Source organism: Pseudomonas sp. Pseusp88 (genome assembly GCF_047303955.1).
GTDB lineage: Bacteria > Pseudomonadota > Gammaproteobacteria > Pseudomonadales > Pseudomonadaceae > Aquipseudomonas.
This window is the reverse complement of sequence record NZ_JBGLYM010000005.1, coordinates 230,685-288,355: the sequence shown is the minus strand read 5'-3', so window position 1 is coordinate 288,355 and position 57,671 is coordinate 230,685. Positions and strand designations below refer to the sequence as shown.

Genomic DNA, 57,671 nt, shown 5'->3' with positions numbered 1-57,671 from the left:
GACATTCTTCAGCGGATAACCGTAGGCACTGCTATCGCATTAGTGATTCTCACCCCAGTAATTGCTTTTATCCCTAAGTTTTTCACGGCAGGTTTGAGAGCAACTGCACTCGCTGCAGCCAGCGGACTCGTTGGGATAATTTCTGCCTGGGGTATCTGGATACTCTATCCTAATAGATTTAGTTTAAGCCCGCTTCAAGAAAAAATGTTTTTTGTATCATATTACAATGCAATTTTGTATTCAGCCTTATTTTTGATCACGCTGCCAAATGCAATAAGGACAACTTATAGTCGGTGCGCAGAATGGATTAAAGATGATGACGCCCGTCAAGCTACGCTCGACGATATCAAGATGGTATTTGACGGCATCAAGCAACTCGGATTAGCGCTTACGATTGCAATCGGCTTAAAAGTATTTCAAGAGCCGATGACACAACACTTGCACCCATTTATAACCACGCTAATTAATGGCACCTACCTTATAATAGTTATTTATCTTTTAATCTGCGGCTACCTCTGGATAGGCTTCAGCTTTAAGTCGAAACCATCTTCAAAATGGCTCCACCGCTTAGCCTTAGTTTTTTTTGCGACCTATTCGTTGGCTATGCTGTACTACATAATCTGGTCAGCGTTTAAGGATATCTATTTAGACATATAGTAACATTAAGATTATAAAACCTCTAGATCACATAAAGTTTCGGCCGTCATAGGTTAAACTGATCAAAAAACAAAGAAACTCTACATTTAAATAAGCCGTATTATTTGATGCCTAAGACAAAAAGCAAAACCCAGCCTTGAGTGCTGGGCTTTAAACATAAATCTCAATAAGCGCAGAAATGACAGGATGGATAGAATTCTGGCTCACTGGCTCACCACCCGTCAAGCCACTTCCGAAACCAGAAGCCCTTCCGCCTCAAGCATATCCTGCGCCTCGGTCAACGCCTCATTGACGCCGCGCTCCAGATCCTTGCGAATATCCCGCCGCCACCGCTCTTGGGTTTTCACCGGGTGCGGCTCGTCGCTCCAGTTGTCCATGTGATACCAGCCGGCAGGCAGCACTTAAGTAGAACGCTTGCCCTCGGCACCAGCCAATTTAGGCAACGCCCAAGTCACTACCGCGCAATGCCGGAAGCGCTCCGGCGCCGGTGAGCGTACCTGCTTGGCCAGCTCGGCAATGGCTGCGTGCTTGCGCTCGGTATGCGTTGAATATTTCGCCACCAATGCCCGCCGGTGCGCCGGGGCGAGCCCCTTATGCAGCCGCCCGAACACCCAGCAGTCGGCCAGGAAAGCCACCTGTTTGCCACCCACTCCAGGCTGGCTGGTGCATTGCACTCTGGGCTGAAAATCACATCCGCCCGCGCTGTTGATTGTCTCGGCAGCCAGGGCACGAACCACTGCCGCCACCACGTTTCGATAGGTCATCAAACGCCCCTCCCGCATTCAAAATTTTTATCGTCCAGCCTGCTCATGCAGCGCCCTGCCCTTCACGGATCAAAATGGCCTGTGTCCGCATAACTGCCTCGGCGTGGAAATACCGGGCCAGGTCAATATCGATTCTGCAGGTGCGCCGATCGATCTCGTCATGGCAGGCGCTGCACGCCCATGCGCCCTGGAAATCATTGGGTTTAAATCCGGTACCGCAGGTGCCGGCCATTCGGTAATGGGCGAGCACGGTGGTCTCCGGGTTGCCGTTGCAGATGCCTGGAATACGCACCTGACACTCCCTGCCCCTGGCGGCCCTGGTCAATCGGGATTGCCTGACCATTACGCAAAGCCCCCCATCTGCTCAGCCGCGTTCAGCGCGTCCTGCTCGGTGTCGAAGTGCGCCGACAGCACCAATCTCCAGCAAGCGTTGAAAACGTCGCGATAAAGCGGCTCGAACGCCGATTCGTCCATGTGCGCCCAACTGATAGATTTGGCTTCCTTGCGTATCCCCTCGGGCGTTTGCACCAGGTGAAAATGCCCGGCCTCAATAGTCACCCACTCCCGAAACGCCTCGCGGCCCGGGCCTGTTCCAAGCCTTCGATGTACGCCGCCACCGCCTGGGACAGTTGCCCCGGCTTGCCGCTCTGCGCCTCGAAGTACCGCGCCAGCCCACGGATGCCACGCAGTTCCTGACGCGGTACCAGCCCGCCGACCGGCTCCCAGTAATCCCAGGCCAGATCGAGCATGGCGAAGAATTGCCGTGAAAACGCGGGTTCCGCATCCGGGCGAATTTGCCGTGAATCACCTGGCCCAACTTCCATTTCTGGCACTGCTCGCGGTCTGCCTCGGTGGCCGGTACCAGACCTTGCGGCGTGCGAATCAACGCGACCTCAGCCATGGTTCCCCCCCTGCAACAATCCCGCCGGATGTTGAGCGTTGCCAGCAACATGGCGCGGGCCGACCTCGGATTCGCGGGAATGCCCTGCGCATGCACCAGTGCCTCGGCCTGCTTGTGGGAGTGTTCAAGCTGAATCTGCTCTCGCGGGCGAGCGCTGTCGTGACCAATGCCATGGGCGATGCGACCATCCAGCGGCTGCCTGTTCTGTGCGCGACAGATGACAATCGCGTAATTGCGTTCGAAGCGATGGCGTAAGGCTTTATCGCCGTCGTGGGCGGTTTTTAGGTTGAAGAGGCTGGTGGCGTCGGCGGCAACGCGCATGCCGTCATGAATATAACTCCCCATCAGCGCTTCAAGCCACGCGTCGGCCTCGTCGGGCAGGCCCATGTCGGAGGGTGTCGGCGCACACCACGCGACAATCGCGGTATGCGGAACGCATTTGGCGATATGCGGAACACTTTCGGCTTTCCTGTATCCAATAAAAAACCCCGCAGACGTTAATCTGCGGGGTTCTTAGAGGTGGAGGCCGAGGTCGGAATCGAACCGGCGTAAGCGGATTTGCAATCCGCGGCATAACCATTTTGCTACTCGGCCCCAAACGTTCAGTGTCAAAACACAACACTCAACGCGTACAACTCTGAACTGGAAAATCCTTTTAGCTATCTTCCAACTCTTTGAAATCTAAAGGTTTTTTCTATTCCCTGACTCGGGAATGGACGCAATTCTGTACGTCTTCGCTGGCCCTGTCAACCTTCAGAGGGAAAAAAAGCTGTAATTTCCATCAGTTGGCTCGATAGTCCCGCCTCCTTTTGACAAGAGGCGGCGTTGGTTCAGACCCTCATCAGCTTCTCTTTGGTGATCGGCAGGCTGCGGATGCGCTTGCCGGTGGCGTGGTACACCGCATTGGCCACCGCCGCTGCCAAGCCGGTCACGCCGATTTCGCCCATGCCCCGGGCGCCGAACTCGTTGAAGTGGTAGTCCGGGTAGTCCAGCAGAATCACCTCGACCTCCGGCATGTCGGCATGGACTGGCACCACGTATTCTGCGTAGTTGTTATTGGCAGGCATGCCGTCGCGCGGATCAAACTCGCCAGCCTCGAACAGCGCCATGCCCAGGCCCATGACAATCGCTCCTTCCACCTGATTGCGTCCGGCCAGAGGATTGACCACCTTGCCGACATCGATGGCACTGACTACCCGCGCCACGCGCAGGCGCGAGATGCCCGGATCCCAGCGCACCTCGACAAAGTGCACGCCAAAGGAGCGAAACGAATGCTTGGCGCCGCTGGCCGGGCCGCTGAGAAATTTGCCCTCGGCACGGGCCAGCTTTTGCGCCTGCAGGATGTCGGCAAAGCTCGCCCGGCGTCCATTGAGTTGCAGCGCGCCCTCCCCGACTTGCAGCGCTGAGCGATCAGCATCGGCAAACGGACCGTTCTTGGCCACTGCGTACTGGCGCAGTCGATCCAGCGCTTGCCGGGTGGCCCCGGCGACGGCGGGCATGACGCTGGCCGTCGCCCAGGAACCGCCGGACACCGGCCCTGGCGGAAAGGCTGAGCTGCCCAGTTGCACCTCGACCCGGTCGATGAGCAGGCCGGTCAACTGGCTGACGGTCTGGGCGACGATGGTGTAGGTGCCGGTGCCGATGTCCTGCAGACCGCACTGGACCAAGGCCGAGCCATCGGAGCGCAGGGTCACCCGGGCTTCGGTCGGCACTTGATAGGCATCCCAGTTACAGGCGCCGATGCCATAGCCGATGATTTCGTCGCCATCGCGCATGGAGCCAATCTTCGGGTTGCGTTGCTGCCAGCCAAAACGTTGGGCAGCCTGCTCCAGAGCCTCAGGCAGGTGATTGCTCGACCAGGGCAGCTTCACGCTTTCATCGGTGGTAGACAAGTTGAGTTGGCGGAATGCCAACGGATCCATGCCCATCTTTTCTGCCATTTCGTCGATGGCCGACTCCAGGGCAAACAATCCCGGTGCCGCACCCGGAGCACGCATGGAAGTCGGTGTACCGCGATTGACCTGACTGTATTTGTGGGACACACGGACATTGGCGCAGGAATACAGGTTTTTCGTCACCACGCCGCAGGACTCGGTGTATGGATCCACCGTGGAAGTACTGTTAAACGAATCATGGCGAATCGAAACCAGCTTACCCGTCGCATCGGTGGCCATGCGCACGCGCTGGATGGTCTCGGGTCGATGGCCAACCGTGGTAAACATCTGCGCCCGTGGCAGTACCAGTTGCACCGGGCGCTGAGTGATTTTTGCGGCGGCGCAGGCAGCGATGGAGTGTGGCCAGGGCCACAATTTACTGCCGAACCCTGAGCCAATGAACGGCGCACGCACTTCGACGCGATCCGGCGGCAGGTCGAAGACGTTGGCCAGCAGATTGCGATGGTTAAGCACGCCCTGGCTGCTTTCATAGACAAACAACCGACCGTCTTCCCACCAGGCCGTTGTGCTGTGCATTTCCATGGGGTTATGCACTTCTACCGGCGTTGTGTAGGTCACGTCCAGCCGCGCCGCCGCCTCGTGAGCGCCATCGGGCTCGCCGCGCACATGACCACGCCCGCCATCCCGCGCACCATGCAGCCGCAGCCCTTCTTCGAGGGAGCGCACGGGCGCCGTCGCCGCATATTCGACCTTGACCGCATGGGCCGCCGCCCTGGCCTGCTCGAAGCTGTCGGCCAGGACCAGGGCGACGAATTGCCCCGGGTAATGCACTTCGGAATCTTCAAACGGCAGCCGATGCTCATCGGTCCGGCTGGCGACAAGGATGTCTTTGAAGAAGTTGATCGGGCCATCAGGGGTGCGGTGCAGCACAGGCATATTGCCGTGATGGAGAATTTTTACCACGCCAGGCATCCGTTGCGCGGCCCGATCGTCGATGCTGACGATGCGCCCGCTGGCAACGGTGCTGTAGACGCCATAGGCATACAGCAGGTTTTTCATCGGATGATCGGCAGCGTACTTAGCGGCGCCAGTCACTTTCAGCCCGCCGTCGATACGCCGGTGGGCAACACCAATCACGGGCTCGCTCATGTCGAAGCCTCCAGAGTCAGATCACGCAGGTTGCGCACAATGGCCTGCTGCCCCAGCGGCACTTTGAAGGCGTTGTGCTCGGTAGTTACAGCACCCCGCAGCGCTACTTCGCCTGCGCGCTGGAACAGGTCCAGCGATGGCTTCTGGCCGAGTAGCACATGCTCGGCTTCGACGGCACGCCAGGGCTTGGTAGCGACGCCGCCCATGGCCAACCGCGCTTCAACGATCTTGCCGCCTTCCAGCCGCACGATCACCGCACTCGACGCCAGGGCGAATTGGTAGGAGGTGCGGTCGCGCAGCTTCAAATACGCCGAGCGGCTGTCCGCCAGGGGCGCATCCAGAGTGATGTGGGTGACCAGCTCATGGGGCTGCAACGCATGCTCGCGCCAGGGCGAATCACCTGGCAGCAAGTGGAAGTCGGCGAAGGCAATGTCCCGCGAGCCTTTGGCACCCTGCACAGTCACCTGCGCACCAATCGCCGCCATGGCCACGCACATGTCCGAAGGATGGGTGGCAATACAGTGTTCGCTGGTGCCCAACACCGCATGCACGCTGCGACTCAAACCGCCGATGGCAGCGCAGCCGGAGCCGGGCTGACGCTTGTTACAGGCGGAGATACCGTCACGAAAGTAGTTGCAGCGCACCCGCTGCATCAGATTGCCGGCCGTGGTGGCTTTGTTGCGTAACTGGGTCGAGGCACCGGCCAGAATGGCCTGGGCCAGCACCGGATAGCGCTGCAGCACCAAGGGATCGCTGGCCAACCGGGTATTGCTCACTAAGGCGCCGACGCGCAGACGGCCGTCGGGCAAGACCTCGATCTGCTTGAGCGGCAGACGGTTGATATCTACCACCTGCTCCACTTGCATGACATCGAGCTTGACCAGATCGAGCAAGGTCGTGCCTCCGGCCAGAAACACCTGGGTGCCCTGGCTGGATGCCGCGGCGAAGGCCTGGGCCGAAGAGTCAGCGCGCATATAGTCGAAAGTACGCATCAGCTGACGCCCTCCATCTTGCTCCGTGCCGACTGAACGGCAGCGAGAATGTTCTTGTAGGCGCCACAGCGGCAGATGTTGCCGCTCATGGCCTCACGCACACTGGCGTCGTCGCGGCCCAGATGGGGGTCCTGCAGGATCGCCACGGCACTCATGATCTGCCCCGACGTGCAGTAACCACACTGATAGGCATCGTGATCCCAAAAGGCCTCTTGAACCGGATGCAGCTTGCCGTCCCGGGACAGGCCCTCAATGGTGGTGATCTCGTCTTCGTCGTGCTGCACCGCAATCGACAGACAGGAGTTGATCGCCACGCCATTGACCAACAGCGTGCAGGCGCCGCACTGGCCGTGATCGCAGCCCTTCTTGGTGCCGGTCAGTTGCAGGCGATCACGCAGGACATCCAGCAAAATCGCGTTGGTCGGCACATTGAGCACCTGCGGCACGCCGTTGACCGTCAGGCGAATGCGCCGCTCACCGGCTTTCAGGGTTTCGCTGTCGTCAATGGTTGGGGTCAAGGCTTGCGCCGCCAGTGCCGGCAAGGCCCCCGACAGGGTCACCGCTGCCGCGCCAGAGGCACCGAACTTGAGGAAATTGCGTCGGGAAGTCTGCACGCTGGATGTCTTGGCAATCAGGTTGCCTGACGAACTCTTGGGATCGGTCATGATGTTTCCCTGCATCTTGATATAAATATAAGAAGCGGAATGCACGCAGTGGCCCAACCCCAAAGAGGATGAGACGCATTCTTATTACATCGACACGCACTACCCGCTCTAATGATTGCGACTGGTCGGACGGGGAATAAATTCGGTCACGCGAAGACTTTTTGTCAAAGTCGCGATGAGCGCGAAATAGCTGCAACAGCCTTGTCGGTGCTGGCCCGACGGCGGTCAACAGCCCGGACCTTCAAGATATCAGTGTCTTGCGCAAACCATTACTGCCACTTCGCTCACATGCCTTATTAGTTATGCTAATCAATCAAATGATTAATAAATGTTTCAAGTTAAACAGAGGGGGGGTAATGGTCACTGCGTCGTCCTCGTCTGCAGTGAGCTTTGAACCGTGGGTGTACCTAGGCCGACCGCCTGTTGGAGGTGTCCCCATCGGCCGGGGGCAAAAGCGTATCGCGCATGGAAGAAGTATGGTCGGCTAAAAGTGGTCCTGGCCGACTATAGGGTGCACAACGGTGACCTGTGGATGCTCTGACCATCGTCGAGACAGGCGGCACCGAAGCTCAGGGCGCTTAAAGATTGCTTCAAGCAACATATTCTTCAGGGATATGTGGGACCGGCTTTAGCCGGGAAAACGGTGGTCCAGATATCCAAGGTCTATCTGCTGCACCGCCCATGGCCCGCCCATGAGCTCAACTCCTCGCACAAAGGCTTGATACAGACTGCGCAAAGGCTCAAAAAAATGCTCCGAATCGAAAGAGACGGAGCATGTTTAGTTAAGGTCGTCACGAACTCGCTTCAGAACAGCCAATCGTGCAACTCTCGACGCTTATGAATTTCCCGGTCATTGCCCAATGGTCATGCTTGCGACTGTGGGTCGAGGGGAGTAACCAGGGCCTGCACTCTCACTTCACTGACCCCCCTTGCTTCCACAAGATTTCTTATGGCGTGGGAAAGCATGCAGCTCCCGTCATCACTGCGATAGAGGATGCCAAGGCTGTCCGCGACATAGCGCCACTTATGCGCCTCACCGCAATCTTCTGCACTGATATAAAGCGTTTGTTCAAAGCCATGCTGGGTAAAGCTGATTTTATAGTTAGTCAGGGCAGGCATAGGATTCTCCTTCGACCGTTAACGGTCACATAGCAGGTTTAAATACCTTGGGTGCTTTTGACTTTGAAACGGCTGAGCTCAAGCTGCATGGCGCTCGCCCGTTCCGAAAGATTTCTGGCGGCCAACGCACATTCCTGGGAGTTGGACTGGTTTTGCTGTGTCACTTCATCGATCTGCTCAAGGCCGATGCTGGCCTGCTGTAGCCCGGATGCCTGCTCACTGGACGCCTGGTAGATCAGCGACACCAGGTTTGAGACCGTTGTGGTTCCATTGACGATGTTGCGCAGCGAGTCAGCCGTGCGCCCGGCGATGATCATGCCGCGCTGGGTCTTGGTCGACGAGTCGGCAATCAAGGCTGCCGTTTGCTGCGCCGCCTCGGCGCTGCGCGCGGCCAGGCTGCGCACTTCATCGGCGACTACCGCAAAGCCACGGCCCAATTCCCCGGCTCTGGCAGCCTCGATGGCCGCGTTCAACGCCAACAGATTGGTTTGCGCCGCAATGTTGTCGATGGTGGTGATAATGGCGGTGATGTCTTTGCCTGAGTTGTCGATTTCAGCCATGGCAGCAATCAACTCGCTCATCAACTTGTCACTTTCACCCGCATCGGCACGTGACACCTGAGATTGCTCATCGGCCTTTTTCGCATTGGCAGCGTTGTCCGACGTCTGCGCAGCCATCTGTGTCATCACCGCGCTGATTTCAGTAATCGAGGAGGCGGAATTGGAGGCGCCGTCCGACAACGACTGGCTCAGATCGGTGACTTGGGCGGAGCTTCCGGTGATGTGCGTGGCGCTGACCTGTACTTGCGAAATCAGGCTATTCAGGTTGCTGACCATTTTCTCCAGGGATCTGCCCAAGGTGTCCTGAGGCGACGAGAGACGGACCTCCAGATCCAGATCGCCTTCGGAAATACGCTCGGCGACCCGGACCTGGCGTTGCAGGCTTTCCGACATGTCATTCAGGGCAAACGCCAACTGTCCGACTTCATCCTCGGATCGTTGGACCAGACGCCGGGAAAAGTCGCCCAGACTGATGTTCGCAGCCAACGCCGCCGCTTCACGAATCGGCCCGACGATTTTGGCGGTGGCAATCCAGAGAGCGACCAGAGCCAGCAGAGAAATAGTCACCCCTACCGCTATCTGCCAGATGCTGTTGGTGAGACTACGCGACTGCATCTCTTGCTCAAGTACGATTGCCTGACTCATCACCACGGCCTTGGGCAAGCGGATCAATATGGCCCACGGTTTGCCGGTACGGCCCAGCTGAATAGGCATCAACACTTCAATATTCTGGCTGTCCTGATTGAGCCGGCTTTCACCGCGCCCGCCCTGAATATCGGCCAGACGCTTTTGCCAGGTATCGGGCAGCAGGCCATTGAGCGGCTGGCCGATCAGATCGGCACGCTGGCTGTCAGCAACCACCAGTCCCTGATTGCTCAGGATTGAGACGGAGCCTTTGCCGCCGTAAAGGCTGGCGGACATCTGTTCGATAAGTTTCTGGATGAAGGAGATATCAAAGTCGGCCCCCACCACACCGTAAAATTTGCCATCGGCCAGAATCGGCACGGAAAGCGTGGTCAGCCAGACATTCTTGCCTTGCACGATATAAGGGATGGGGTCCAATACACTTTCTGTCTGCGTGTCGCGTGGGCCCGAATACCAGCCCCCTTTTAGTACCCCGTTGGGATGGCGAGCCTGGGAGTCATATTCGACAAGGGGCTGGACGGCAATATGGCCGTCCGCACTGCGTGTCCAATAAGGTGTGAAACGTCCGGTTGAAGGGTTGTTGCCTCCCTCATCCTTGCGGAACTCTTGATCCTGTCCGTCCACGGCGCCCGGTTCCCAGCAGCTGTAAGTGCCGTTAAAGTCGGGATTGTCTTTAAGCACGCTGAGCAACATGCTATTCATCTGATCCCGGCCCAATGCCAGTGGGCTGTGTGCGATTTTGCTGGCCGCGAATGTATTGGCCAGTGTGCGCGCAGCATCCAGCGCATTTTGCAACTTTGCCTGGATAGCGTTAGCCCGGGACTCTGCAAGGTTTTGCACTTCGCGTATCGTTGAGTTTTCAATCAACGTCGCCACTTCTGCAGATACATATTTTTCGTTGGCAGTGGCTGAGAAAAGCCCATAAAGGACCAGGCTGGCCGATGATATAAACAGGCACAAGCCTGCGGTAAAGCAAATTCGCGTCTGCAAAGACTTGAACTTCATGGTATTCCCTCCACGGCAATCAATGCCGACGCCACTGACGTCGGTGCTCAGATGTATTTACACGCTCGGCAAAAACTGCACGTTATCTGCTGCTTGCCTCAATGACCGGCGAATCAATAACCCGAGGCCCTTGAGATGACAGCTATAGAATGAAACTAAACCTTCTGACAGTCGGTATCTTCCTGCCACAGCGACTCAGTATTTTTGAACCCATAGCGCTGGGCAGGAACACACTCGGCGATCCGTTCTTTTTGCAAAGGATCACTCAGGTCGACGATTCTGGTTTTTATATGGATGTTCAATACCGGCAAGAAAAACAATTTCACTTTAGGCGTCAGCAACGCATGAGGGTGTTGCTCAATAACAACACCGATACATCCACTTTTCAGTTGCACAATGGACCCCACAGGGTATATCCCCACGGACTTTAAAAACGCCTGAAATATCCTATCGTCAAAGTGCCCCTCACATTTGGACATGTGCCTGATGGCAGCGGCAGGATCCCACCCCTCGTTGTAGGGGCGCTCGGAGGTGATTGCGTCATAAACATCGCAAACAGCGGCCATACGGGAAAACAGGCTGATCTGCTCGCCAGTCAATTGATGCGGGTAGCCCTGGCCATCCATCCTTTCGTGATGGTGCAAGCACACATCCACGATCATCTCGCACACCTGCGATGTGGCTACCAATTTTTTTTCACCCTCAACGGGGTGGGTGCGAATCAGTTGGTGTTCATCGTCGGTCAATCGACCGGGTTTATTGAGGATGGCGACGGGAATGGCCATTTTTCCGACATCGTGCAGCAGACCGGCGAGCCCTGCCCTGCGGGTCAATGCTTCGGGCAACCCCAGTTGATTACTCAAGGCGATCATTAATGCGCAGACGGCGACCGAATGCATGTAGGTGTAATCGTCGATGCTCTTCAGCCGCGCGAGGCTGATAAATGCGTCGGGATGGCGTGAAATCGAACTGGCAATTTCATCGACCAGCGCGCCGATGTTATCCAGGTCCAGTGCTTTGCCCTGGCGCGCGTTGCGGAATATCTCAACCACCGCAGCCTTGGCCTGCGCGCAGATTTTTCTGGCAGCCAATAGCTCCTCATTCATCGCTGTTCTCATCAGGACGGGGGCGCGGGAGGGCAACGTCGGTGGTGTAGAAACGTTGTTGTGTGATGTCGAACTGTCACATCCCAAGGCGCAGCGAACATTCAACTCTGGATAAGCGGGATGATCCCTCCAGGAGGGCCTGGCCTCAATGTCGAGGCCGAACGGGTGGAGCTCACTACATTTCAACATGACAGGCCTCGCAGATTTTTATTATATGACTTATCTATAGCGCCTCCATGGCTTGACTGATCTTTATCACCCCATCATCGAAAACTGTACAGCCGTAAAAACCATTGCTTGATCTTAACTATTCGCCACGCCCTCCATAATTGATATAAGACTTTGGCATGAGCGACCTTTCGAATGACTATTAATTGACGCCACGTACTTGGCAGGAATACATATTGAGCGACCTATACACCTTCCAATCGACATCTCATAATATTATAGCGTGTGAAATATTCATGAAAAAAAATAAAAGACGGATTTATATAATTAAACACGCATTTGATCTTTCCCTGGCGGCCCTCTCAACGGCTTGGCTGCATCGAGTGCAGAATCGCTGCGGCGATATGGTCAAGGGGTAGTTCCCGTTCCACCGCGCCTAATTTAAACGCCTCCTTGGGCATGCCATAGACCACACAGGATTCTTCATCCTGACCAAGGGTTCGAGCACCACTAATAAGCATTTCCTTTAGACCACGGGCGCCGTCATCCCCCATTCCCGTCATGATGATCCCCAGCGCGTTACCGCCAGCACTGCGGGCGACTGAGCGAAACAGCACATCAACGGAAGGGCGATGTCGACTTACCGGAGGACCGTCGACAATTTCGACCTGATATTGGGCGCCGCTGCGTTTGAGTAACATGTGCCTGCCACCAGGAGCAATCAGTGCACAACCGGGCATGACTCGATCACCATTTTTTGCCTCCCTGACCTCAACCTCACACAGTCGATTAAGACGCTCGGCAAAAGCTGCGGTGAAGTGCTCAGGCATATGCTGCACGATCACGATTCCCGGACATACTCTGGGCAAGGCGGTCAACACACGTTCCAGGGCTTGAGTACCGCCGGTAGAGGTACCAATGGCGACAATGTGCTCGGTAGTACGGGCCATGGCCTGCGTGCCCGGCGCGAGGATGACGTCGGCATTCAACCTCACAGGAACACGGTCGTTGGCTGGCACCATGCGTTTCATATTGGCCCTGGCTGCAGCCTTGACGGCGGCAATCAATTCATCGGAACTTTCGGTCAGAAACTGGCGCAAATTGAGTTGCGGCTTGGTAACAATGCTGACCGCACCGGCGGCCAGTGCCTGCATGGTGGTGGCCGCGCCCTTCTCGGTCAGCGTGGAACAGATGACCACTGGTGTGGGATGTTCGGCCATCAGCTTCTTCAGGAACGTAATCCCGTCCATCCGCGGCATCTCTACGTCCAGCACAATTACATCCGGCCATTGCCTGTTCATTTTGTCCATGGCGAACAACGGATCCGCTGCCGAGCCGATCACCTCTATGGCAGGGTCTTGTCCCAGGGTCGCCGTCAGTACCTGACGCACCACGGCGGAATCATCAATGATCAGCACTTTGATAAGGCTCATGTCGAACGCTCTTCATTAAAGGGGCCGGGGGCCGCGGCAGGGCCAGGTAGTTGAGTTCAATATTGCCATTGGCAAGGTCGAACACCACGGTTCGATAGCCCACGCCTTCCACGTGGAAGTTGTGGCAATGCAAATGATGTAATTCGAGCAGGTGCCTGGCTTGCTCCACATTGCGCCGACCCAGGTAGTTGTCGTCCGGGCGCACACGGCCGGGGAACATGTTTCCGCCGCCAAATACGCTGATCCTGAACTCCTTGGGCTGAGCCTTGAGTGCCTGTATACGACCGAGCATCAATTCGAGGGCCTCATCGCCGTAACGACCGTCCAGAGCGCGCGGGTTCATCGCGACCCGACAGGGCAGCAAGTAGTGACACATCCCTCCCAGCAAGCGCCGCGGGTGCCAGAACACCAACGCAACACATGATCCCAGGACCGTCCGCAAACGCACCGCGCCGGAGCCGAAAGACCACTCGCCAGGATTCAGATTAAGCTCGCGGGACGGCCGATTTTCAGGCATGCGGCCTCCGATAGATTGAAGGCTTGACCAGTCGCAGTTGATCGGTGATGCCGTTGAGACTCTCCGAATGACTGACCAGAAAATATCCGCCGGGCCTGAGATGGCTGATCAGCCGCTTGACGACTTGTACTTTGGTGTCGGAATCAAAATAGATCATCACGTTGCGCAGGAAGATCACGTCAAACATCCCCAGCTTCGGCAGCGGATTATTCAAATTGATGGCCTGGAAATCGATTCGCGACGCCAGTGCCGGTTCGACCATGAAGCAACCATGATTTGCACCCACACCCTTGAGGCAATATTTGTTGAGCAGCGCTTCAGGAATACCGCGCGTACCTTCGAGGGGGTAGCGCCCTCGACGGGCTTTTTCCAGTACCCGACTACTGATGTCCGATGCAACGATCTCCCAAGGCCGACCGACGAGATTGTCCGCCAGAATCATTGCCAGGGTATAGGGCTCTTCACCTGTCGAACAGGCGCCACTCCATATGCGCAAAGGCCCGCTGCCACGTAGTTCGGGCAACACGACATCGCGCAGGAAATCAAAATGCTTGGGCTCGCGAAAAAAGTAGGTTTCATTGGTCGTCAGCATGTCAACCGCCACCTGCAACTCGGCGCTGTCTTTCATCAGTAGCTTGTAGTAGGCGCCGTAGGTGTTGAGCTTGAACACTTGCAATCGCTTGGCCAGCCGGGCACTCACCAACTGTTTCTTGGCATCGGACAGGCTGATACCAGCGATTTGATGGATGAAATCACGAAACTGTAAGAATTCGGCATCGGAGAGAACCACGTTCATAGGGACGCTCCCGAAGAAGTATCGAGCAGTTGAAGATCCTGGTGTTCGGGGGTGCTCAGCGCGTCGATCTGCTCCAGAGACAACAACCGATCGATATCCAGCAACAGCACGAAACCACTCTCAAGCTTGCCGATACCCAATAGAAAATCAGCCGTGACATCAGTACCGAACCTCAACGAAGGTTCGATGTTCTGGTCCGCGATTTCCAGCACCTCACTGACCGAGTCAACGATGATCCCCATCGGCTTGCGCAGGGAATCGACCTGAACCTCAAGAATTACAAAGCATGTCCTGGAGGTCTGCACCGTGCGTTCGCCACGAAAACGCATGCTCAGATCCAGCACCGGGACGGCGACGCCTCGCAGGTTAATGACGCCACGGATGCTGGGGGGCAACAGAGGCACGCTGGTAATCGGACCATACTCAATGATTTCCCGCACGTTAAGGGTGCCGACGGCGAACATCTCATTCCCAAGCAAAAAGGTGAGGTATTGGCTCGGGCTCGAAACAGCGGTGTTGCCTGGACTTTCAATAGTTAGAGCCATGACTCACCTCGTTGGGATGACGTTCCGGTTGCGCCTGGATGCACCGTTCTGCGCGTTACGCTCTCATCAGGCTGGCCATCTCATCGACGCATAGAACATGCTCGACTTGCAGCAGCGTGACGAAGTCGCCCCGCACCTTGATCATCCCCTTGATGAAGTCAGTGCGAATATGATTGCCGAACGCCGGCGCGGGCTTGATATCACTGTCGAGTATCTCGATCACTTCACTGACCGAGTCGACCACAATCCCCAATACCTGAGACTCACCCTCGCCGACCGCCTCCAGAATGACGATGCACGTGCGGATACCCAGTACCGTAGCGCCCTTGCCAAAGCGCGCCTTGAGGTCCACTACCGGCACTACCGAGCCGCGAAGATTGATAACCCCGCGCAGGAATGCCGGCATCATCGGCACCGTTGTCACCTGGTTGTATTCGATGATTTCGCGAACACTCAGCGTATTGACCGCATACATTTCGTGCGCGGCCAAAAAGGTCAGATACTGCAAGGGTTCATTTGCTTGCGGCACTGGCGTGTAAGCGCCCGGCATCACGGCTGAGGCACTCATGGGTCAACTCCCGAAGCGGACGAACCCGCCCTGCGCCGAACAATCATCCTGCTCAAGCGCCATACGCGTCATGACGGGCCGCGAAACAGGTCGGCCCGACCGCTTGCTTTGCACGGTGAAAAAGCCCATGAGTTCTTGCAACTGCTCGGCCTGGCCACTCATTTCCTCCGCAGTCGCCGCCAGTTCTTCGGAAGCCGAAGCATTTTGCTGGGTCACCTGACTCATCTGGGACATGGCACTGTTGATCTGCTCAGAGCCGATGGATTGTTCTTCTGAAGCGGCCGCAATTTCTTGTACCAGGTCAGATGTCTTGGCAATCGAAGGCACGATTTCATCGAGCAGATTGCCCGCCCGTTCGGCCAGCGCCACGCTGTTCTTGGCCACTTCACTGATTTCCTGAGCGGCAATCTGACTGCGCTCGGCCAGTTTGCGTACTTCTGCGGCTACCACTGCGAAGCCTTTGCCGTGCTCTCCGGCCCGGGCAGCTTCGATAGCAGCGTTCAGCGCCAACAGGTTGGTCTGGTAAGCGATGGAGTCCACGATGCCGATTTTCTCCGCGATGGTCTTCATCGCCGCCACCGTATCTTTCACGGCCCGGCCGCCTTCCGAAGCTTCCTTGTTGGCTTTGCCCGCCATGCCGTCAGTCACTTTGGCATTTTCGGTATTCTGGGCAATGGACGCCGACATTTCTTCCATCGACGCCGAGGTCTGCTCAACCGACGCCGCCTGCTCTGAGGCCGACTGGCTCATGCTTTGGGCCGTAGCGGAAATCTCCTCCGAGGCACTGGACAACGAGTCCGCAGCCCCGCGCACTTCGCCGATGATCTCCGAGAGTTTTTCCACGGTGCTGTTGACCGACGTCTTGAGTTCCAGAAACTTGCCCTGGTAGTCGCCGCTGATGGTGCGGGTCAGGTCACCGCCGGACATCGCCGACAAGACCTCCATGGCCTCGGTAATCGGGACGATGATCGCATCAAGAGAACCATTGATCCCCAGGACGATACGCCGGAAATCACCCTGATGCCGTGAGCTGTCAGGCCGGGTATCCAACTTGCCAATCATCGCACTGTCGCTGATTTGGCGCGTGTCTTCGACCAGAGCCACGATGTTGGCGCGCAGTTGTTCGATGTTTTCGTTGATGAAGGCTTTTTTGCCCGGGAATTGCTCGAGAGGCGCCGACAGATCGCCTTCGCCGAAAGCGCGGATACACGCCATGGCCTTTTTCTTTACGCTGATATGGCCGTTGACCATCTCATTGATACCCTGGCCAATTTCACGGTATGAACCGCAGAAGCGTCCGGTATCAATCATGACGTCGATGTCACCTTTTTCATGCTCGGCGGACATATGTTTCATTTCGCTGATAAGCGCGAGAATGGTGGTGCGCAACAGTTCAATGTTTTCATTGATAAAGGCTTTTTTGCCCGGGAATTGCTCAAGCGGTGCCGACAGATCCCCTTCACCAAACAGGCGGATACACGTCATGGCTTTTTTCTTCACCGCGATATGACCGTTGACCATATCGTTGATACCTTGAGCCATCGAACGAAAACTGCCGTGGAAGCGCTCAACATCGATCTGCGCGTCGATATCACCCTTGTCGTGCTCGCTGGACATGCGGTTTATCTCCGCGACGAGCGCCTGCAACCCCGTTCCCAATTGCTGCATTGAAGCTGTCAAGCTTGTGGTGTCACCTGGTTTGAGCACGGTGTGCGTACTCAGTTCTCCCGCGGACAAGCGTTCAGCGAAGGCGCGAACAACCTGCGGCTCGGCACCGAGTTGGCGCATCAAACTGCGCCCCAGCCAGACACCGATCAATACAATGGCCAGAAAGGTCAAGGCGCCAACCAGCAAGATAATATTGCGGGCATTCTGCTCGGTACGTGCGGCCAGGATCTGCCCTTTTCGACCCAGTTCAAGATTGTATTGGCGCACTTCGGAGATGGCCGTTTGAATCGCGTTTTGCAACGGCTGGCTGGCCTCGAGCAGCCCGCGGGCACTGGTCTTGTCACCGTCGTCAACCGACTTGTCGAAACGCGCCTGCACGTTGGCAAACTCGCCCAGCCTGGCGCGCAACTGGTTCAACAGGGTTGCATCGTGCTCGTCAGAAACCAGGTCGGCCTGGTAATGATCCAGGGCTTTGCCGATAACCGCGAAGTTCTGCGCAATGGCCCCTGAGTAAGAGGGAATGGCGGTTTTCTCCGCGTCATTCAAATGCTGCCATTGCAGGCCACGAAGGTCGGCAAAGGCCCCGGCGGCGCGATCCACCTCCACCAGAGTGGGCACGGTATTGGCATTGGCGTAACTGGCAGTCGAGTTGATTTTGTCGGCCAGATAGACGCTGGAGCCTCCCAATACGAGAACCCCCAGCAGTGCGGTGAGAACCAGCAGCGTAATACTTTTTATAACGGTCATGGCGAGAAACTCCTGATGACACTTCATTGAGTCAATAAAGGACTTTGGATCGAACGGTTGGCCGTTTCCCTGGCGACATTTCCCAACAAGTTGGGGATATCCAGAATCAAGGCGACAGCCCCACTGCCCAGGATCGTGAACCCTCCCAAGCCATGGGCATCACCAAACACTTTGCCCAATGGTTTGATCACGGTTTGAAACTCCCCCTGCAGGCGATCGACCACCAGGCCCGCACGCAGACCTGCGTATTGCACGACAACCACATTTTCTCGATTGCCTCCTGGCTCCTGCACATCAAACATGTCCCTTAGCCTCAGGATGGGCAGCACATCCCCCCTGAGATCCAGATAGCCGCTATCGGCCCCATGCTCAGGCGACAACTCGATGCATTCCTCCACCATGTTCAGCGGGATCACATAGGAACCCTTGCCCACCCCGATCAGAAAACCATCGATGATTGCCAGGGTCAGGGGTAAGCGGATCCGTACTGTTGTACCGTGCCCTTCTTCGCTTTCGAGGCTCACGTTGCCGCGCAGGGCGGTGATATTTCTTTTCACCACGTCCATGCCCACCCCACGGCCAGACAGGTTGCTGACCTGGTCGGCGGTGGAAAATCCCGGTTCGAAAATCAAATTCAGAATGTCTTTTTCCGCCAGGAACTGCCCCTCCCCCAGCAGCCCGCGTTCGCGGGCCTTGGCCAGGATTTTGTCCTTGGCCAGACCGCCGCCGTCGTCCGACACCTCAATAACGATGCTGCCGGATTCGTGATAGGCATTCAGGCGTACGGTGCCCTGGGCAGGCTTGCCACGGAGCAGGCGAATGGATGCCGCTTCGATACCGTGATCCATAGCGTTTCGCACCAGGTGCGTCAGCGGGTCGCCGATACGCTCGACCACGGTCTTGTCCAACTCAGTATCACCGCCGTCGATGTGCAGCACGATGTCTTTGCCCAGCTCTTTGGACACATCGCGCACCACTCGCTGGAAGCGCGTGAAGGTCGCGCCAATCTGCACCATGCGCAAGGTCAGTGCGGAGTCGCGCACCTCCTCGACGAGCCGCGACAACAGACCTGTAGCCTCAATCATCTCGCCAAGCCCACTGCGCACCGCCAGCAGATTGGCACCGGCACCGGCGATGATCAGCTCACCGACCAGATTGATCAGTTGATCCAGCTTGCCAGCATCGACCCGAATCAGATTGCCTTCGTTGCTGGCGCCCGCCTTGCCGGCCTTGATCAAGGGGGCAATCGAACCCGCCAGTACTTCGGGCTCGGCTGCAGGATCGGCTGGTGCTTGCACGCTGTCCTGACTGATGAGCGCGGCCTGAGACTCAGTCAATGTGCCGAACCGAACGAACAGTTCGAGCAAATCGGTACGGTCTTGCGCCAGAGCGTCAATGTGCGTCCGACAAGCCTCAATCGTGGCCTGGGGTGCGAGGATCAGTACAAGGGCGTCATCGCGAACAAAGTCAAAGGCACCGTCGATGACCTCACGGGAAGCGTCACTGGCCAGCGCAAGCTCAAACCCCAGGTAATTGGTTTCCGGATCCATTGCAGCCAACGAAGGCAACGATTCAAAGAGCGTGACGGTGTGCAACAAACGCCCTAACGTGCTCAAGTAACGCAGGAAAGCCAGAGGGTCCATGCCGTTACGCAACACATCAGGGCCAAAGCGCAGAGACAAATGCCAGTGACCAGGATTCAGACGCTCGCCATCGGCAACCTGCGGCGACGACCGCGTAACCTCGCGAGTCGGCGCATCTGTCGATTCTGCGCTCTCCATATACAACGCGAGCCGGTCACTCAGCCCCTGCCCCTGGGCCCGAACCGCTTCATCCAATCGATCAAGGTTGCCATCTACGGCCAGCAGGTCGATCAACTGGTTGATGTAGTCACGCGCCTCGAGAAACAAAGCGCTCAGAGCCTCGTCGACGCGCACTTCCAGGCTGCGTACCCGATCCAGAACACTCTCGGCCACATGCGTGAAATCAACGATTGGCATCAAGCCAAACAACCCCGCCGAGCCCTTGATCGTATGAGCAATACGGAACAGGGCATTAATGGTGTCGAGGTCCTGCGGTGACTGTTCTATCTGCAGCAGCGCGTCTTCCATCTGCAGCAAAAGCTCGCGGCTTTCGGCAATAAAGGTCTGCAGTACGTCATCCATATTCATTGGCTGTGCCATGCGGTCATGCTCCAGCCAGGTGAACCAAGGGGGTATCAGCGAAGTAACCGTCCAGGCCGCTGAGTCGAAAGGTTTCGATTACCGTCGCACTGGGATTACTCAACAACAAATGCGTCCCCTCTTTAAGGGACTCGCGTTTGATCAGGATCAACAGCTGCAACCCCGCGCTGTCCAACTCATCGACGCAGGACAAGTCCAACTCGACCTCATGCGCCAGGGGGAATAACGACAACAGCACTTCTTTTTGTTCGGTGGCCGTATAGATCGTCAGGGGGCCTTCCATGACCTGGATTCGACGCAGCATCGGGACAGTGCTTCTCATGGAAAACCTCCTGGCCAGCAACCGCCGGCCATCACTATGGCAAGACTAACTTGGAGACCGCGTTGAGCATTTGTGCCGGTTGAAAGGGTTTGACCATCCAGGCCTTGGCACCGCAGGCCTGTCCTTGTTGCTTCATTGCGTCAGTGGTTTCGGTGGTCAGCATGATGACCGGCGTGAACTTGTAGCCCGGCAGCAACTTGGCGGCTCTGACGAAACTGAAGCCATCCATGTTCGGCATGTTCACATCCGTGACAATCAGGTGAACTTTGCGGCCGTCCAGTTTTCTCAGCGCATCTCTGCCATCACAGCCTTCGATCACGTCATAACCCGCCTCTTTGAGCGTAATGCTCACCACCTGCCGGATGGAGGCCGAGTCGTCGACGACCAAAATGGTTTTGCTCATTGGAAAAAGCTCCTCTAGAAAAAGGTGATTTCGCTGGCATCCGCCTTGGCGTGAGGTGTGCCACTATGAATGGCATGCTGTTCCGGCATGGTGTAGGTGGTTGAAAGCTCTTGCAGCCAACGGTCGCTGGCCATCGGCGAGAGGACATCCCCACCGCGACTCAACTCGTGGCGCTCGGTCAATTGTTGTTGCAACTTGCTCTGGTCACGGGTAATCAACGTCAACATCTGGCTGACCCGGTCCTGAAACTGCAACGCGACCAGCACTTGTGCGATCTCGTGGGCAACGGCTGCGCTCTGCTGTTGCAAGTTTTGACTGTTATGAACGATGGTCTGGGCGTTACCGCGAAACTGTTCGATGACTTGAGAAATCACCCGCTCCGAATCGGCAAGGGTCAAGGTGTCTTGCTCAGCCTGATGGCGGGATATCTGGACGGTGCGGGCAATCGCGGCATTGATGGTTATGACTGTTTCGCTGATCTTTCTTCCGGTCTCACCGGACAGGCTCGACAACTTGCGAACCTCATCGGCGACCACCGCAAAACCTCGTCCCGCCTCACCCGCCCGCGCGGCTTCAATAGCGGCATTGAGGGCCAGCAAGTTGGTCTGAGTGGCGATGTCGCCGACAAACTTGGCCATCTGCTGAAGTTGCTCGGTGAACCCGGAAAGTTGCATCACTTCTTTGAGTTCGCTCTCTTTATTACAGAGAGCGGTACGCAAGGCCAGGACGATGGAATTGAGATCATGCTGACCCACTTCCAGCAAGTCGACCAATTGTCGCGAAGCATCCTGGCCACTGCTGCCAGACACACTGTGGCTGATGTTGGAGGCGAGCGTTCCGAAACGTTCGCTCAACTTAAGAATCGACGTTTCGCTGATCAGGCGGGCAGCTTCTATTTGTCTGGACCAGATCGGTAACACGTTGAGGCAAACGTCCGCCAGGCCGCTATCAACGGCCAGCGCCGCCGACACTACAGTCGATGGAGCGAGCGGGTCTTGCAGACTGTGCCACCGGGCCTGGTAACGCTTGTTAGCCCAGAGCCCCAGGCTGATACACATAACAAACAACGCCGCCCCCACCGCCCAGGCACTGAAACTATTGCCATAGGCAACCGCAAGGCCCCCGAGCAGGCCTGCAGAGGCAACCGGGAACAGCGTCAACGCAGCCGAAGGGGGTGATGTTATCTCTCTCAAAATCCGTCTCCCGGTAAAAGCATCTTTTCGCCGGTTGACCGACGGTTCGAGTGCTTAACCGAGATGATGGCAAGATGATGTCATTGCCACCATCGGAGCATTCCTATTCTTGGGTAGGAATTCAGGGAGACCAGGTAGGAAAATTCCTACGCTAGTGTGTTGATCACGAAATACCCAGTGTCATGGCAAAGCGGACTATGTCCGCCGTGGAGCAAAAACCCATCTTTTCCATCAGCCGGGTCTTGTGGGTACTGACCGTTTTGTTGCTGATGATCAATTGCTCAGCGATCTGATTGACGCTCATGCCATGGGCCAGCAAACGCAAAATCTGGAATTCGCGATCAGAAAGGCTTTCGACATAGGTCTGTTGCTTCAAGCCACTGCTTTGCAGGGCAATCTGTTCTGCCAGCCCGGCGTCCAGGTAACGCTTACCGCTGAACACTCGACGAATGGCAGCCAACAAGGTTTCCGGGTCACTGTCCTTGGTGAGATAGCCCAGTGCACCGGCACGTAGCGCACGTTGTGCAATGTGGATTTCGTTATGCATGCTTAATACCAGAATCGGCAGATTCGGGTATTGGGTATGCAGTCGGGCAATCAAGACTTCACCGCTGATGCCGGGCATATTCATATCCAACAGCAGCAGGCCTATCTCGACCTCACGCAAGAGTTCGATCAGTTGTGTTCCGCTCTCGGCTTCGGCCACTACCTGCACGTCGGCGACCAGGGCGAATAGCTGCTTGAGTCCTTCACGCATGATGGTGTGGTCATCGGCAATCAGCATGCGAATCATGAATACGTATCCTCGTGCATAGGTATGAACGCTTGAACCGTGGTTCCCTGTCCGGGGTGGCTGAAAATGATCACTTTGCCGCCCAACATCAGGCCTCGCTCACGCATCCCTGCCAACCCCAGGGTCTGGCGGCCGACAGCTTCAGGGTCAAACCCCTTGCCATTATCCTGAACCTCCAACAGCCAATGGGTTTCCTGAGGGCTCAAGGTTACTCTGACCTGTGACGCTTCAGCGTAGCGGGCAATGTTGGTCAGGGACTCCTGCACCACGCGAAATGCCGCAGTAATGTGAGTATCGGGGAGCGTCAGGGGAATTGAAGGCAGGTGCAGCACACAGGGAACCCGGGTCAAGGTGACGAATTCGGCGGTCAACCATTCCAGCCCGGAAACCAGCCCCAGATTCAGTGCAGATGGCCGCAGACTGGTCGATACGTTGCGTACCACCTGGATTGTCTTATCGGTCAAGGCCATCAACCGCTCAACCTGAGGGGTGAGTTCAGGCGTGGCGACTCCAAACTGAAACTTCAATAACGATATACCCATGCGCAACGCCGTCAGGTGCTGGCCCAGCTCGTCATGAATTTCCCTGGCGATGAGTTTGCGTTCCTCTTCCCGTGCCGTTTCCCGACGTGTCGACAGATCACGCAATTGTGCGTTGGAATTGGCCAGGCGTCTTTCGGCAGCACGCAACTTGGAAATATCTCGCCCCACGGCAAGCACACTGACGACTCGCTGACCATCGACCTCCGGAACAAAGTGGATCAACACCACCTTGGGCGCGGTTTTCAAACCCGACAGCAGGAACTCTTGCTCGGTCGCTTTATTTTGATGAATCACCTGGGCAACCAACTCCCGAAAAAGTTGGGCTTGAGCATTGATGGGAGCCAAGTGATCGATGGCCACTCCCATCAACTCGGGCCAAGTCGCGCCCACCCACTTTTTAAGTTGGGCGTTGAGGTACAGCACCTCGCCATGAGCACTCAACCGAATAACTGCGTCAGGACTATTTTCTACCAATGTATTGATGTCGTGCTGCAGTGCCAGTTCTTTCTGTCGAGCCCTGGTCGACAGGGTAATGTCACGGCTGATGACCAATATCCGTGGGCCCTCGCCTCTCGGATCCGCCACCGGTATCAGGGTTAGATGCAGGTTACGCACTTCATTGCGAAGCACCACATCTTCCTCTGATTCCACCACCCTTCCGGCAGCCATGCATTGCTCGCAGAGCGCCTGAATTTTTTGCGCGCTGGATTGATCGAATATACGTTCTATCGCTTCGCCGATAACGTCCACGTGGGCGGCGCCCAGCGCTCGCAGTAACGCAGGATTCACGTCGACACAACGCAGGCGGCCGGCCTGCGTAACCTCTAACAGGCAAAGCATGTCCAGGGTATGGTCGAAAATGTCCCGGTAACGACGCTCGCGCTCCCTGAGCAACGATTCAGATCGCCAGCGCCCAATGGCGATAGCAGCAATATGACACGTCTGCTGCACTCGCTGAATATCGCTCTGCGCTGGCTGGCGACCGGGTAGCAGAGATAACTGGAAAGCACCGAGCACTCGTCCCTGATTGTCCACGATCGGTTCGGACCAGACGGCCTCAAGGCCCGCTGCAGGCGTCGCCGGAGACGGCACACATGGCGACGGTGTACGGCTTTGCGGTTCGGCAAGTACAACGCTACAGCCACGATGAGGCAATGCCAGTTGAAGGTAGCTCACCAGCAACGCCAGCGTTTCATCCAAAGAGGCTCCCGTGGCCATGTTTTCGAATATACGCAAGCGTGCATCTTCGAGAACCTGCTGCTTACGCAGCTCGGTAATATCGTGGGCCATCGCCAACACCCCGACGACTTCACCTGAGTTATTGCGTTCAGCCATCAGGCTGACTGCGCAACTTACATACTCACCACTGTTGGTAATAGCCCACGTGTTTAAAAATTGAGCCGTCTCACCCGTCTCTACCACATGACGCAGTTGATTTAGGTAGTCGCCAGCCCCCTCTTCGGGGCTCCCCCCTATCGCTTCTTCATAGGAGATGCCGGTCAACAGCAAAAATGTCGGATTAACGTAAATGCGATTCAGATTGCGGTCATAACGGACAATAATGTCGGGGGAGTTTTCTGCCAGTGTGAGAAATTTGAGCTCGCTGCCCATCAGCGTTTCACGAAGCTGCCAATTTTCTGTGATGTCTTCCAATTGAGATATAAAACAGGATGGCTCTCCGCGATCGTCGCGAACCAACCCCACGGTCAACCGCACCCAGACCACTTGGCCGTCACACCGAATGTAGCGCTTATGCAACGTAGCGCCATGTCTTTCACCGCGCTTCAGCTCATCAATCAACAACTTGCCAACTTCCCGGTCGTTGGGGTGAGTGAGCGCCATAAAAGTGGTGGTTCGCAAATGCGCTTCGCTGTAGCCAAGCATCTGGCAAATGACGCCATTGGCCCGCAACCAGTGACCGTCCAATGCCACTAACGCCAAACCTGTACCGGCGGAATCGAAAAGAGACTTGAGGGGTATCTCAGAGAAGCTTTCCAAACTCGAATGACTAGGCGACTGCTCCAGGCGAGGAATGACTTCAACAATAAAATACTCTTCGCGCCACAACGTCAGCGACACGCTCAACCTGCCGCCCCCCCTGGCGCCGGCCTCAAAGAACCCGCGAGACTGCCCGGCGGCCTTCTCCAGCGCGGCGTGAAACAGCCAATGGTCCTCCGTGTGCAGAAGGAGGAGAAAATCAGTTCCAACGTCGGAACACACACCGTTTTTTACCTGTACTTGCGCGAACGCCGGATTGCCAGTGACGACCCGGGCAGCGCGATCCAGCGCCACAACCGCACCCGACAGGCACCCAAGCACGCTGGTCAGGGTTTGCAGCATGTCATCGTCAGCCATCCAAACTCCTTCGCCCACGGGTCAGCGGCCGTTCTTGCCTTTCGGCAACCGCCCCCATGGCGAACTATAAAATGATTATTGACGGTAAAAAATAAGACTTTAGTTCCCCCTGCGAATAACACAACGGGCAAAACTGAATAGACCTGGAAAAACCCGAACATCAACAGAACCAACCCACAAAAGTCCGAATCACCTGCAAAAAAACAGCAGACTCACTAACAATACAGGCCGGTCAGATTAAAAAACCGCCCCTATCGCGTAATAAGCAGTTGAACCACTGTTTACCTCCCCTATTTAAACTGGCCCAACGCGCCGTTCACAGGTTGATTTCAAGGTACCGTGAATACCATTAAGTTCCCCGACAGGAACAAGACTGTTTCAATCCGGCAACTAATATCCGACGAATACACTAAACAACCCTGAATACGCTTGCCGCAGGACCTACTGAAAACAATAAAGAGACCAGCGTCTTTTTAAACACCTGCAATACCCGGCGTGCTTGCCCCGCAATCACTCAGTCTCGCACGTGGCGCATTCCTGGGAACGTCCATTGCCGCCATAAAAATCCTCAGAGGTGTGTCCGATGCAAGTCCAACGACGTATGGCTGTAGCCGGCAAAGTTTTCAGGGACTTGCTGATACTCACGCGGCGTACAGCCAAACTCACGCCGAAACACCGTGTGCAGGTACTGCGCCGATTTGAAACCACACTTCTGGGCGATGTCGGCAATCGCCGAATCGCTATGCTCCAGCCCATTGGCCGCTGCCGCCAGCTTGAAACGCAGAATCTCGTCGTGCACGCTGCGGCCACGCTCCTTGCGAAAATGCGACTCCAGCGAGGAGCGCGACACGCCGACGTAGGCCGCAACCTGGGCGGTCTTGATGCCCTGGCAGGCGTATTGGCGGATAAACAGCAGCGCCTGCATTACGTACGGGTTACCCAAGGGTTGATGCAAGCTCGACGCCTGCACATTGATCGCTTCCGGTGGCACCAGGATCTGCGTGCCGGTGCAGGGTTTACCGTGCAGCATCTGATGCAGCAGCGCTGCAGCGGTACGGCCCATGGTCTCGGTTCCCTGGATCACCGAACTCAGGGGGACTCGCGTGAGGGTACGGGTCAGCGGGTCGTTGTCGATACCGATCAGCGCCACTTGCTCCGGCACGGCGATGCCGGCGGTGAGGCAGGCTTGCAGCAACTGTCGGGCGCGGGCATCGGTGACCGCGATGATACCAACGGGTTTGGGCAGGCTGTGCAGCCAGGCGATTTGCTGCTCGACAGCACTGTCCCAGAGCGGTGCACTGGTGCCCAGGCCGCGATAGATCTCGACATGCAGGCCGTCGCGTTGCATCAGTCGGCGAAAGGCGCTTTCCCGCTCCTGGGCCCAACGATTGGCCTGGGCCGGCGGCAGGCTGAAACAGGCAAAGCGGGTCAGGCCGGCCTCGATAAGATGCTCATACGCCAGTTTCATCAGCGCGTAATTGTCAGTGGCTACGTAAGGAATACCATCAGGGTAGGCGCGCGTGTCCTCATAGGAGCCACCCACCGCCACTACTGGCAATTTGCTCCCGGCCAGCGCCTCGCCGATCAACGGGTCGTCGAAGTCGGCAATGATGCCGTCGCCGTGCCAGCGCTCGATACCTCGGAGACGGCAGAGAAAATCCTCCTCCAGAAACAGGTCCCACGACGCGCGAGTGCTGCTCAGGTAGTTGCCGATGCCGGTAATGATTCCACGGTCGTAAATCTTGCTGCCATTGAATAACAGCGCGATGCGGTGAACGGGCGGTAGGGTTTTCATTGTTTTTGTCCTCGGCCGATCACCACAGACTAGGCCTGTCCACGCCAGAGCTCAATACGCAAAAACGCACTGCACCCTGATGATTTTCGTAATCGGCGGGTCGGGGGCCATTGCTAGTATCGGGGTACCGCCAAGAACAATAAGGAAAACGCCATGCCGTACTTCCCCGATGTCGAGAAGGTCCGCTTCGAGGGCCCCAGCAGCGACTCCCCCCTCGCCTTTCGCCATTACGACGCCAATAAACTGATCCTCGGTAAACCCATGCGCGAGCACCTGCGCATGGCCGCCTGCTATTGGCACACCTTCGTCTGGCCGGGCGCCGACATGTTTGGCGTGGGCACCTTCAAACGCCCATGGCAACGCAGCGGTGACCCCATGGAAATAGCCATCGGCAAGGCCGAAGCCGCCTTTGAGTTCTTCTCCAAACTGGGCATCGACTACTACAGCTTCCACGATACTGATGTTGCTCCCGAAGGCAGCTCGCTCAAGGAGTATCGCAATCACTTCGCGCAAATGGTCGACCATCTGGAACGTCATCAGGAACAGTCCGGTATCCAGTTGCTCTGGGGCACCGCCAACTGCTTCAGCAATCCGCGCTTCGCTGCCGGTGCCGCCAGTAACCCTGATCCGGAGGTGTTCGCCTACGCCGCTGCCCAGGTGTTCAGTGCAATGAACGCTACCCTGCGTCTCAAGGGTTCCAACTATGTCCTGTGGGGCGGCCGTGAAGGCTATGAGACCCTGCTCAATACCGACCTGAAACGCGAGCGTGAACAGCTCGGGCGCTTTATGCGCATGGTGGTGGAGCACAAACACAAGATCGGCTTCAAGGGCGACCTGTTGATCGAACCCAAGCCCCAGGAGCCGACCAAGCACCAGTACGACTACGACAGCGCCACGGTATTCGGCTTTCTCCACGAGTTCGGCCTGGAACACGAGATCAAGGTCAATATCGAGGCCAACCACGCGACCCTGGCCGGGCACAGTTTCCATCACGAGATTGCGACCGCCGTGTCTCTGGGGATCTTCGGCAGCATCGATGCCAACCGTGGCGATCCGCAGAACGGCTGGGACACCGACCAGTTCCCTAACAGCGTCGAGGAAATGACCCTGGCCACCTATGAAATCCTCAAGGCCGGCGGGTTCAAGAATGGCGGCTACAACTTTGACTCCAAAGTGCGCCGCCAGAGCCTGGATGAGATCGACCTGTTCCACGGTCATGTCGCCGCCATGGACACCCTCGCACTGGCCCTGGAACGCGCGGCGGCAATGGTGCAGAACGACCGTTTGCAGCAATTCAAGGATCAGCGCTATGCCGGTTGGCAGCAGCCCCTGGGCCAGGCAGTACTGGCGGGAGAATACAGCCTCGAATCACTCGCCGAGCATGCCTTCGCCCACGAGCTGAACCCGCAGGCGGTAAGTGGTCGACAAGAGATGCTTGAAGGGATTGTGAATCGTTTTATTTACACCTGACACGCGGTGACAATCGCGCGACAAATCTCTGCGCGCGAAGGTCGCCATACGCTCTACAGTTCTACCCGCACCACGCTGTGTCTTTTCCAACAACAATAAAAGGACGCAACACCATGAATAGACTCGAACGTACCCTGCTCGCCAGTGCCCTGGCTCTGCTCGCCCTGCCGGTGATGGCCGACCCTGCTCACCCGAAAATCGGCTTTTCCATCGATGACCTGCGCCTGGAGCGCTGGTCCCGGGACCGTGATTACTTCGTCGCAGCGGCGGAGAAGCTCGACGCCAAGGTCTTTGTGCAGTCAGCCGATGCCAATGAGCAAAAGCAGATTTCCCAGATCGAAAACCTCATCTCCCGGGGCGTCGATGTGATCGTTATCGTGCCGTTCAACGCGACGGTGCTGACCAATGCCGTCGCCGAGGCCAAGAAGGCCAATATCAAAGTAGTGTCTTATGACCGGTTGATCCTCAACGCCGATATCGACGCCTATATTTCTTTCGATAATGAAAAGGTCGGAGAAATGCAGGCCAACGGCGTACTGCAGGCGGCACCCAAGGGCAACTACTTCCTGCTCGGCGGCGCCCCCACCGACAACAACGCCAAAGTACTGCGCGAAGGCCAGATGAAGGTGTTGCAACCGGCCATCGACAAGGGCGATATCAAGGTTGTCGGACAGCAGTGGGTCAAGGAATGGAACCCTACCGAGGCTTTGAGCATCGTCGAAAATGCCCTGACCCGGAACAATAACAAGATCGACGCCATCGTCGCCTCCAACGATGCCACCGCCGGCGGTGCAATCCAGGCCCTGGCCGCGCAGAAACTGGCGGGCAAGGTGCCCATTTCCGGCCAGGACGCCGACCTCGCCGCCGTCAAGCGGGTGATCGACGGCACCCAGACCATGACCGTGTACAAGCCGCTCAAGCTGATCGCCTCGGAAGCCGCCAAGCTGTCGGTGCAACTGGCACGTAACGAGAAGCCTGCGTACAGCTCGCAGTACGACAATGGCAGCAAGAAGGTCGACACCATCCTGCTCACCCCGACCCCGTTGACCAAGGCCAATATCGATCTATTGGAGAAGGACGGGTTCTATACCAAAGAGCAGATAAAGCCATAGGTGCCGCGCTGTCGCAGCAAACGGTGATCCGTTGGGGAGAAAGCAGCTCCTGCAGGTCCATACCTGCTGCGCGACAGCGCAATGTCTGGGGCGCGAAAACCACTCCATCGGCCTTTCGTGTGAGCCATCGTCATGTCGCACTACCTGCTGCAAATGAAAGGCATCGTCAAAAGCTTTGGCGGTGTCAACGCGCTGAACGGTATTGATATCAAGGTACGGCCGGGGGAATGTGTCGGCCTGTGCGGTGAAAACGGTGCAGGTAAATCCACCTTGATGAAAGTCCTGTCGGCGGTCTATCCATACGGCACCTGGGAAGGGGAAATCCTCTGGGACGGGCAACCGCTCAAGGCCCAGTCCATCAGTGAAACCGAGGCAGCCGGCATCGTCATCATTCATCAGGAGTTGACCCTGGTGCCCGACCTGTCGGTGGCCGAGAACATTTTCATGGGCCACGAGCTGACGTTGCCCGGCGGGCGCATGAACTACCCGGCAATGATCCATCGTGCCGAAGCGTTGATGCGCGAACTCAAGGTGCCGGACATGAACGTCGCCCTGCCGGTGTCGCAGTACGGTGGCGGCTATCAGCAACTGGTGGAAATCGCCAAGGCACTGAACAAACAGGCGCGACTGCTGATCCTCGATGAGCCCTCCTCGGCCCTGACCCGTTCGGAAATCGAGGTGCTGCTCGACATCATTCGTGACCTCAAGGCCAAAGGCGTGGCCTGCGTGTACATCTCCCACAAGCTCGACGAAGTGGCCGCCGTCTGCGACACCGTCTCGGTAATCCGCGATGGCAAGCACATCGCAACCACCGCCATGGTCGATATGGATATTCCACAGATCATCACGCAGATGGTCGGCCGCGAGATGAGCAATCTCTACCCCACCGAGCCCCATGACATCGGCGAAGTGATTTTCGAGGCGCGCAACGTCACCTGCTATGACGTGGACAACCCCAGGCGCAAGCGTGTCGACGATATTTCCTTCGTGCTCAAGCGCGGGGAAATCCTTGGCATTGCCGGTCTGGTGGGTGCCGGACGTACCGAACTGGTGTCGGCGCTCTTTGGTGCCTACCCCGGCCGCTACAGCGCCGAAGTCTGGCTGGACGGCCAACCGATCGATACGCGCACGCCGCTCAAATCCATCCGCGCCGGGCTGTGCATGGTGCCCGAGGACCGTAAGCGCCAGGGCATCATCCCTGACCTGGGCGTCGGCCAGAACATCACCCTGGCGGTGCTCGACACCTATGCCCACATGACCCGGATCGACGCCGAAGCCGAACTGGGCAGCATCGACCAGCAAATCGCCCGGATGCACCTCAAGACGTCCAGCCCGTTCCTGCCCATCACCAGCCTGTCTGGCGGCAACCAGCAAAAAGCCGTACTGGCGAAAATGCTCATGGCCAGGCCGAAAGTGTTGATCCTCGATGAGCCTACTCGCGGCGTGGATGTGGGCGCCAAATATGAGATCTACAAGCTGATGGGCGCGCTGGCGGCCGAAGGCGTGTCGATCATCATGGTCTCCTCGGAGCTGGCCGAAGTACTGGGAGTATCCAATCGCGTGCTGGTGATCGGCGACGGCCAGTTGCGCGGCGATTTCATCAACCAGGGGCTTACCCAGGAACAGGTACTCGCCGCCGCGCTCAGCCAAAACAATAACAATCGGAAAACCGCGTAGATGAATCAGGTCAAACACCTATTTACCCGCTACAAAATGCTCGCTCTGGTGATCGCCGTAGCAGTGATCTGGCTGTTTTTCAGCTGGCAAACCGAGGGCGGATTTCTGACCCCGCGTAACCTCTCCAACCTGCTGCGGCAGATGTCGATCACCGGGATACTGGCGTGCGGCATGGTACTGGTGATCATCAGCGGGGAAATCGATTTGTCGGTGGGTTCGTTGCTCGGTCTACTGGGAGGGCTTGCTGCGATTCTGGACGTGGTCTATCACATCCCGCTGCTGGCCAATCTCAGCCTGGTAGCGCTGTGCGGTTTGATAATCGGGCTGGCCAACGGTTATATGACCGCCTACCTGCGCATCCCGTCGTTTATCGTCGGTCTGGGCGGGATGCTGGCGTTTCGCGGCATCCTGCTGGGGATTACCGGCGGTACTACCATTGCGCCGGTCTCGCCACCACTGGTGTATGTGGGCCAGGGCTATCTATCCCATACCGTGGGCCTGGGGCTCGGTATCCTGCTGTTTGCCCTGACCCTGTTCCTCACCTGGAAACAGCGACGCAACCGTGCACTGCATGGTTTGGCCGCGCATTCACTGGTGCGCGATGTATTACGCGTGGCATTGATCGGCGCCGTGCTTGCCGGTTTCGTCACCACCCTGAACAGCTACGACGGCATCCCCGTACCGGTACTGCTGTTGCTGGTGCTGCTCGGGGTGTTCAGCTACGTCACCAGCCAGACCGTGTTCGGCCGTCGCGTCTACGCGGTAGGCAGCAATATGGAGGCCACGCGCCTGTCGGGCATCAACGTACAGGCGGTAAAACTATGGATCTTCGGCATCATGGGCGTGATGTGCGCCCTTGCCGGGATGGTCAACACCGCCCGCCTCGCCGCCGGCTCCCCTTCGGCGGGCAACATGGGCGAACTTGACGCAATCGCTGCCTGCTTCATTGGCGGCACCTCGATGCGCGGCGGATCGGGCACAGTGTATGGAGCATTATTGGGGGCGTTGGTAATCACCAGCCTGGATAACGGCATGTCAATGCTGGACGTGGACAGTTACTGGCAGATGATTGTGAAGGGCAGCATTCTGGTACTGGCGGTATGGGTGGATGTGAGCACCCGGGCCGGACGGCGCTGATTCGCGTATTCAATGACGGGAACGAGGTTTTCGTAGGCACTGCCACTGCCCAAGGCTGCAAACCAGTGTGCCCGATTCGCAGCCTTCGGCAGCGCCAACCGGTGATGGATAGGCTGCATGCCTGAGCGGGCGAGTGAAATCTATCGGTTGCCGTCTTATAGATGGCAACTTGCCCAGTTGAGCAAAAAGTAACAGCAATGCGTAACTATCGTCTGATTAAGACGCGCGTCGGCTTTCCAGAACATAAAACAAGTACATGCCGGCCAGCATGGCTAACACGAAAGCAAGAATTTGCCAGTGCCAGGTCAGCAGAATCGCGACCGCTGGCCCAGGGCAGATTCCCGCCATTCCCCACCCTACACCGAACACCAGGCTGCCCCCGATCAAGCGGGCGTCCAACTCCCTTTTCCCTGGTAACTGCATCCGCGCGCCCAGCAAAGATTGCCTGTGCTTACGCGCCCAATTCAGCGGAATGACCGCCACCGAGATGGCTCCTGCCATCACAAGAGCGAGTGACGGATCCCAGGCTCCGCTAATATCAAGAAAAGCCAAGACCTTGGCCGGGTTCGCCATACCTGCCAACAGCAGACCCATGCCAAATATCAAGCCTGCAAAAAATGCGCTCACTTTGATCATCGTCAAACTCCCAATACATGGCGACTGACGTACACCGTTGCAAATCCGCCAGTCATAAAACATGCCGTTGCCACGATGGAGCGAGGCGATAATCGGGAGATACCACACACCCCGTGACCACTCGTGCAGCCCGAACCGTAACGTGTTCCCACGCCGACGAGCAGGCCTGCTACGACCAGGGCGGGCCACCCTGTATTAATCTCTATTTCTGGCAAGACGGTGAACGCTCCCCACACCAATGGCGAAATCACCAGGCCAAGCAAAAACAACCCCTTCTCGCTCCAGCCTTCACTGCCATATTGCATCACGCTTCCCAGCAAGCCGCTGATGCCTGCGATCCGCCCATTCACGAGAACGAATAAGCTGACGGCCAGCCCTATCAAGGCGCCTCCAGACAATGAAGTCCATGGCGTGAAGTTGATCCAATCAATGCTCATTTTGCATCTCCTGCACTTAGGGCTGGTAAAGGACGATAATGATCAATTGATCGATCCCGATGTCCATGGCTCACGGTAGTCAGGATGGTATCACTCAGCATCAGGCCATGAAGCTGGTCGAATGCACCGCCGGTTCCCGACAAGCCTCCATAACAACGCCGCGAATGCAACCTCTTGTGGCGCCGGACTCGCGGCCAATACATCAATCCACATAGCAACCGTGCGAGGTCGCGCTCGATGATTTTGACTACGCCTGGGCTGGCCGCTTTTATTACTACGCCCGAGCGACCAGCGCGATGAAGTTTTTTGCAGACCGGGATATGCTAACGCCCCATCTGCCCGGCTGACCTGGCTTGCAAAGATTGCGTTATGGAGTTCGTGGTTCATAGCTATTGCCTGAAAGGCGCACGCCAGGAGCCTTTGTTGCCCCCTGTCACCCTGACGCCTGCCTCGTCGACCTTGACGGTCGCCGAGCTCATCCGCCTGACCGTTGCCGAACAGATCGCTGCGCTTTCGGTCCAGCACTGGCTGGCACAAGTGTCGGTGCGTGAAGTGCTCGATCGCCAATACCTGAGCGAGCGGGACATTCGTCAGCAAGCCTGTGCAGGTGCGGTTGTCATGCCCCAGGCCAGCGCGCCTCCAGACCTGGATGTCAGCGTTGAGGTCGAGCGAGCGTTGAAGGGTTTTGAAAGCCGTGCGTTCCGCGTTCTGCACAACGGCGTCATGCTGCAGAGACTCGACGAGTCAATCGTCTTGAGTCCCCCTTCCACACTCGCATTCATCCGCCTGGTGCCGCTGATTGGCGGTTGATCCTCGTCGCTCACTTCCCGGATACCCTCATGCAATCACGCCGTCCCGCGCCCGAACAAGCCACACGCCTCGCTGCGCTGCGAGCATTCTGTGACAGAGCGCTGGATGACTATCCCGAGCTCAACCGATATGACGAATTCGAGCACGATTTCTGGGATGGCATCGACTTCCTGCGCATAGCTGATGACTGGGTCAGGCAGCATCCCGAGGATGGACCCCAAGCGCTAGCTGATGGTTTGGTGTTCCCGACCGTCTGGGACGATCTGGAGGACCGCCGCGATCAGCAGCGCTATGGCCTGCAATATCGACTCTGCGACGCCTGGATCACTGCTCACCCGGATGCCTATTCACAGGAGCAGATCGGTGCGCGACTGCAGCACATGCTGCAATTTGCCCTCGAGGACAGTGACTATCTGCTGCCCACTGACGAAGATGGCCCTGCCTATTACCGAAGAAGTCCGGACCAGGCCTGGGCCTTCCCTGACGTTCAGACCTGCATCAATCGCCTGAGCAATTACCCGCCTACCCCAGCCTGGCAAACCTTTGCCGAATGGTTGCTGGACGGCAGCTGGAACCGGGAACAGCCTTCTGCAACGCCTGATGAAGAAAAAAGGAAAATCGCCGACGCCTATATATACGTGCACGAGGAAATCAAGCGCATCGCTCTGCGCCTGCTGGAAGCGGGCCGCCTCGATTACCCGCGCTTCGTCCGGGCGGCCAATACCTGGGGCCGCGCCATGATGTTCTACTCAGACGACGCCGGATTGGACAGCGATGATGTGGACCTGAATCGGTACACCGATGAAGCATTCGACGAGGACGACTCAAATGACGAGGTCCCGGAAGGCGGCGGCGTCGATGATGAGTCGTCCCCGCCTGGCGGCACCGCCACGGAAGAACCCGCTGCAATGCATCCGGAACTGGCGAACTTCACTGTTCGTTATGTCGAGGACGCCCTGGCTGGATTGCCCGACAACGCCGGCAAGCTGGCAGACACCTTCCGTTCGGTAGAGGTGTATCAGACCCGCTGGTTGCTGCAGGCTCTGGCGGTCATCGAGCGACTGGGCATGACACCCGATACTTTTTTCGACAGCTTCGGCGACACGGCCGCAGTTCTCGAGCGCTTCATGCTGTTGCAGACACTGCCCAAGGACCAGTCGGCAGAGCTGCTCGCGGCGCTGACCGGGTTTTCAAGAAACACCCTGCTGACCGCCCTGCCCTATACCGGACAAGCCAGCCGGGTGGTGCTCGATGCGCTCGATTGGAGTGATCTGCAAGCCTTCCAGCGTGAATACCTGAACATTGCCCTGGCGCCTCAGGACAGCTGGGGCAGTGACCTGCCCAATACGCAGGACGAAACCGTGGGTGTGGTGGACCGCTACCTGCTGGACAAAGCGCTGGCCGAGGCCGACCCCGAGCACCTGCGCGAGTACCTCGCGGTGCTCAAACCTTCGCATTGGGCATTTCCCGAAACGCGTGTGCTGCTCGACGCCTACCAGGGCATCGGTCGACCGGTGCTGGAAAAGAAATTGACCCGCCACGCACAGGCGGCAATGCGCATCTATGGCGTACTGCCCGTCAAGGACTCGGACGACGTACGTCAGCGCTATCTGACGCTCAAGAAACTGCACAAAGAGGTGCGTAAATACGGCGCTGAACGACAGGCAAACTCCCACGCAGCGCTGCAGGCAGGGCTGGAGAACCTGGCGCGTGTCGCCGGTTATCCCTCGGCGATTCGCCTGGAATGGGCCATGGAATCGGAGATCGCCGAATCCGTCCAGACCGCTGCGACCATTGATGGCTATGACGTCACGCTCGTCATCGAAGGCCTGACGCCCACATTGCACATCTGCAAAGCCGCAAAGACGCTCAAAACCGCACCGCCTGCGATTCGCAAACACGCAGACTTCGTCGCCCTTAAAACGCAGCAGGCCCAGCTCAAGGAACAGATCGCACGCTTCTGCCGCACCCTGGAAGCAATGATGAGCAGCGGCGAAACCCTGGCTCTGGACGACCTCAGGCAGCTGTTGAAGATGCCCGCGGTGCGCCTGCTCCTGGAACAACTGATTGTGCAGGCCGACGACGTTGCACTGGGCTGGCTCGATGCCGCAACGCTGACGGTGACTGACCTTGACGGCCGCCAACACGTTGCGCAAAAGCAGCTGCGTATTGCTCACCCATTTCACCTGTTCAAAGCCGGACAACTCTCGGCCTGGCAGAAAGAAGTGGTAAGCCATCGCCGGGTGCAGCCGTTCAAACAGGCCTTTCGCGAGCTGTACCTGCTGACACCTGCCGAGCGCGACAGCGGCCTGTGGTCGAACCGATTTGCCGGCCACCGCCTGAAAGGCAAAGTAGCCGCCCGGTTGCTGCAGGTCCGCAACTGGTCGACCTCAAGCGTCGAGGACATCTATTACGAGAGCAAAGAGCACGGCATTTACGCCATGTTCAACTTTCTGGATACCGGCCATTACCTCTCGGAAACAGAACACTTTACCTTCGACACGATTGCCTTCTACCGGGATCATAAAGCCATACCCCTTGAGCAGGTACCGCCGCTGCTGTTCTCGGAAGTCATGCGTGACGCCGACCTGCTGGTCTCCGTGGCCCACGCCGCAGACGGCTACAGCACCAGCAACGAAACCCTGCAACGACGCGCCGAACTGGTCGGCGAGTTGATTCAAGGGCTGGGGTTGCGCAACGTTAAACTTGAAGGGCATTTTCTGCACATCAGCGGCCAGCGTGCGAACTACCGCATTCATCTGGGCAGCGCAGCCATCCATATCGAACCCGGCAACTACCTGTGCATTGTACCCGCAGGCAACAGCATCACGGAGTTCTACCTGCCATTCGCCGACACCGACAAGAAAATGGCCGAGGTACTGAGCAAGATGTTTCTGTTGCTGGACGACATGAACATCACCGACAGCCTGATACTGGAGCAGATACAGCGGTGCGGCTGATGCCAGCCTTCAACGCTGCGCAGCACCAGAGATGCGCCGGGCCGGTATTCATCGCTAATTCTGCTGAGCATCCAGGGGAATATCGAGGATAAAGGTTGCGCCCTGTCCGGCACCGTCGCTATGTACTGTCAAGCTGCCACCCATTTCCTGCGCGGCCAGCGCGCAGCTGTGCAGGCCAAAACCGTGACCGTCTTTGCGCGTAGTGAAGCCATGGCAAAAGATACTCGCCAGGTGCTCTGACGCAATCCCGTTGCCGTTGTCGGCCACCGTGATACGCAATACTGATCCTTCAACGAGAGAGGCGCCAAACGTAATGCACGGGCTGCGATCGATCACGCCGTCCAACGCCTGCCTGGCATTGCTGATCAGGTTCACCAGAATCAGCAGCACTCGGTGCCGGTCCAGCGACGGCAGAGGCAAGTCGGCAATTTCCTTGACCACCGTCACCTCCCGGCACGCCGGTGATCTGGCACTCATGCGCAAGGCATCGTCGATTAGCTCCGGGAGCGATACTGCCTCGACGACGCTGACAGCGACCGCATAAGACTGCTGGGCAACGACAATGCTTTTGATATGGTCAATGCCCTTGGTGAGTTGCCCGAGCTCTTCGATGATGCCTTGTTGCTCTGCCGTCACCATCTCCGCCAGCTTGAGCAGATAGTCGGGCAGCATCTTTCCTTTTTGGTCTCTGGTGAGAAAATCGCTCAGGTCATTGACGTGTTCGTTCATCAGTTGAACCACCTTGCGCAGACCCTGGACTTTGGAGGCGCGCATCTGGCTGCTGACCAGTTCTGCCGATACGTTCACGCTGTTGAGAACGTTGCCGACGTTGTGCAGCACAGAGGTGGCGATTTCGGCCATGCCCGCCTGACGGGATTTGGCATGCAGTTCGCTTTGCACCTGGCCCATGCGTAGGGCCGCGCGTACGCGAGCTTTGAGCTCCATTGGCGAGAAGGGTTTGGCGATATAGTCATCTGCGCCACTCTCCAACCCGGAGACGCAGGCCTCGCTGCCGCCGCGAGCGGTCACCAGGATCACCGGTAAATGGGCAAAACCGGCGCTGGCTTTGATTCTGGCTGTCAGGCCAAAGCCGTCGAGCTCCGGCATCATCACATCCGAGACGACGACATCGATGGGGCGACGCTGCAGGAGTGCCCAGGCTTGCTCTCCATCAGTTGCGGTGGCGACGATGTAGTCGTCCTGCAAAAGCTCGCTGAGGTAGCTAAGCATTTCCGGACTGTCGTCAACCACCAGCACTTTAGATCGCGAGGCGTGTTCCGGATGCTCCTCGTTGTCTGCACCTTGCGTCGAAGCCAGCTCGTTGCGACTGCCCTGACGACCGTCGTCGAAACGCAGGTGGCGCTGCTCGTTTGTGCTCATCGTGCTCGACGACGATCGCTCGTGCATATTGCTGACTTCGGTCGGTACAGTATTTTGCTCAGACCCCAACGGAAGTCGAACAAAGAAGCACGAACCCTGTCCGGACTCGCTGTTGACACCGACCTCGCCCCCCATCAGTTCGGCCAGATACTTGACCAGGGCGAGACCGATGCCTGTGCCGCTGTAGTGGCGCGTGGCGGAATTGTCGATCTGGGAAAAACGCTGAAACAGCAGTGGCAGTTTGTCAGGTGCAATGCCGATTCCCGAGTCTTGCACCGCGAGTTCAAACCGCTCGCCATCAATCGGAGTCACTGCCAGGTGCACGGTGCCGCCAGCGGGCGTGAACTTGATGGCATTGCTCACCAGGTTGAGAAGAATCTTCTCGAAGTGTCCCAGGTCCAGAAACACCGTGCCGAGCGCGGGATCGATGCTGCAGGTCAAGGTGCAGCCTTTGCCCTCGGCCACCATGGCGGCATCCTCGGCCAGCACGCCCACCGCCTTGTTCAGGTCAACGGGCGCGGGACACAACTCAAACTTGCCCGCTTCAGCCTTGGAGAAATCGAGGATGTCGTTCACCCGATTCATTAAACGCAGGGCGTTGCGTTGGGCGCGGTCGATTTGCACACGCCAGTCTGCCGGCGGGATGGTCGCCGCCGAGAGTTGCTCCAGCGGGGCGAGAATGAGGGTCAGGGGGGTGCGCAGTTCGTGGCTGACCGTGGCAACGAAATCGCTCTTTGCCTGGTTAGCCGTCTCGGCCTGGTTGCGCGCGTGAATGAGTTCAACGGCCTGCGCCTCCAGCACCTCGGTCTGCTGGTGCAGGGTGTCGGTCCGCTCGGCGACCATTCGTTCCAAAGAGGCCTGCACTTGCCGTCGTTCGGCGTCGGCCTCGGCCTCCAGTACCCGGATGCGCAGGGCATTCTCCTGGAATACCCGTACGGCGCGGGTCATGATGCCAATCTCGTCACCGCGTCCGGCGCGGGCGATCTTGGCGTTGAGGTCGCCAGCCGCAAGCCGGCGCATGATCGAGGCCAGGGCGACGATGGGCTGAGCGATAAATCGCGACGTACTCCAGGCGATGGCGCCCGCTAGCAGGATGGCGACGGTACCCGCAACTATCGTCGCCAGCATGCCGCGATCATTGTGGGCCACGGCGTCGGAGCGCGCTTGGCCAGCGAAGCGCGCAACCAACAGGCCAGCGCTGCGTGCCTCGTTGCGAACCTGGTCGCGCGCGCCGCTCAAGGCGTTGCTCGCCTCATGGAACCTGGCGAATGCCGCCCGGTAGCCGACAATCTGATCGCTGACCGTCAAGGACGTGGCCTTGGCTTGCAGCTCCACGGACGAAGGGAGAACGCGAGATAGACGGGAGAGCTCGTCAAGAATGTCACGCACAGCGCTGGCGGTCTCGGCCGACGGTGACAGGCGAAACGACAAGGTCTGCGCCTCCAGGGTGGCAACGCGCTCGGCGAAGCGCTTGGACAACGCGGCTGCATTGTGCAGCAATCCGGCGGCTGCCTGAATGTCGCTTGCGTCATGGGCAACCTGCCCATCCAGTTCATCCAACACTGCCTCGATGCGCTCGACCACATCGCCGACGACGGCAAGATCTCGCAAAGCCTCGCCTCCGCGCAGCTTTGGTGCCTCGCCAAGGCGCTCTACCGCCACGCCGACAGCAGCTATTGCCGCCGCCAACTGATCCAGGACCTCTTTCGCCTGCGGCGCCCCCATCACCTCGCGCAATTGTTCGACAACAGGCTGGAGTGCCGCGCCGGCGCTCCGCGCCGCAGTAGCGGCCGACTCATCACCGGTCACCAGAATTCTGGCCACATTGGCGGTGATAATTCGTTGGCCGTTGCGCAGAATATCCAGGATGCGATGGGCGCTTTCAATGTTACTCACCCGTGCCTCGTGTTCAGCGGTGCGGGCGTCGAGCCCCTTCAACCCATCGGCGATGCCCTGTTCGACGAGCATCGTCGCCTCTCGCATCCGCCCGTAGTTGGCTGTCATGTTCTCCGTTTCGCCATCCATGGTCAGGGTCGCTGCCCGCAAGGCGGCGGTCGCCGCGGCGAGCCTCTCCAGGCTGCCCTTGAGCGATTCCGCTTCGACCACAGGAATGGCGGTGAGGCCGGCGATCGCCGTCGCCACCATAGCTTCGGCCTGGGCCAGGCTTTCCTGGTCGCGCGTGGCGATGAAGTTTTCCACCCGCCCGGAGGCCCCGTTGACCGAGGCCAGAATTTCTGCGGAATGGCTGGCGGAATCCACCGCACGTACCATGCCTCGCAGGCCGTAGAGGTTCACTAGCGATACCGCCAGCATCAGGAACACCAGTGCGGCGACCGCCAGGCCAATTTTGACGGCAATGGGCCGGTCCTTGGCTGGCTTGAATCTCAGCATGGCGCTTCGCATCCCCCTCCCCCGGCCGCTACTGCTTCATAACCTCCGGCAAAGGCGCAGGCGGCGCCGTATTGTTGATGGCCGCGTCGATCATCGCCGCAACGGAAGCCTGGCTATAGAAAGGATTGGCGGCACCGCCCACCGGCATAGTGGTGAGCCAGGCGTCCAGATCCTTCGCATCGATGCGTACCAGCGGCACCTCGACGAACTTCGGCACCTGTTTGCCCGCCAGAATCTGCTGGGCTACCCAGAAACCCACCTGGGAGACGCTTGGGGACGCGGAAATGGAAACGGTCTCGTAGCCATTGGCATCGCGTTCCTGTTTCCACAGGGCGAGTTCATCCTGACGATTCCCCATCACGATAATTGGCAAAGGGCGCCCCGCCGATTTGAACGCCATCGCCGCGCCATAACCGTCGCCCCCCTGGGTAGCAACGGCATCAATGCCAGGCAGCGATGGCAGCGCCAGCGCCACCTCCTTGCGTGCGACGGAACCCGTCCAGTTTCCGTACACGGTCTTGGCGAACCTCAGGCCCGGATAGTCGCTGGCGGCCTTGCGAATGCCGTCGCTGATGTTTTTATCAGTGGCATCACCAGCAATGCCGCGAATCTCCAACAACGTTCCGTTGCCCTTGAGGCGCTCGGCGATATAGTCCATTTCCACGCGACCCATGGCGGCCCAGTTGTAGTCCACGGTATAGACGCAACGTTCGGTGACCAGGCTGGCCATGACGACCACCACGATGCCAGCGTTGCAAGCATCGCGGATCACTCCGTTGAGGGCCGTGTCGGACGCGGCCAGAATGACAATGGCGTTGACTCCCTTGACTATCATGTCCTGGATGTGGGCCGCTTGTTCCGATGCCGAGTTATTGGCACTGACCACCGGAGCCTCGCGAATCAAGCCATCCTTTTGCGCTTGAGACGCCATCTCCTGCCAGTTGCGCACCATCACTTTGCGGAAATCGCTGCCCGCGTAGGAGTTGCTGAACGCAATGCTATAGCTTGCGGTAGAGCCGCTGGCGATGCCGCCGTCGGCAGCCTGGGCTGGATTGGCGGCAACCATCGCCAGCCCGGTCACGCAGCCGGCGAAGCGCCATAAGATTTTGTGGATCGGTTTAGTATTCATGCCGTACTCCATAATGCCCGGGACTTACCAACAGCAATCTACCTGGGCCTGCCGACAGCCTGGATCGACCGCTTGATCTGATTCGAGAAGTCGGCTTGCAGATTGGAGATAGTCGACCCTGTGAAGCTTGGCGCAGACATTGAGCGTCTCCCTGTATAGCACGCGCGAGGGTTGTTCCGTATTGCCTTCGAAAAAGCCTGAAGTCCACCCATTTACTATATGTCCGGCGCAGGGTTGCCGGGCAACGACAATGATTTGAGGTCGACAGTTGAAACAGTACATTGCCTGAATGTGACTATGAGCATAGTCGCAACGTGCCAGCTCCGCGCTGTCATGGAGGATTTCAGCCAACTGATCGGCCCCCAAGGCCATACCAGCTACGACGGTTGCCCTGCATTTACCGCCTTCTAACCGCCTGCCTTTACGGCCCGGATCACTGCTCTACGCCAATCCTTCATCCGACACATAGTTGAATGCCGCGTGGTGACTGATCAGTGATCCGGGACCAGATTGGCCGATCAGGCAGGATGGGCGGGTGTCAGGGCCTGCTTCGGGGTGTCAGGTTTGATCTTGAACCAGAGGGCGTACATCGCGGGCAGGAACACCAGTGTCAGCACGGTGCCGGCAAACGTACCTCCGATCAGGGTGTAGGCCAGCGTGCCCCAGAACACCGAATGGGTCAGCGGGATGAACGCCAGCATCGCCGCCAGCGCCGTGAGAATGACGGGGCTGGCGCGCTGCACAGTGGCAATGATGCAGCCAGGCATCGGCGGTATTGGGACTCCGCTGGAGGCTGTTCGACTTTGGCCGCATTAACGCTCAGATTGACCTGGCCAAGGGGCAGGAAGCTGAAGCGTTAGCTGCCTATCGCCAATCGGTACTGCGAGCGTCCGAGGATTTAGAACGCGCATTTTCCGCACTGATCAACCGCGAGCAGCAGTCTAAACATCTTGCACAGGGTGAGGCTGCTTTTACAAAAGCCCGGGACAGATCGTTCACCGCCTATGAAAAAGGCGTGGTGAGTCTGATCGAAGTGCTTAATGCTGCAAGGTGGAGGGGGAAGCGGCGTATCGATTTGCGCGCACCAGGGCGATGGTTGAGCTTGAAAAGATATGCACAATGAGGGACTCATCAAAGCCTGGGGTTGCGGTTCAGGTACGGTTTCCGGAAAAGCGACATCCTGTTCTCTCTTTCAGATGTTCTGCAAGAAAGCGTTTCTTTCCATACCTTCGAGCCAGCGACTCTCCGACTGCTTGAGGTGGTAGCGCATGGCGGTTTGTGCGCCCACTAAATCCCTGGCCTGGACTGCATCAAGAATGGCTTCATGTTCAATCACTGCGGCAGCCCAGGTACCACGGCTTTCGGCGTGTTCCGTAATGTGAGCAGATATCGGGCTGTGCCTTTCATCGAATAAAGCGCAAATGATTTTAAGCAGCGCGGTGTTACCGCTCATCTTGGCGAGCCGATAGTGAAACTTCCGGTCTTCATCAACAGCCTGCGTGCCTGTTACAACGCCCTCTCGCATACCGTCGATACAAGCCTTTAAATAGCGATAATCCGCTTTAGTGCCATTCATGCAAGCCATGACAATAGACTCGCCTTCAATAATAGCGCGGGCCTGCATCAATGCGGATGGACTCTCCCCAAACGTGGAGGTTTTACTTTTTGCGTCGAGCAGCTTCTGGCAAACATAAATCCCAGATCCCATTTTGATCTCGATGCTGCCGTCTATTTCCAGAGCAATGAGTGCTTCACGCAATGAGGGTCGAGATACCCCGAGTATCTGGACAAGATCACGCTCTGCCGGGAGACGAGAGCCCGCCTTGAATTCTCCCTGACGTATTCGGTCCCTGAGACGATCAGCGATGATTTGGTAGACCTTGCGTTCAGCGGGTATCTTTTCTTGGGGCATCGAAGGAAATCCGTGATTATCGCTAAAAGATTACCATAGGAAAGTCCTGTTCTCTGCAGACAGTCGCTTACGGGCTGGCGTCTCTAAGCGAGACTATTGGATCGCGTCGCAGGCGCTTAATCTGAAAAGCTCCTTGGACAGTTTCCATTTTCCTCCTGCGGGGCCTGATATTGCGCACTGAAAGCGCCACATCAGTTGCTCCCACTCCTGCACTTTCGGGTTGCTGGCTTCCATTGCCGCCAGGCGTTCAAAGGAAAAGTCATCGCTGGCCTCCAAAAGCATGACCAGTCGATTTTGATAATGCCAAATAGTCATGTCCTTCACACCTGCCAGGCGCAAATGATCCAGTACCTCAGGCCATACCGCCTGGTGGTGCATCTCATATTCGGCGATCAGAACAGGATCATCCTTGAGGTCGAGTACTTGGCAATATCTCATAGTGGCGAGCACGGATGAGTGTCGGTTTGTTTAGCGAGTTCCGTTGCCTCTGCGCAGGTCACGACACTCATCATCGGCGCTATTACGTTCATGTCACATCACCGCCCCGATTTGCCAGGGCAAAAACTCATTGTCGCCCATGCCGTTTTTTTCGCTGCACGTTTTGCAGCCCGAGGCCGTTGCGATCATCAACTCGAACAGTCTGCGACCTGCACGGGTCACTGACTCATGACCCGTGACAATCTCGCCAGCGTTGAAGTCCATATCCAACTCCATACGATGAAACAGTTCGGTATTGGTCGCGATTTTCAAGGAAGGCGTTGGCTTACACCCGTAGGTCGAACCCCGTCCCGTCGTAAAGCAGATAAGGTTGGCGCCTCCCGCAACCTGGCCGGTCGCCGAAACCGGATCGTAGCCGGGCGTATCCATGAATACCAAGCCTTGGGTCTTTACCTCTTCTGCATATTGGTAGACGTCCATCAGCCCCGTCGTTCCGGCTTTTGCCACGGCACCCAGTGATTTTTCAAGAATAGTGGTAATCCCTCCGGTCTTGTTACCCGGTGACGGGTTGTTGTTCATATCTCCACCGTTGTGCAACACGTACTTTTCCCACCACCGCACACGCTGCATCAATCGATCAGCGATATCCGGCGTGGCGGCCCGCGCGGTAAGCAAATGTTCGGCGCCATAGATTTCCGGAGTTTCAGACAGTATTGCCGTGCCTCCTTGACGTACCAGCAGGTCAACCGCCTCACCTAACGCCGGATTTGCACTGATACCCGAGTAACCGTCGGATCCCCCGCACTGAAGGCCAACGATCAGATGACTGAGCGGCTGCGAGGTGCGCCGTACCGCGTTGACGATAGGAAGCATGTCTTTGATGAGCGCGATGCCCTCCTTGACAGTTTCCCGCGTTCCGCCAGCCTCCTGGATAATCAGGCTCGACATGAGGCGACTTGGACGTGGGCTCAACTCATCCATCAGGGGCACAAGCTGATTGACTTCACAGCCGAGCCCAATCAACAAAATACCTGCAAAATTAACGTGGTTGGAGTAACCCAGCAGCGTGCGCTTGAGGATGTCCATTCCCTCCCCTTTTGCGCCCATGCCACATCCGCTGCCGTGGGTAATTGCAACGACGCCGTCAACCTCCGGCCATTCGTTGAGGGAATCACCCTTGAAGGCTTCGGCAATTTGCTTGCAGACGGTGGCGGAGCAGTTGACGCTGGAAATAACGCCGATAAAGTTGCGCGTACCGACACGGCCGTCTTCTCTCAGAAAACCTTCAAAGGTCAATGGCTTTTCAACCATGGAGGTAGGCCGATATACGCTTTTCAGCGTCTGTGACGAAGCGTCTGAAGGCATGTCCAGGTTATGGACATGGACATGATCGCCAGGGAGCAGGTCTCTCGTTGCCTGCCCTATTACCTGACCGTATTTATGCACGAGGCTACCGGCCCTGATCGCTCTGAGCGCTATCTTATGGCCTGAAGGGATGAGGTCTTGCGCAACGACAGTGACGCCGTCGACGCTCGCCTCTGCCCCCTTGTCGAGGGCTGTCCGGGCAATGGCGACATCGTCGTCAGTTGCCAGAATAATTAACGGGCTGAGTACTGCCATTTTCTGGATCCTCATTAAGCAAGCGTCACTGAGTGGCCGCTCGAGAGCGCTTCATGTAAACGTGGTTGAACCAGTTCGGGACAAACCTGTGCCGCCAGCTTTATCAACGGCAAGATCCGTCTACGCTTTTTCTCTTCATGGTTCTGGGCGATGTCGACAATACGGTGTTGGAGAAATGGATTGAGCAGGCGATCCTTGACGGTGGCGAGGTAAGCTTGAGCGATCTCGCTTTTGCCCAGCGCACTGAAAACCGGTAGCACTTCTTGCGCCCAAACCCCTTCCAGGTCGGCCCGCAACACAGGATCAGTCATGGCATGGTGCACTGTTTCGTCCTGGGCCCGCCCCTCGCCAAGCCAGCGTTCGGCAAGGTAGCTATGACCAAGATTGAGCAGGAACAACTTAAGCTGCTCAAACTGTTCAAGGTCATCGGTTAAAACCACCGCAGGGTGCGAACAGGGCAACGTCAACCCCGCCTGACGCTCAATCGCCCATAACGCATAGGGTTCTGCTACCGCGCCGATGGGTTGAATGGGTTCGGAAACGATGCGGTCAACCAGTGAGTTGGCCCATAGGCACGTTTTGGACAAGTACCGAATAAACGCTTGATCCAGGTTCCACTCAGCCGCCAATGCCACGATCAGGTCCCGCAGCACATCGCCGTTACGCACAACTAATTCACATGGGAACAGGGATATCGCAGCCATAGGTTTTTCTGACCAACGACCATGCAACAGCACGAGCAGTTTTGCAGGAAAGCTCCTTGGCGTCGGCGAGTCGGGTGCAAGCAAACTTGCGTTGTCGAGGTGGTCCAGCCGATAGCCACTGTCGCCGGTATTGGAGATGACCACCTGAATGTCGTCTGTAAATAGCTGGCGCAACGATGCCCATTCAGACTCCGCGTGGACGGCCCGTTGCACTGACGAGGACCAATGAACTTCGTCGACTTCGCGACCATCCTGGATGCCCTGGACTTTTACTGGATAAGCTTTTCCTGACGCCAACGCAGCCACTCGCCGCGCACTGTCAGGGTTGCCCGTGGTCTGTACGACAGTAATCTTCCCCAACGCTTCACCACGCACCAGCGCATCGGACACGAAGAGATCGACATGGGCCTGAAGAAACCGGCTGGTACCGAACTGCAGAATTGGAGCAGCATCTGACGCGATCATTGCCAGGCTCCTAGCACTCGATGATTGCCTTGACGACGCCCTGCGACGGGTCCAGCAGCGTCGAGAACCGGCTCACGACATCGACGAGTTTCATCCGGTGGGTATTGAGCGCGGCATCCGGTATCAGGCCCTCGCGCAGACACTGCTGCACATAGTGAAAGTCCTCGGCGGTCGCATTACGGCTGCCGAGCAACGTCGCTTCCCGTTTGTGAAACTCTGGATCGGCAAACGTGATGGTGTCCTTCACGACTGAGATCATCACGTATTTGCCTCCGTGGGCAATGAACTCAAAGCCCCGCTCCATCGCTTTGGCATTGCCGGTGGCATCAAATACAACATCAAAGAAGTCGCCGTCAGTAATCGCCGAAAGTTGTTCCTTGTCGCGGTCACCGACCATCACCGTGGTGTCAACCTTGAGATGTTCACGGCAAAACTCGAGACGGTCACCACGGGTGTCCAGAACGCTGACCACCGCGCCCCTGAGCTTCGCGAAAATCGCCGCAGCCATGCCTATAGGCCCTGTGCCCACTACCAGCGCGCGTTGACCGGATTGAATGTCGGAGCGCCTTACGGCATGTGCGCCAATGGACAGAAACTCGATCATTGCGGCTTGATCGAGGGTGATCCCGTCAGCCTTGTGTACAAATTGATTGGGCAGGCTGAGGTACTCAGTGAATGCGCCATCGCGATGCACACCAAGCACCTGGATACGTGTGCAACAGTTGGTTTTGCCCTGCCTGCATGCAATACAAGTTCCACACGAGATATAGGGCATTACATACACCACATCGCCTGCCGCCAAGCCACTCGCGGCGTCACTCTCCTCAACGACTCCTGAAAATTCATGCCCCATCACCCTGGGGTATTCAAGATAAGGCTGATTTCCGGTGAATATATGCAGGTCGGTACCGCAGACCCCTACACGCCTGATTCGAATCAATGTTTCGCCATCACCACGGATCGGAGTTTTACGCTCCAGAGCAACCAGCGAACCCGGCTTTTCACAAATAACTGTCAACATGATTATTCCCCGATCCACTCCTGTTGAGTGGTTGGTTGTCGATGAAAGGGCAGACTCAGGACTGGATAAGCGCGGGTCGAGCGCAATCAATCCGATAAAAAAGACAGGCGTTCACTCGCGCGTGTCCGAGAGCAGTTTTCGCTGGTCAATGAATCCGAATTTCACAGGCTCTCTTGCCAGGTACACGTTTTCAGCGACAGACAGATGCGGTACCAGATTCAGTTCCTGATGGATGATTGCAATACCAACCCGCTCGGCATCACCCACCGATTGAAACATTCGTTCTTCACCCAGATAGGCAATTGTCCATTCGTCGGGAGCCAGTTGCCCACTGATGACTTTCATCAAGGTCGATTTGCCGGCTCCATTTTCGCCGCATATCGCATGCACCTCTCCTTCGTTGAGGCTAAGCGACACACCGTTCAACGCGAGCACACCGGGAAAACGCTTGACGATGTTTTTCAATTGCAGACAAGGGGGAACCGGGGGCGGTTGAAAGGCAGGCTCAGGAGGCCGAGATGACAAGACATTCAAGGTGGCGTTCTCATTTATTTTTATTAAAGGTCTAAAGACCCATTAAGAAACTGCACTCCCCGCAATCTACGCTTGAGAAAAATTATTGGCAAGACCAATTTTGTATTTTAAGAATTGGACAGACCGGTTTGATTTTTTCAGCGGCTGCTGAAAGCAAAACCCGCATTCAAATGCGTGAGGCAAGCGCAGCCGCACGCCCGCTACAGGCGCGGCTGCCAAGCTGTCAGTCAGTCTGTTGGCGCACAGCCAAGTGCACACCGCGGATTTCTGCCAGGTCATTGAGGCGACCGAACAACGAATAGCCGGGGTTGCTTTTAGGGTGTTGATCGTCGAGCAGTTGATGCGCATGGTCCGGACACAGCGGCAAGCGGGGGCCGCCTTCGCGTTCAGGTCTGCGCTTTCGCGCCACCAGGTAACCTCAATGGGCAAATGATTTACTGGTGCGACAGCCGCCCCGCGAGGCGGCTGCGGTCCTGGATGAACTGGCTAGCCGGATATTCATAACCAAGGCTGGGCGCGTCAGACTCTTTCAGCAGCCATGACCCTATAAACCAATCTGACGCTTACTTCCAGGCGCCTCGTCGACAGGGCTTACCGTACCTGGTAAAGCACAGCAGCCCCTGGCTTGGGTTCGAAAGCCGGCACAGTGCGCTGCTCAAGTGGCATACCCTTGGCATCCCAAACCAAGGTGGCAGACGGGTACTCGTCCCTGCGGGTCATGGCGTCGATCTGCTTGGCGATCACCTCCGAGCTTGCGGACACTTCGGGGTTCCATTCGAATACGCCAACTCTACCGTAGAACACAGCCGGCGCGTCTACATCGAGACGCCGATCGGGACACATGACCAAGCCGCGATCAAGCATAACCCGCAACGCGCCGACAGGCACCGCCTTCACCGTGGGCGTGGTGCGCTCGGTGCTGTGGCCCGGGCAGACATTGGCCGAGCGAGTAACCATGTCCTCGACCACTTGACGATCGGATTGAGCCTGCGCCGAAAAGGCAACGGCAGACAGCGCGAGCACTACAAGATTTGACTTCCAGAGCACGTGAAACCCCCTATGGAAAAAATACTCCAACGTTGCGGACCGCCCCCATGTAAGAACCGTCCGTTGCCATGGGGGCACTCTTGAAGACTACCAAGACATTGGTTTGTTCCACTTGCTTATTGATAACCCTGGCTCTGACCAACCGCCATTCATCTGCATGCACAGCCAGGTTTGAGAGGGGGCACGTTGTGCCGTCGATCAGCGCAATGGCCTTCGGGTGATGCGCTTCTGCTTGCCTGCCCACTAGTAACTGAAATACCAGATCTTTCCCCACGGGCCGTCTCATTGAGCGCAAGCCCATCCGTGTCGCCGAGGGAGTAATCGTTACTTGCCGAACGGTGATATCCGAGAGTGCAATAGCGAGCGCCTGATCAGAGTCAGGGCCAGATGCTCATCTCGCTATCCAAGCTGCTCCAGCAACAAACTGATTCAGTGCCTGTCCGAATTCAAGACTCTCATTCAGGACTTAAAAACACTGGATAGTGCTGGATTTCAGCATTTCCCGCCGGAACGAAAAAAGGACCCGAAGGTCCTGATTTCAATCGCTTGCAGAATTCAGTGAAACTCTGCAGCGCTATATTTGGAGCGGGAAACGAGACTCGAACTCGCGACCCCGACCTTGGCAAGGTCGTGCTCTACCAACTGAGCTATTCCCGCGTCTTGGTGATGGCCGCTATTCTAGCGTTTCAAATTATTACGTCAACCCTTTGTTTTAAAAACTTATTTTTTTTCTGTGGTGGTCTTCAGGTGCGGCCACGCCGCACGCATGTATTGCACCATGGACCACAGAGTCAGGCCGGCGGCAATCATCAGCAGGATATAGCCCAGCACTACCCAGAAGGTCACGGCCGGCGGATTGGCCAGCAGGATGACCAGGGCCAGCATCTGGGCTGCGGTCTTCCACTTGCCCAGATTGGATACCGCGACCTGGGCACGGGCGCCCAGTTCGGCCATCCATTCACGCAAGGCGGAAATAACGATCTCACGACCGATGATGACGGCGGCAGGCAACGTCAGCCAGAGGTTGGCATGGGCCTGAACCAACAATACCAGGGCCACGGCGACCATCAGTTTGTCAGCGACCGGATCGAGGAAAGCGCCGAAAGGCGTGCTCTGCTCCAGGCGGCGGGCCAGGTAGCCGTCGAGCCAGTCGGTAGCGGCGGCCACGGCAAATACTGTACTGGCGGCGGTATAGCTCCAGTGGTACGGCAAATAGAACAGCAGGATAAAGATCGGAATCAGGAGTACGCGAATTACGGTGATCAGATTAGGGATATTCATCGGCACAACTGGCTGCGAGGTGAGCGGGCATTTGACTCAGAAAGATATCTGATGAGACCTGTTACCGCATTCTACGGGCTTCGCCTGGATCGTGTCTAAAAAAGTTCCAGAGCCCCGCTCTTCAAGCTGTGCCCTCAACCGCCACTGAAATGCGCAACGGCAGCATCGATAAAGCGCCTGAGTTTGGCGGTCATTTGCCGGTCCCCCCGATACAACAGGTGCATCGGTCGACTGGGGCCCTCATATCGGGGCAACAGCCTGATCAACTGTCCGCCAGCCAAGGATGGCTGCAGAAAATCCGCAGGCCCAAGCACAATGCCGAAACCATCCAGCGCCGCCGACAACAGCGCCTTGGTTTCATTGACCCGCAAACGACTGCGCGCGCTCACTCTGTATAGCTGCTGCCCCTGGCTGAACTGCCAGTGATTGTCTGCGGGCCGCGACCAGTAAACGTAACCCAGGCATTCATGTGCAGACAAATCAGCAGGTACTTGGGGAGTGCCGCGCTCGGCCAGGTAGGACGGCGCCGCGCAGGCGATCAGACGATAGGGAGCCAACGGCCTGGCAATCAGGCTGTCGTTGACGATAGGACCGATACGAAATACCGCCTCGTAACCCTCCTCCACCAGATCGACAGCACGATCGGTCAGGTTCAGGTCAATCTCCACTTCCGGATACTGGCGCAGGAATGCCGTGACAAATGGCATCAGACTATGAGCACCAAAGGTAACCGGTGCACCAATGCGCAGGCGGCCACGGGGCGTCGCACTCATGACCTGCGCCAGCGCGTCAGCCTCACCGGCTTCGGCGAGGATATGTTTGCAGCGTTGATAATACGCAGTGCCCAGTTCGGTGAGGCTTTGTCGTCGCGTTGTGCGATTGAGCAACCTCGCACCGAGGCGCAACTCCAGCGCAGCAACATGCTTGGCGACCATTTGCGCCGACATGCCCAGTCTTAGCGCAGCACTGGCGTAAGAGCCCGACTCCGCCGCCACGACAAACGCCTCCATACTGGTCAGCCGATCAATCATTCCCTACTCCCAGTAATTAATTTACCGCCCAATCACTCATTTATCGCCAATACGAACTGAATCATTCTAAACCTCCAATCGATGAGAGGAGTGCAGAACATGCGTGTAGGCATTATCGGAGCAGGTTTTATCGGACGCGCCGTGGCGCAATTGCTGCTGGCGGCCGGGCACGAGGCGATGCTCAGCAATTCGCGGGGACCGCAGACACTGACCAGCGTGGCTGCGGGTTTACAGGGGAGTCAGATCGGTACTGTCGAACAGGCCGCATCGTTTGGCGAGGTAGTATTGGTGGCGATCCCTTTTACCCACTATCGCGATCTTCCGGCCTCACTCTTGGCGGGAAAGATAGTCCTCGACGCCAACAACTACTATCCCGACCGCGACGGTCATATCGCCGAACTGGACGGTTTCGAAACGACCACCAGCGAGATGATTGCCGCGCATCTGTCCGGCGCGCGGCTGGTCAAGGTGTTCAATGCCATCCTGGCCCAGGACCTGCTGGACGACGGCCGCCCTGCGGGAGATCCCGACCGCCGTGCGCTGCCCATCGCAGCCGATGACCAGCAGGCAAAAGAAAAAGTGATTCGGCTGCTCGACGAGCTCGGTTTCGACGCAGTGGACGGCGGCGAACTGAAAGACAGCTGGCGATTCGAGCGCGCCAAACCGGCCTATTGCATTGCGATGAACAGAACTGAACTCATCGCGGCATTGGCCGCCGCCGAGCGCGATGTCGAGCTGCCGCACGGTTCCTGGCGCCACTGAAACATGCCGCGCTATTCGCTGTGCAGATTGGCGTAGATCGACTCGGCGAGTTTCCTGCTGATGCCCGGCGCCTTGGCGATTTCCTCGATGCTGGCCCGGGACAGCTCCTGCAGACCACCAAAATGCTTGAGCAGGTCGCGACGCCGGGTCGGCCCGACACCGGCGACGCCTTCAAGAGTCGATGTACGACGGGTCTTGCCGCGACGGGCGCGATGACCGGTAATGGCAAAGCGGTGAGCCTCGTCGCGAATCTGCTGGATCAGATGCAGCGCGGGTGAGTCACCAGGCAAGGTGAATTCATGGGCCGCGTCGTTCAGATAGAGGGTTTCGAAACCGGCCTTGCGCGTCGTGCCCTTGGCCACGCCGAGCAGTATCAGATCGGGTACGGCCAGTTCATTCAACACATCCCGGGCCATGTTCAACTGGCCCTTGCCGCCGTCCACCAACAGGATATCCGGTAGCTTGCCCTCGCCCGCCTTGAGTCGGCTGAAACGTCGAGTCAAGGCCTGATGCATGGCGGCATAGTCATCACCTGCCGTCACACCTTCGATGTTATAGCGCCGGTAATCAGCCTTTATCGGGCCTTCCGGACCAAACACCACGCAGGACGCCACCGTCGCTTCGCCACTGGAGTGGCTGATGTCGTAACACTCAAGCCGCAGCGGCGGTTCGTCGAGATTGAGCACATCGGCCAGGGCCTCGAAACGCGCGGCCACATGCAGTCGGTTGGCCAGGCGTGCGGACAGAGCCTGCTCGGCATTGGTCACCGCCAGTTGCTGCCAGCGGGCCCGGGTGCCACGCACACGATGACTGATGGTCATTTCCTTGCCACGTGACGCTTCGATGGCCTCGATCAGGGCCGGGAAGTCATCGTGAACCACGTTGACGATCACTTCGCCGGGCAGCTCGCGGTCGACACCACCGAGGAAATACTGCGCCAGGAACGCCGACATCACTTCGCCGACCTCCTCCTCGATCCCCACCTGAGGGAAGAAATTCTTGCTGCCCAGCACGCGGCCACCACGCACGCTGATCAGGTGCACACAGGCGCCGCCCGGGTTGACGAAAGCCGCAACCACATCGACATCGCCACTGCCACCTTCCATGCTTTGCTGGTCCTGAACCCGGCGCAACAGGGAAATCTGATCGCGCACCTGGGCCGCATGCTCGAAGTCCAGGCTCATGGCAGCCTTTTCCATTTCGGCGTTCAACTCGTCGGTCAGGGCATTGCTGCGACCTTCGAGAAACATCACCGAGTGGCGCACATCCTCGGCGTACACCTCAGGCTCGACCAGCCCGACACAAGGCCCTTTGCAACGTTTGATCTGATATTGCAGGCAGGGTCGGGTGCGGTTCTTGTAATAGCTGTCCTCACACTGGCGAACCAGAAAGGCTTTCTGCAACAGGCTCAGGCTCTCACGAATCGCCCCGGCGCTGGGGTAAGGCCCGAAATAACGCCCCTTAGCCTTTTTCGCTCCGCGATGAATGCTCAGGCGCGGGAAGGCTCCATCGGAGAGAAACACATAGGGGTAGGACTTATCGTCACGCAGCAGAATGTTGTACGGTGGCCGCCACTCCTTGATCAGAGTCTGTTCAAGTAGCAGGGCTTCGGTTTCATTGGCCGTGATCGTGGTTTCGATCTGCGCGATGCGCGCGACCAGTGCGCTGGTCTTGGGCGCGTGGCCAGTCTTGCGAAAGTAACTGGCCAGACGCTTTTTGAGGTCTTTGGCCTTGCCCACGTACAGCAGTTTTTCCTCGGCATCGAACATCCGATAAACACCGGGGCGGCCACTGCAGGTAGAGAGAAAGGCACCTGGATCGAACGCTGTCATCATTTCAGGCGCTGGCATCGACCATGCCGTGACGTACTGCCAACAAAGCCAGCTCGACATCACTGCTGATCGAGAGCTTTTCGAAGATGCGGTAACGGTAGGTATTCACGGTTTTGGGTGAAAGACACAACTTGTCGGAGATCGACTGGACCTTCTGGCAACCGACGATCATCAGGGCAATCTGGATTTCCCGCTCGGAGAGCAGATCGAACGGCGAGTTATTGACCTGGGGCTGGAAGGACTTGAGCGCGAGCTGCTGGGCGATCTGCGGGCTGATATAGCGCTGGCCGGCGAATACCAGGCGAATTGCCTGGACCATCTCGGCCAACCCTGCGCCCTTGGTCATGTAGCCTGCGGCCCCGGCCTGCAGCAGCCGGGTCGGAAACGGGTCTTCCTCGCATACAGTCACAGCCACCACCTTCATTTCGGGGTGGCTGCGCATGAGTTTCCGGGTAGCTTCAAGGCCGCCGATACCAGGCATCTTGACGTCCATCAGGACCACGTCGGGCTTGAGTTCCCGAGCCTTCTTCAACGACTCCTCACCCGACTCGGCCTGACCCACAACCTGCAAGCCGTCGATATCGGCGAGCATGCGCGTGATGCCAGTCCGAACAAGATCGTGATCATCGACAACCAGCACCTTAATCAAGCTGATACCTCACGAAACAGTCATACAAATGCCAATCACCTTAACAAAAACGATGAGCCAGACCTAGCACCTGACCGGATCCGGAACACAGCGATTTTCAAAAGCGCCGTGGGCACGCTATCACCATTGCTTCGTGTTGCCGAAAAATCTTTTTACAGACAGGGGTTTCCAGACTCAACTGCTTTCCGTTTTCTGCCTGCCCTTCACCGCATATGATCCTGAAAGCTCGGCCATCTTGACGGTCAGGCGCCGAATGGCGTCCTGGTCCTCCTGACCGAGGCTTCGATAGCTGCCGAGCACCTTTTCCTCGACGGCGCTGAGATTATCGACCGAGGTAGGGGTTTTGACTCCGGTAATCACGAATAATACATCCACTCCCTGGGCTGCGACGGCCGCCAGATAGTCGGCCTTGGGCGCGCGACCGCCGTTTTCATATTTGCCCTGGGCATTCGCCTCGACACCACCTATTTCGCCGAATGCTTTTTGAGACAACCCCAGGCGCTCTCTTTCCTGTCTTAATCGAAAACCAATTCCACTCATTTGAATGCATAATCCTATTGACCCAATCCTTATGAATGTTAGAATTGAGACGAAGCTAAACTGATTTGAACGGTTTTGAACTATGCCCGCAATACGTACCGCTGCACAAGCCAAGGCCTGGCTCGAACAACAGGGGAAATCTGTTCAAGAGTTTGCACGGGAAAATAAAATTGACCCTGCCACCACCTATCAGGTGCTGTCCGGGCGCAAGAAAGGCCGACGCGGCGAAGCCCATAAGGTGGCGGTGCTGCTGGGGATGAAAATCGGCATTATCCCGTCGGCCACCCCGGAAGAGCACGCGCAATAACGCTCATGGCCGAACAGCCTTAAAGGACCAGTTCGACCGTGCGCGCAGACCAACCCTGCGCGTCCCGCTCGACAATCAGCAGTAAATCGCCCGGGCCATTCGCCGCGCCCACTTGCGTACCGTCCTGCGCCCAGAAAGCGCTGCGCCCCGCCGACACCCAACCACCCGTGGCACCGCCATGATTGGCCATCAACACTGCCATGCCATGCTCTGCGGCATAACCTCGCAGTATCCGGCTATCGGTGGCATAACCGCCCTTGCTGACCAGCACACTGGCCATATAAAAGTCCGCCCCGGCGACTGCGGCTCGTCGTGCGTGGTCGGGTTCGCTGAAGTCGGCACACACCGCCATGGCCAGGCGCTCGTCACCCAGGGCCAATAGCGGCCCGCCCTGCCCCGGCGTATACGTCAGCTCTTCGCCTGGGTGCAGATGCTGCTTGGTATAAACGCTGATCCGGCCTGCGCCATCAATGATCAACGCGCCAATCAGGATTCTGTCATCGGCGGTCTTCAGCGGCCCCCCGACCACGGTGATCATGCCGCTCTGCGCCGCCAGCTCACGCAAGGGCAGCAGGCGTGCGTCGTCGCTGTCGATGGCCACTGCCCGGGCCAGTGACGACTCGTAGCCACTCAATGACAATTCGGGAAACATCAGAAACTGCACGCCCTGTTCGATGGCTGCCTGCATGAATTGCACATGACGTTGCACATTGGCCTGGATATCACCGGCGATGGACGTCGATTGCGCAGCGGCGATTTTCAATGCGGCGTTTTTTTCAGAAGGAAACACTGCGAGCTCCAGGGTGTTGGCCGAATCGGCGATGTTAAGGATCAACGTCGACTCGCACCAGTCCAGTCGCCCCAAGCCGGCCTTACCTAATCGCTACAATTGAAATTTCCAAT

The 57,671-nt window shown here is 57.4% G+C and carries 46 protein-coding genes, 2 tRNA genes and 9 pseudogenes (1 of these 57 only partly in view); 11 read left to right on the top strand and 46 right to left on the bottom strand.

Annotation, left to right across the window (positions count from 1 at the left end; genetic code table 11):
• Positions 1–657, top strand: the 3' portion of a protein-coding gene (locus tag ACCD02_RS09570) for a hypothetical protein (RefSeq protein WP_413300701.1). 6 nt of this gene lie to the left of the window's left edge; 657 of the gene's 663 nt are visible here — the last part of the coding sequence; its start codon lies off the left edge, out of view; it ends in the stop codon at positions 655–657.
• 221 nt (positions 658–878) lie between these two features.
• Here the strand turns inward: ACCD02_RS09570 and ACCD02_RS09565 are convergent.
• From ACCD02_RS09565 to ACCD02_RS09555, 3 genes and pseudogenes are all read right to left on the bottom strand, one after another.
• A pseudogene (locus ACCD02_RS09565) lies at positions 879–1,421 on the bottom strand (hypothetical protein).
• 43 nt (positions 1,422–1,464) lie between these two features.
• Positions 1,465–1,764 (bottom strand): DUF1364 domain-containing protein, encoded by a 300-nt coding sequence (locus tag ACCD02_RS09560; RefSeq protein ID WP_413300699.1) that lies wholly within the window; start codon positions 1,762–1,764, stop codon positions 1,465–1,467.
• Positions 1,764–2,170, bottom strand: a pseudogene (locus tag ACCD02_RS09555) (DUF1367 family protein). Before ACCD02_RS09555 ends, ACCD02_RS09560 begins: the two are co-directional and overlap by 1 nt.
• A gap of 14 nt (positions 2,171–2,184) precedes the next feature.
• Between ACCD02_RS09555 and ACCD02_RS09550 the strand changes: the two are divergent.
• Positions 2,185–2,577 carry a hypothetical protein gene (locus ACCD02_RS09550; protein ID WP_413300697.1) on the top strand — a complete coding sequence of 131 codons (393 nt, stop codon included), beginning with the start codon at positions 2,185–2,187 and terminating at the stop codon, positions 2,575–2,577.
• A gap of 265 nt (positions 2,578–2,842) precedes the next feature.
• Here ACCD02_RS09550 and ACCD02_RS09545 read toward each other — a convergent pair.
• The 21 genes and pseudogenes from ACCD02_RS09545 to ACCD02_RS09445 all read right to left on the bottom strand — a co-directional run bounded on the left by ACCD02_RS09545 (position 2,843) and on the right by ACCD02_RS09445 (position 27,486).
• Positions 2,843–2,916: transfer RNA gene (locus ACCD02_RS09545), tRNA-Cys, on the bottom strand.
• Between the two features lie 236 nt (positions 2,917–3,152).
• Positions 3,153–5,366 carry a xanthine dehydrogenase family protein molybdopterin-binding subunit gene (locus ACCD02_RS09540; RefSeq protein ID WP_413300695.1) on the bottom strand — a complete coding sequence of 738 codons (2,214 nt, stop codon included), beginning with the start codon at positions 5,364–5,366 and terminating at the stop codon, positions 3,153–3,155.
• Positions 5,363–6,358, bottom strand: coding sequence for an FAD binding domain-containing protein (locus ACCD02_RS09535; protein ID WP_413300693.1), 996 nt, complete (start codon positions 6,356–6,358; stop codon positions 5,363–5,365). Before ACCD02_RS09535 ends, ACCD02_RS09540 begins: the two co-directional genes overlap by 4 nt.
• Positions 6,358–7,023 carry a (2Fe-2S)-binding protein gene (locus ACCD02_RS09530; RefSeq protein WP_413300692.1) on the bottom strand — a complete coding sequence of 222 codons (666 nt, stop codon included), beginning with the start codon at positions 7,021–7,023 and terminating at the stop codon, positions 6,358–6,360. The genes ACCD02_RS09535 and ACCD02_RS09530 overlap by 1 nt, the downstream gene beginning before the upstream one ends.
• 864 nt (positions 7,024–7,887) lie before the next feature.
• A complete protein-coding gene (locus ACCD02_RS09525) occupies positions 7,888–8,142 on the bottom strand; it encodes a hypothetical protein (RefSeq protein ID WP_413300690.1) in 255 nt (84 codons plus the stop codon).
• Between the two features lie 38 nt (positions 8,143–8,180).
• The gene (locus tag ACCD02_RS09520; protein ID WP_413300688.1) at positions 8,181–10,352 is read right to left on the bottom strand and encodes a methyl-accepting chemotaxis protein; all 2,172 of its coding nucleotides are present in this window, start codon (positions 10,350–10,352) and stop codon (positions 8,181–8,183) included.
• Positions 10,353–10,507: 155 nt separating this feature from the next.
• Positions 10,508–11,458, bottom strand: a complete 951-nt coding sequence (locus ACCD02_RS09515) for an HD-GYP domain-containing protein (RefSeq protein WP_413300686.1) — start codon at positions 11,456–11,458, stop codon at positions 10,508–10,510.
• Between the two features lie 530 nt (positions 11,459–11,988).
• Positions 11,989–13,059: a protein-glutamate methylesterase/protein-glutamine glutaminase gene (locus ACCD02_RS09510; RefSeq protein ID WP_413300684.1), complete on the bottom strand. Its 1,071-nt coding sequence runs from the start codon at positions 13,057–13,059 to the stop codon at positions 11,989–11,991.
• On the bottom strand, positions 13,031–13,576 hold the full coding sequence (locus ACCD02_RS09505) for a chemotaxis protein CheD (protein WP_413300682.1): 546 nt from the start codon (positions 13,574–13,576) through the stop codon (positions 13,031–13,033). Before ACCD02_RS09505 ends, ACCD02_RS09510 begins: the two co-directional genes overlap by 29 nt.
• Positions 13,569–14,372 carry a CheR family methyltransferase gene (locus tag ACCD02_RS09500; protein ID WP_413300680.1) on the bottom strand — a complete coding sequence of 268 codons (804 nt, stop codon included), beginning with the start codon at positions 14,370–14,372 and terminating at the stop codon, positions 13,569–13,571. Before ACCD02_RS09500 ends, ACCD02_RS09505 begins: the two co-directional genes overlap by 8 nt.
• Complete coding sequence (locus ACCD02_RS09495; protein WP_413300678.1) at positions 14,369–14,917, bottom strand: chemotaxis protein CheW; 549 nt, start codon at positions 14,915–14,917, stop codon at positions 14,369–14,371. Before ACCD02_RS09495 ends, ACCD02_RS09500 begins: the two co-directional genes overlap by 4 nt.
• 55 nt (positions 14,918–14,972) lie before the next feature.
• The gene (locus ACCD02_RS09490) at positions 14,973–15,485 is read right to left on the bottom strand and encodes a chemotaxis protein CheW (protein ID WP_413300676.1); all 513 of its coding nucleotides are present in this window, start codon (positions 15,483–15,485) and stop codon (positions 14,973–14,975) included.
• A gap of 3 nt (positions 15,486–15,488) precedes the next feature.
• Positions 15,489–17,027 (bottom strand): methyl-accepting chemotaxis protein, encoded by a 1,539-nt coding sequence (locus ACCD02_RS09485; protein ID WP_413300850.1) that lies wholly within the window; start codon positions 17,025–17,027, stop codon positions 15,489–15,491.
• Between the two features lie 375 nt (positions 17,028–17,402).
• A pseudogene (locus ACCD02_RS09480) lies at positions 17,403–17,900 on the bottom strand (MCP four helix bundle domain-containing protein); the annotation flags it as partial.
• Positions 17,901–17,923: 23 nt separating this feature from the next.
• On the bottom strand, positions 17,924–20,083 hold the full coding sequence (locus ACCD02_RS09475) for a chemotaxis protein CheA (RefSeq protein WP_413300674.1): 2,160 nt from the start codon (positions 20,081–20,083) through the stop codon (positions 17,924–17,926).
• A 4-nt stretch (positions 20,084–20,087) separates the two neighbouring features.
• Positions 20,088–20,405, bottom strand: coding sequence for a lipid asymmetry maintenance protein MlaB (locus ACCD02_RS09470; RefSeq protein WP_413300672.1), 318 nt, complete (start codon positions 20,403–20,405; stop codon positions 20,088–20,090).
• A 34-nt stretch (positions 20,406–20,439) separates the two neighbouring features.
• The gene (locus tag ACCD02_RS09465; RefSeq protein ID WP_413300670.1) at positions 20,440–20,808 is read right to left on the bottom strand and encodes a response regulator; all 369 of its coding nucleotides are present in this window, start codon (positions 20,806–20,808) and stop codon (positions 20,440–20,442) included.
• A gap of 14 nt (positions 20,809–20,822) precedes the next feature.
• Positions 20,823–21,866, bottom strand: a complete 1,044-nt coding sequence (locus ACCD02_RS09460) for a methyl-accepting chemotaxis protein (RefSeq protein WP_413300848.1) — start codon at positions 21,864–21,866, stop codon at positions 20,823–20,825.
• 298 nt (positions 21,867–22,164) lie between these two features.
• Positions 22,165–22,794, bottom strand: a complete 630-nt coding sequence (locus ACCD02_RS09455; RefSeq protein ID WP_413300668.1) for a response regulator — start codon at positions 22,792–22,794, stop codon at positions 22,165–22,167.
• On the bottom strand, positions 22,791–25,691 hold the full coding sequence (locus ACCD02_RS09450; protein ID WP_413300666.1) for a PAS domain S-box protein: 2,901 nt from the start codon (positions 25,689–25,691) through the stop codon (positions 22,791–22,793). Before ACCD02_RS09450 ends, ACCD02_RS09455 begins: the two co-directional genes overlap by 4 nt.
• A gap of 568 nt (positions 25,692–26,259) precedes the next feature.
• Positions 26,260–27,486, bottom strand: coding sequence for a XylR family transcriptional regulator (locus ACCD02_RS09445; protein WP_413300664.1), 1,227 nt, complete (start codon positions 27,484–27,486; stop codon positions 26,260–26,262).
• Between the two features lie 153 nt (positions 27,487–27,639).
• Between ACCD02_RS09445 and xylA the strand changes: the two genes are divergently transcribed.
• The 4 genes from xylA (at position 27,640) to ACCD02_RS09425 (ending at position 32,882) form a co-directional block, all read left to right on the top strand.
• Positions 27,640–28,956 carry a xylose isomerase gene (xylA, locus tag ACCD02_RS09440; RefSeq protein WP_413300662.1) on the top strand — a complete coding sequence of 439 codons (1,317 nt, stop codon included), beginning with the start codon at positions 27,640–27,642 and terminating at the stop codon, positions 28,954–28,956.
• 113 nt (positions 28,957–29,069) lie between these two features.
• Positions 29,070–30,068 carry a D-xylose ABC transporter substrate-binding protein gene (gene xylF / locus ACCD02_RS09435; RefSeq protein WP_413300660.1) on the top strand — a complete coding sequence of 333 codons (999 nt, stop codon included), beginning with the start codon at positions 29,070–29,072 and terminating at the stop codon, positions 30,066–30,068.
• A gap of 132 nt (positions 30,069–30,200) precedes the next feature.
• Positions 30,201–31,745, top strand: a complete 1,545-nt coding sequence (gene xylG / locus ACCD02_RS09430; RefSeq protein ID WP_413300658.1) for a D-xylose ABC transporter ATP-binding protein — start codon at positions 30,201–30,203, stop codon at positions 31,743–31,745.
• Positions 31,746–32,882, top strand: a complete 1,137-nt coding sequence (locus ACCD02_RS09425) for a sugar ABC transporter permease (protein WP_413300656.1) — start codon at positions 31,746–31,748, stop codon at positions 32,880–32,882. It begins immediately after the preceding gene.
• Positions 32,883–33,098: 216 nt separating this feature from the next.
• Here ACCD02_RS09425 and ACCD02_RS09420 read toward each other — a convergent pair whose 3' ends face one another.
• Together ACCD02_RS09420 and ACCD02_RS09415 are read right to left on the bottom strand one after the other, a co-directional pair.
• Positions 33,099–33,518: a DUF6691 family protein gene (locus tag ACCD02_RS09420; RefSeq protein WP_413300654.1), complete on the bottom strand. Its 420-nt coding sequence runs from the start codon at positions 33,516–33,518 to the stop codon at positions 33,099–33,101.
• A 2-nt stretch (positions 33,519–33,520) separates the two neighbouring features.
• Positions 33,521–33,955: a YeeE/YedE family protein gene (locus ACCD02_RS09415; protein ID WP_413300652.1), complete on the bottom strand. Its 435-nt coding sequence runs from the start codon at positions 33,953–33,955 to the stop codon at positions 33,521–33,523.
• Positions 33,956–34,324: 369 nt separating this feature from the next.
• Here ACCD02_RS09415 and ACCD02_RS09410 point away from each other — a divergent pair, with 369 nt between their 5' ends.
• Together ACCD02_RS09410 and ACCD02_RS09405 are read left to right on the top strand one after the other, a co-directional pair.
• Entirely contained in the window at positions 34,325–34,765 is a 441-nt protein-coding gene (locus tag ACCD02_RS09410; RefSeq protein WP_413300650.1) for a hypothetical protein, read from the top strand.
• Positions 34,766–34,794: 29 nt separating this feature from the next.
• A complete protein-coding gene (locus ACCD02_RS09405; protein ID WP_413300648.1) occupies positions 34,795–37,725 on the top strand; it encodes a DUF4132 domain-containing protein in 2,931 nt (976 codons plus the stop codon).
• A 54-nt stretch (positions 37,726–37,779) separates the two neighbouring features.
• Here ACCD02_RS09405 and ACCD02_RS09400 read toward each other — a convergent pair.
• The 5 genes and pseudogenes from ACCD02_RS09400 to ACCD02_RS09380 all read right to left on the bottom strand — a co-directional run.
• Positions 37,780–38,115: pseudogene (locus tag ACCD02_RS09400) on the bottom strand (ATP-binding protein); the annotation flags it as partial.
• 519 nt (positions 38,116–38,634) lie between these two features.
• A pseudogene (locus ACCD02_RS09395) lies at positions 38,635–38,970 on the bottom strand (response regulator transcription factor); the annotation flags it as partial.
• A gap of 213 nt (positions 38,971–39,183) precedes the next feature.
• A pseudogene (locus tag ACCD02_RS09390) lies at positions 39,184–40,233 on the bottom strand (sensor histidine kinase); the annotation flags it as partial.
• 1,291 nt (positions 40,234–41,524) lie between these two features.
• Positions 41,525–42,625 carry an ABC transporter substrate-binding protein gene (locus tag ACCD02_RS09385; RefSeq protein ID WP_413300646.1) on the bottom strand — a complete coding sequence of 367 codons (1,101 nt, stop codon included), beginning with the start codon at positions 42,623–42,625 and terminating at the stop codon, positions 41,525–41,527.
• 518 nt (positions 42,626–43,143) lie between these two features.
• Positions 43,144–43,377 (bottom strand): annotated as a pseudogene (locus ACCD02_RS09380) (hypothetical protein); the annotation flags it as partial.
• 5 nt (positions 43,378–43,382) lie between these two features.
• On the opposite strand from ACCD02_RS09380, the pseudogene ACCD02_RS09375 reads away from it, so the two are divergent.
• Positions 43,383–43,670: pseudogene (locus ACCD02_RS09375) on the top strand (TolC family protein); the annotation flags it as partial.
• A gap of 147 nt (positions 43,671–43,817) precedes the next feature.
• On the opposite strand, the gene ACCD02_RS09370 reads toward ACCD02_RS09375, so the two are convergent.
• The 11 genes and pseudogenes from ACCD02_RS09370 to ACCD02_RS09320 all read right to left on the bottom strand — a co-directional run bounded on the left by ACCD02_RS09370 (position 43,818) and on the right by ACCD02_RS09320 (position 52,678).
• A complete protein-coding gene (locus tag ACCD02_RS09370) occupies positions 43,818–44,537 on the bottom strand; it encodes a FadR/GntR family transcriptional regulator (RefSeq protein ID WP_413300644.1) in 720 nt (239 codons plus the stop codon).
• Between the two features lie 93 nt (positions 44,538–44,630).
• Entirely contained in the window at positions 44,631–44,987 is a 357-nt protein-coding gene (locus ACCD02_RS09365; RefSeq protein WP_413300642.1) for an L-rhamnose mutarotase, read from the bottom strand.
• Between the two features lie 81 nt (positions 44,988–45,068).
• Positions 45,069–46,595 (bottom strand): UxaA family hydrolase, encoded by a 1,527-nt coding sequence (locus tag ACCD02_RS09360; RefSeq protein ID WP_413300640.1) that lies wholly within the window; start codon positions 46,593–46,595, stop codon positions 45,069–45,071.
• Positions 46,596–46,609: 14 nt separating this feature from the next.
• Positions 46,610–47,764 (bottom strand): mannitol dehydrogenase family protein, encoded by a 1,155-nt coding sequence (locus tag ACCD02_RS09355; protein WP_413300638.1) that lies wholly within the window; start codon positions 47,762–47,764, stop codon positions 46,610–46,612.
• Between the two features lie 10 nt (positions 47,765–47,774).
• Positions 47,775–48,785 (bottom strand): zinc-binding alcohol dehydrogenase family protein, encoded by a 1,011-nt coding sequence (locus tag ACCD02_RS09350; RefSeq protein WP_413300636.1) that lies wholly within the window; start codon positions 48,783–48,785, stop codon positions 47,775–47,777.
• 111 nt (positions 48,786–48,896) lie between these two features.
• On the bottom strand, positions 48,897–49,250 hold the full coding sequence (locus ACCD02_RS09345; protein WP_413300634.1) for an ATP-binding cassette domain-containing protein: 354 nt from the start codon (positions 49,248–49,250) through the stop codon (positions 48,897–48,899).
• Between the two features lie 292 nt (positions 49,251–49,542).
• Positions 49,543–49,731, bottom strand: a pseudogene (locus tag ACCD02_RS09340) (mannonate dehydratase); the annotation flags it as partial.
• A 179-nt stretch (positions 49,732–49,910) separates the two neighbouring features.
• Positions 49,911–50,276, bottom strand: coding sequence for a hypothetical protein (locus ACCD02_RS09335; protein WP_413300632.1), 366 nt, complete (start codon positions 50,274–50,276; stop codon positions 49,911–49,913).
• Between the two features lie 671 nt (positions 50,277–50,947).
• Positions 50,948–51,023, bottom strand: a tRNA-Gly gene (locus ACCD02_RS09330).
• 63 nt (positions 51,024–51,086) lie between these two features.
• Entirely contained in the window at positions 51,087–51,647 is a 561-nt protein-coding gene (gene pgsA, locus ACCD02_RS09325; RefSeq protein WP_413300630.1) for a CDP-diacylglycerol--glycerol-3-phosphate 3-phosphatidyltransferase, read from the bottom strand.
• Positions 51,648–51,781: 134 nt separating this feature from the next.
• The gene (locus ACCD02_RS09320) at positions 51,782–52,678 is read right to left on the bottom strand and encodes a LysR family transcriptional regulator (RefSeq protein WP_413300628.1); all 897 of its coding nucleotides are present in this window, start codon (positions 52,676–52,678) and stop codon (positions 51,782–51,784) included.
• Between the two features lie 99 nt (positions 52,679–52,777).
• On the opposite strand from ACCD02_RS09320, the gene ACCD02_RS09315 reads away from it, so the two are divergent.
• Positions 52,778–53,440, top strand: a complete 663-nt coding sequence (locus ACCD02_RS09315) for an NADPH-dependent F420 reductase (RefSeq protein WP_413300626.1) — start codon at positions 52,778–52,780, stop codon at positions 53,438–53,440.
• Between the two features lie 11 nt (positions 53,441–53,451).
• Here the strand turns inward: ACCD02_RS09315 and uvrC are convergent, their stop codons facing one another.
• The 3 genes from uvrC to ACCD02_RS09300 form a co-directional block, all read right to left on the bottom strand.
• Entirely contained in the window at positions 53,452–55,275 is a 1,824-nt protein-coding gene (gene uvrC / locus ACCD02_RS09310) for an excinuclease ABC subunit UvrC (protein WP_413300846.1), read from the bottom strand.
• Position 55,276: 1 nt separating this feature from the next.
• Positions 55,277–55,921, bottom strand: coding sequence for a UvrY/SirA/GacA family response regulator transcription factor (uvrY, locus tag ACCD02_RS09305; protein WP_413300624.1), 645 nt, complete (start codon positions 55,919–55,921; stop codon positions 55,277–55,279).
• Positions 55,922–56,095: 174 nt separating this feature from the next.
• Positions 56,096–56,461 carry a helix-turn-helix domain-containing protein gene (locus tag ACCD02_RS09300; RefSeq protein ID WP_413300622.1) on the bottom strand — a complete coding sequence of 122 codons (366 nt, stop codon included), beginning with the start codon at positions 56,459–56,461 and terminating at the stop codon, positions 56,096–56,098.
• 82 nt (positions 56,462–56,543) lie between these two features.
• On the opposite strand from ACCD02_RS09300, the gene ACCD02_RS09295 reads away from it, so the two are divergent.
• Complete coding sequence (locus ACCD02_RS09295; RefSeq protein ID WP_413300620.1) at positions 56,544–56,768, top strand: DNA-binding protein; 225 nt, start codon at positions 56,544–56,546, stop codon at positions 56,766–56,768.
• Positions 56,769–56,787: 19 nt separating this feature from the next.
• Here the strand turns inward: ACCD02_RS09295 and ACCD02_RS09290 are convergent, their stop codons facing one another.
• On the bottom strand, positions 56,788–57,558 hold the full coding sequence (locus tag ACCD02_RS09290) for a carbon-nitrogen hydrolase family protein (RefSeq protein ID WP_413300844.1): 771 nt from the start codon (positions 57,556–57,558) through the stop codon (positions 56,788–56,790).
• Positions 57,559–57,671 lie beyond the last annotated feature (113 nt).

Coding starts and splice junctions, on each gene's coding strand:
- ACCD02_RS09560 (WP_413300699.1), bottom strand. CDS start 1,764: ATGGTCAGGCAATCCCGATTGACCAGGGCCGCCAGGGGCAGGGAGTGT.
- ACCD02_RS09540 (WP_413300695.1), bottom strand. CDS start 5,366: ATGAGCGAGCCCGTGATTGGTGTTGCCCACCGGCGTATCGACGGCGGG.
- ACCD02_RS09535 (WP_413300693.1), bottom strand. CDS start 6,358: ATGCGTACTTTCGACTATATGCGCGCTGACTCTTCGGCCCAGGCCTTC.
- ACCD02_RS09530 (WP_413300692.1), bottom strand. CDS start 7,023: ATGACCGATCCCAAGAGTTCGTCAGGCAACCTGATTGCCAAGACATCC.
- ACCD02_RS09525 (WP_413300690.1), bottom strand. CDS start 8,142: ATGCCTGCCCTGACTAACTATAAAATCAGCTTTACCCAGCATGGCTTT.
- ACCD02_RS09520 (WP_413300688.1), bottom strand. CDS start 10,352: ATGAAGTTCAAGTCTTTGCAGACGCGAATTTGCTTTACCGCAGGCTTG.
- ACCD02_RS09515 (WP_413300686.1), bottom strand. CDS start 11,458: ATGAATGAGGAGCTATTGGCTGCCAGAAAAATCTGCGCGCAGGCCAAG.
- ACCD02_RS09510 (WP_413300684.1), bottom strand. CDS start 13,059: ATGAGCCTTATCAAAGTGCTGATCATTGATGATTCCGCCGTGGTGCGT.
- ACCD02_RS09505 (WP_413300682.1), bottom strand. CDS start 13,576: ATGCCTGAAAATCGGCCGTCCCGCGAGCTTAATCTGAATCCTGGCGAG.
- ACCD02_RS09500 (WP_413300680.1), bottom strand. CDS start 14,372: ATGAACGTGGTTCTCTCCGATGCCGAATTCTTACAGTTTCGTGATTTC.
- ACCD02_RS09495 (WP_413300678.1), bottom strand. CDS start 14,917: ATGGCTCTAACTATTGAAAGTCCAGGCAACACCGCTGTTTCGAGCCCG.
- ACCD02_RS09490 (WP_413300676.1), bottom strand. CDS start 15,485: ATGAGTGCCTCAGCCGTGATGCCGGGCGCTTACACGCCAGTGCCGCAA.
- ACCD02_RS09485 (WP_413300850.1), bottom strand. CDS start 17,027: ATGGCTCAAGGTATCAACGATATGGTCAACGGTCATATCGCGGTGAAG.
- ACCD02_RS09475 (WP_413300674.1), bottom strand. CDS start 20,083: ATGGCACAGCCAATGAATATGGATGACGTACTGCAGACCTTTATTGCC.
- ACCD02_RS09470 (WP_413300672.1), bottom strand. CDS start 20,405: ATGAGAAGCACTGTCCCGATGCTGCGTCGAATCCAGGTCATGGAAGGC.
- ACCD02_RS09465 (WP_413300670.1), bottom strand. CDS start 20,808: ATGAGCAAAACCATTTTGGTCGTCGACGACTCGGCCTCCATCCGGCAG.
- ACCD02_RS09460 (WP_413300848.1), bottom strand. CDS start 21,866: ATGTGTATCAGCCTGGGGCTCTGGGCTAACAAGCGTTACCAGGCCCGG.
- ACCD02_RS09455 (WP_413300668.1), bottom strand. CDS start 22,794: ATGATTCGCATGCTGATTGCCGATGACCACACCATCATGCGTGAAGGA.
- ACCD02_RS09450 (WP_413300666.1), bottom strand. CDS start 25,691: ATGGCTGACGATGACATGCTGCAAACCCTGACCAGCGTGCTTGGGTGC.
- ACCD02_RS09445 (WP_413300664.1), bottom strand. CDS start 27,486: ATGAAAACCCTACCGCCCGTTCACCGCATCGCGCTGTTATTCAATGGC.
- xylA (WP_413300662.1), top strand. CDS start 27,640: ATGCCGTACTTCCCCGATGTCGAGAAGGTCCGCTTCGAGGGCCCCAGC.
- xylF (WP_413300660.1), top strand. CDS start 29,070: ATGAATAGACTCGAACGTACCCTGCTCGCCAGTGCCCTGGCTCTGCTC.
- xylG (WP_413300658.1), top strand. CDS start 30,201: ATGTCGCACTACCTGCTGCAAATGAAAGGCATCGTCAAAAGCTTTGGC.
- ACCD02_RS09425 (WP_413300656.1), top strand. CDS start 31,746: ATGAATCAGGTCAAACACCTATTTACCCGCTACAAAATGCTCGCTCTG.
- ACCD02_RS09420 (WP_413300654.1), bottom strand. CDS start 33,518: ATGATCAAAGTGAGCGCATTTTTTGCAGGCTTGATATTTGGCATGGGT.
- ACCD02_RS09415 (WP_413300652.1), bottom strand. CDS start 33,955: ATGAGCATTGATTGGATCAACTTCACGCCATGGACTTCATTGTCTGGA.
- ACCD02_RS09410 (WP_413300650.1), top strand. CDS start 34,325: ATGGAGTTCGTGGTTCATAGCTATTGCCTGAAAGGCGCACGCCAGGAG.
- ACCD02_RS09405 (WP_413300648.1), top strand. CDS start 34,795: ATGCAATCACGCCGTCCCGCGCCCGAACAAGCCACACGCCTCGCTGCG.
- ACCD02_RS09385 (WP_413300646.1), bottom strand. CDS start 42,625: ATGAATACTAAACCGATCCACAAAATCTTATGGCGCTTCGCCGGCTGC.
- ACCD02_RS09370 (WP_413300644.1), bottom strand. CDS start 44,537: ATGCCCCAAGAAAAGATACCCGCTGAACGCAAGGTCTACCAAATCATC.
- ACCD02_RS09360 (WP_413300640.1), bottom strand. CDS start 46,595: ATGGCAGTACTCAGCCCGTTAATTATTCTGGCAACTGACGACGATGTC.
- ACCD02_RS09355 (WP_413300638.1), bottom strand. CDS start 47,764: ATGATCGCGTCAGATGCTGCTCCAATTCTGCAGTTCGGTACCAGCCGG.
- ACCD02_RS09350 (WP_413300636.1), bottom strand. CDS start 48,785: ATGTTGACAGTTATTTGTGAAAAGCCGGGTTCGCTGGTTGCTCTGGAG.
- ACCD02_RS09335 (WP_413300632.1), bottom strand. CDS start 50,276: ATGGTTACTCGCTCGGCCAATGTCTGCCCGGGCCACAGCACCGAGCGC.
- pgsA (WP_413300630.1), bottom strand. CDS start 51,647: ATGAATATCCCTAATCTGATCACCGTAATTCGCGTACTCCTGATTCCG.
- ACCD02_RS09320 (WP_413300628.1), bottom strand. CDS start 52,678: ATGATTGATCGGCTGACCAGTATGGAGGCGTTTGTCGTGGCGGCGGAG.
- ACCD02_RS09315 (WP_413300626.1), top strand. CDS start 52,778: ATGCGTGTAGGCATTATCGGAGCAGGTTTTATCGGACGCGCCGTGGCG.
- uvrC (WP_413300846.1), bottom strand. CDS start 55,275: ATGATGACAGCGTTCGATCCAGGTGCCTTTCTCTCTACCTGCAGTGGC.
- ACCD02_RS09300 (WP_413300622.1), bottom strand. CDS start 56,461: ATGAGTGGAATTGGTTTTCGATTAAGACAGGAAAGAGAGCGCCTGGGG.
- ACCD02_RS09295 (WP_413300620.1), top strand. CDS start 56,544: ATGCCCGCAATACGTACCGCTGCACAAGCCAAGGCCTGGCTCGAACAA.